The 55103-nt window shown below is 63.8% G+C and carries 58 protein-coding genes (2 of these 58 cut by a window edge); 29 read left to right on the top strand and 29 right to left on the bottom strand.

From position 1 onward, the window contains the following. Positions 1–820, top strand: the 3' portion of a protein-coding gene (locus QQL24_RS31180) for an ABC transporter substrate-binding protein (RefSeq protein WP_431310778.1). It extends 458 nt beyond the left edge of the window; the window shows 820 of its 1278 coding nt (coding positions 459–1278); the start codon falls outside the window, past its left edge; its stop codon occupies positions 818–820. 321 nt (positions 821–1141) lie between these two features. On the opposite strand, the gene QQL24_RS31175 is transcribed toward QQL24_RS31180, so the two are convergent. Continuing rightward, complete coding sequence (locus QQL24_RS31175; protein ID WP_284316190.1) at positions 1142–1549, bottom strand: DUF2000 family protein; 408 nt, start codon at positions 1547–1549, stop codon at positions 1142–1144. Between the two features lie 2 nt (positions 1550–1551). Between QQL24_RS31175 and QQL24_RS31170 the strand changes: the two genes are divergently transcribed. Both QQL24_RS31170 and QQL24_RS31165 read left to right on the top strand, forming a co-directional pair. After that, positions 1552–2451, top strand: a complete 900-nt coding sequence (locus QQL24_RS31170; protein WP_284316189.1) for an AraC family transcriptional regulator — start codon at positions 1552–1554, stop codon at positions 2449–2451. Positions 2452–2459: 8 nt separating this feature from the next. After that, entirely contained in the window at positions 2460–2852 is a 393-nt protein-coding gene (locus QQL24_RS31165) for a hypothetical protein (protein ID WP_284316188.1), read from the top strand. A 175-nt stretch (positions 2853–3027) separates the two neighbouring features. Here QQL24_RS31165 and QQL24_RS31160 read toward each other — a convergent pair whose 3' ends face one another. After that, entirely contained in the window at positions 3028–4020 is a 993-nt protein-coding gene (locus QQL24_RS31160) for an aldo/keto reductase (protein ID WP_284316187.1), read from the bottom strand. A 105-nt stretch (positions 4021–4125) separates the two neighbouring features. Here QQL24_RS31160 and QQL24_RS31155 point away from each other — a divergent pair, with 105 nt between their 5' ends. Together QQL24_RS31155 and QQL24_RS31150 are read left to right on the top strand one after the other, a co-directional pair. Then, positions 4126–5028: a LysR family transcriptional regulator gene (locus tag QQL24_RS31155; RefSeq protein ID WP_284316186.1), complete on the top strand. Its 903-nt coding sequence runs from the start codon at positions 4126–4128 to the stop codon at positions 5026–5028. A gap of 240 nt (positions 5029–5268) precedes the next feature. After that, complete coding sequence (locus tag QQL24_RS31150) at positions 5269–5631, top strand: VOC family protein (RefSeq protein ID WP_284316185.1); 363 nt, start codon at positions 5269–5271, stop codon at positions 5629–5631. A gap of 119 nt (positions 5632–5750) precedes the next feature. Here the strand turns inward: QQL24_RS31150 and QQL24_RS31145 are convergent, their stop codons facing one another. Beyond that, positions 5751–6032, bottom strand: coding sequence for an HU family DNA-binding protein (locus QQL24_RS31145; RefSeq protein WP_284316184.1), 282 nt, complete (start codon positions 6030–6032; stop codon positions 5751–5753). 315 nt (positions 6033–6347) lie between these two features. Here QQL24_RS31145 and QQL24_RS31140 point away from each other — a divergent pair, with 315 nt between their 5' ends. Then, positions 6348–6896: a methylated-DNA--[protein]-cysteine S-methyltransferase gene (locus QQL24_RS31140; protein ID WP_284316183.1), complete on the top strand. Its 549-nt coding sequence runs from the start codon at positions 6348–6350 to the stop codon at positions 6894–6896. 37 nt (positions 6897–6933) lie between these two features. On the opposite strand, the gene QQL24_RS31135 is transcribed toward QQL24_RS31140, so the two are convergent. Then, positions 6934–7479 carry a TetR/AcrR family transcriptional regulator gene (locus tag QQL24_RS31135; RefSeq protein ID WP_284316182.1) on the bottom strand — a complete coding sequence of 182 codons (546 nt, stop codon included), beginning with the start codon at positions 7477–7479 and terminating at the stop codon, positions 6934–6936. Between the two features lie 124 nt (positions 7480–7603). Here QQL24_RS31135 and QQL24_RS31130 point away from each other — a divergent pair, with 124 nt between their 5' ends. Beyond that, the gene (locus QQL24_RS31130; RefSeq protein ID WP_284316181.1) at positions 7604–8392 is read left to right on the top strand and encodes an SDR family NAD(P)-dependent oxidoreductase; all 789 of its coding nucleotides are present in this window, start codon (positions 7604–7606) and stop codon (positions 8390–8392) included. A 135-nt stretch (positions 8393–8527) separates the two neighbouring features. Here QQL24_RS31130 and QQL24_RS31125 read toward each other — a convergent pair whose 3' ends face one another. From QQL24_RS31125 to QQL24_RS31115, 3 genes are all read right to left on the bottom strand, one after another. Next, positions 8528–9748, bottom strand: a complete 1221-nt coding sequence (locus QQL24_RS31125; protein WP_284316180.1) for an enolase C-terminal domain-like protein — start codon at positions 9746–9748, stop codon at positions 8528–8530. Positions 9749–9788: 40 nt separating this feature from the next. Further along, positions 9789–10007, bottom strand: a complete 219-nt coding sequence (locus QQL24_RS31120; RefSeq protein ID WP_284316179.1) for a hypothetical protein — start codon at positions 10005–10007, stop codon at positions 9789–9791. Positions 10008–10156: 149 nt separating this feature from the next. Beyond that, entirely contained in the window at positions 10157–10831 is a 675-nt protein-coding gene (locus tag QQL24_RS31115; RefSeq protein ID WP_284316178.1) for a GntR family transcriptional regulator, read from the bottom strand. 248 nt (positions 10832–11079) lie between these two features. Between QQL24_RS31115 and QQL24_RS31110 the strand changes: the two genes are divergently transcribed. Continuing rightward, a complete protein-coding gene (locus QQL24_RS31110; protein ID WP_284316177.1) occupies positions 11080–12180 on the top strand; it encodes a hypothetical protein in 1101 nt (366 codons plus the stop codon). A gap of 160 nt (positions 12181–12340) precedes the next feature. Here QQL24_RS31110 and QQL24_RS31105 read toward each other — a convergent pair whose 3' ends face one another. Further along, positions 12341–12589 (bottom strand): GlsB/YeaQ/YmgE family stress response membrane protein, encoded by a 249-nt coding sequence (locus QQL24_RS31105; protein WP_284316176.1) that lies wholly within the window; start codon positions 12587–12589, stop codon positions 12341–12343. 223 nt (positions 12590–12812) lie between these two features. Here QQL24_RS31105 and QQL24_RS31100 point away from each other — a divergent pair, with 223 nt between their 5' ends. The 5 genes from QQL24_RS31100 (at position 12813) to olsA (ending at position 20786) form a co-directional block, all read left to right on the top strand. Beyond that, positions 12813–13310, top strand: a complete 498-nt coding sequence (locus QQL24_RS31100) for a YidB family protein (RefSeq protein ID WP_284316175.1) — start codon at positions 12813–12815, stop codon at positions 13308–13310. 251 nt (positions 13311–13561) lie between these two features. Then, positions 13562–14962: an adenosylhomocysteinase gene (gene ahcY / locus QQL24_RS31095; protein ID WP_284316174.1), complete on the top strand. Its 1401-nt coding sequence runs from the start codon at positions 13562–13564 to the stop codon at positions 14960–14962. Between the two features lie 431 nt (positions 14963–15393). Further along, a complete protein-coding gene (locus QQL24_RS31090) occupies positions 15394–16614 on the top strand; it encodes an efflux RND transporter periplasmic adaptor subunit (protein ID WP_284316173.1) in 1221 nt (406 codons plus the stop codon). Positions 16615–16631: 17 nt separating this feature from the next. Then, positions 16632–19838 carry an efflux RND transporter permease subunit gene (locus QQL24_RS31085; protein WP_284316172.1) on the top strand — a complete coding sequence of 1069 codons (3207 nt, stop codon included), beginning with the start codon at positions 16632–16634 and terminating at the stop codon, positions 19836–19838. A 150-nt stretch (positions 19839–19988) separates the two neighbouring features. Then, positions 19989–20786 (top strand): lyso-ornithine lipid O-acyltransferase, encoded by a 798-nt coding sequence (gene olsA / locus QQL24_RS31080; RefSeq protein ID WP_284316171.1) that lies wholly within the window; start codon positions 19989–19991, stop codon positions 20784–20786. 24 nt (positions 20787–20810) lie between these two features. Here olsA and QQL24_RS31075 read toward each other — a convergent pair whose 3' ends face one another. Both QQL24_RS31075 and QQL24_RS31070 read right to left on the bottom strand, forming a co-directional pair. Then, a complete protein-coding gene (locus QQL24_RS31075; RefSeq protein WP_284316170.1) occupies positions 20811–21158 on the bottom strand; it encodes a hypothetical protein in 348 nt (115 codons plus the stop codon). A 176-nt stretch (positions 21159–21334) separates the two neighbouring features. Continuing rightward, positions 21335–21868, bottom strand: a complete 534-nt coding sequence (locus tag QQL24_RS31070; RefSeq protein ID WP_284316169.1) for an NADPH-dependent FMN reductase — start codon at positions 21866–21868, stop codon at positions 21335–21337. A gap of 385 nt (positions 21869–22253) precedes the next feature. Here QQL24_RS31070 and QQL24_RS31065 point away from each other — a divergent pair, with 385 nt between their 5' ends. Next, positions 22254–23114 carry a DUF2189 domain-containing protein gene (locus QQL24_RS31065; RefSeq protein WP_284316168.1) on the top strand — a complete coding sequence of 287 codons (861 nt, stop codon included), beginning with the start codon at positions 22254–22256 and terminating at the stop codon, positions 23112–23114. A gap of 252 nt (positions 23115–23366) precedes the next feature. Here the strand turns inward: QQL24_RS31065 and QQL24_RS31060 are convergent, their stop codons facing one another. The 4 genes from QQL24_RS31060 to QQL24_RS31045 all read right to left on the bottom strand — a co-directional run bounded on the left by QQL24_RS31060 (position 23367) and on the right by QQL24_RS31045 (position 26383). Continuing rightward, positions 23367–24155 carry an anti-sigma factor family protein gene (locus tag QQL24_RS31060; protein WP_284316167.1) on the bottom strand — a complete coding sequence of 263 codons (789 nt, stop codon included), beginning with the start codon at positions 24153–24155 and terminating at the stop codon, positions 23367–23369. Further along, a complete protein-coding gene (locus QQL24_RS31055) occupies positions 24152–24673 on the bottom strand; it encodes a sigma-70 family RNA polymerase sigma factor (RefSeq protein WP_431310781.1) in 522 nt (173 codons plus the stop codon). The genes QQL24_RS31060 and QQL24_RS31055 overlap by 4 nt, the downstream gene beginning before the upstream one ends. Positions 24674–24892: 219 nt before the next feature. Further along, positions 24893–25297: a cupredoxin domain-containing protein gene (locus QQL24_RS31050; protein ID WP_284316165.1), complete on the bottom strand. Its 405-nt coding sequence runs from the start codon at positions 25295–25297 to the stop codon at positions 24893–24895. Between the two features lie 129 nt (positions 25298–25426). Beyond that, entirely contained in the window at positions 25427–26383 is a 957-nt protein-coding gene (locus QQL24_RS31045; protein WP_284316164.1) for a metallophosphoesterase family protein, read from the bottom strand. Positions 26384–26529: 146 nt separating this feature from the next. Here QQL24_RS31045 and QQL24_RS31040 point away from each other — a divergent pair, with 146 nt between their 5' ends. Then, a complete protein-coding gene (locus QQL24_RS31040) occupies positions 26530–27711 on the top strand; it encodes a hypothetical protein (RefSeq protein ID WP_284316163.1) in 1182 nt (393 codons plus the stop codon). Here the strand turns inward: QQL24_RS31040 and QQL24_RS31035 are convergent. The 4 genes from QQL24_RS31035 to QQL24_RS31020 all read right to left on the bottom strand — a co-directional run bounded on the left by QQL24_RS31035 (position 27706) and on the right by QQL24_RS31020 (position 32503). Beyond that, positions 27706–28410, bottom strand: coding sequence for an ABC transporter ATP-binding protein (locus QQL24_RS31035; protein WP_431310780.1), 705 nt, complete (start codon positions 28408–28410; stop codon positions 27706–27708). The genes QQL24_RS31040 and QQL24_RS31035 overlap by 6 nt on opposite strands. Continuing rightward, a complete protein-coding gene (locus QQL24_RS31030; RefSeq protein WP_284316161.1) occupies positions 28407–29186 on the bottom strand; it encodes an ABC transporter ATP-binding protein in 780 nt (259 codons plus the stop codon). The genes QQL24_RS31035 and QQL24_RS31030 overlap by 4 nt, the downstream gene beginning before the upstream one ends. Then, positions 29183–31024 carry an ABC transporter permease gene (locus tag QQL24_RS31025; RefSeq protein ID WP_284316160.1) on the bottom strand — a complete coding sequence of 614 codons (1842 nt, stop codon included), beginning with the start codon at positions 31022–31024 and terminating at the stop codon, positions 29183–29185. The genes QQL24_RS31030 and QQL24_RS31025 overlap by 4 nt, the downstream gene beginning before the upstream one ends. A 273-nt stretch (positions 31025–31297) precedes the next feature. Then, the gene (locus QQL24_RS31020; protein WP_284316159.1) at positions 31298–32503 is read right to left on the bottom strand and encodes an ABC transporter substrate-binding protein; all 1206 of its coding nucleotides are present in this window, start codon (positions 32501–32503) and stop codon (positions 31298–31300) included. A gap of 361 nt (positions 32504–32864) precedes the next feature. On the opposite strand from QQL24_RS31020, the gene QQL24_RS31015 reads away from it, so the two are divergent. Continuing rightward, entirely contained in the window at positions 32865–33986 is a 1122-nt protein-coding gene (locus QQL24_RS31015) for a hypothetical protein (protein ID WP_284316158.1), read from the top strand. Here the strand turns inward: QQL24_RS31015 and QQL24_RS31010 are convergent. Continuing rightward, positions 33958–34749 carry a helix-turn-helix domain-containing protein gene (locus QQL24_RS31010; protein ID WP_284316157.1) on the bottom strand — a complete coding sequence of 264 codons (792 nt, stop codon included), beginning with the start codon at positions 34747–34749 and terminating at the stop codon, positions 33958–33960. The genes QQL24_RS31015 and QQL24_RS31010 overlap by 29 nt on opposite strands. 397 nt (positions 34750–35146) lie before the next feature. On the opposite strand from QQL24_RS31010, the gene QQL24_RS31005 reads away from it, so the two are divergent. From QQL24_RS31005 to QQL24_RS30980, 6 genes are read left to right on the top strand one after another with little or no spacing between them, the layout of a single operon-like run. Beyond that, complete coding sequence (locus tag QQL24_RS31005; protein ID WP_284316156.1) at positions 35147–35440, top strand: DUF4173 domain-containing protein; 294 nt, start codon at positions 35147–35149, stop codon at positions 35438–35440. Between the two features lie 9 nt (positions 35441–35449). Then, positions 35450–35833, top strand: coding sequence for a hypothetical protein (locus QQL24_RS31000; RefSeq protein ID WP_284316155.1), 384 nt, complete (start codon positions 35450–35452; stop codon positions 35831–35833). A 10-nt stretch (positions 35834–35843) separates the two neighbouring features. After that, positions 35844–36026: a hypothetical protein gene (locus QQL24_RS30995; protein ID WP_284316154.1), complete on the top strand. Its 183-nt coding sequence runs from the start codon at positions 35844–35846 to the stop codon at positions 36024–36026. Then, positions 36023–37435, top strand: a complete 1413-nt coding sequence (locus QQL24_RS30990) for an APC family permease (protein ID WP_284316153.1) — start codon at positions 36023–36025, stop codon at positions 37433–37435. Before QQL24_RS30995 ends, QQL24_RS30990 begins: the two co-directional genes overlap by 4 nt. 3 nt (positions 37436–37438) lie before the next feature. Further along, entirely contained in the window at positions 37439–38137 is a 699-nt protein-coding gene (locus tag QQL24_RS30985) for a hypothetical protein (RefSeq protein ID WP_284316152.1), read from the top strand. 17 nt (positions 38138–38154) lie between these two features. Beyond that, positions 38155–38424: a hypothetical protein gene (locus tag QQL24_RS30980; RefSeq protein WP_284316300.1), complete on the top strand. Its 270-nt coding sequence runs from the start codon at positions 38155–38157 to the stop codon at positions 38422–38424. Positions 38425–38475: 51 nt separating this feature from the next. On the opposite strand, the gene QQL24_RS30975 is transcribed toward QQL24_RS30980, so the two are convergent. Beyond that, on the bottom strand, positions 38476–39492 hold the full coding sequence (locus tag QQL24_RS30975) for a LysR family transcriptional regulator (RefSeq protein ID WP_284316151.1): 1017 nt from the start codon (positions 39490–39492) through the stop codon (positions 38476–38478). A 375-nt stretch (positions 39493–39867) separates the two neighbouring features. On the opposite strand from QQL24_RS30975, the gene QQL24_RS30970 reads away from it, so the two are divergent. Continuing rightward, positions 39868–40794: an FAD binding domain-containing protein gene (locus tag QQL24_RS30970; protein ID WP_284316150.1), complete on the top strand. Its 927-nt coding sequence runs from the start codon at positions 39868–39870 to the stop codon at positions 40792–40794. A gap of 256 nt (positions 40795–41050) precedes the next feature. Here the strand turns inward: QQL24_RS30970 and QQL24_RS30965 are convergent, their stop codons facing one another. Then, complete coding sequence (locus QQL24_RS30965; RefSeq protein WP_284316149.1) at positions 41051–42040, bottom strand: nitrilase family protein; 990 nt, start codon at positions 42038–42040, stop codon at positions 41051–41053. Between the two features lie 90 nt (positions 42041–42130). Between QQL24_RS30965 and QQL24_RS30960 the strand changes: the two genes are divergently transcribed. After that, positions 42131–43000 carry a LysR family transcriptional regulator gene (locus tag QQL24_RS30960; RefSeq protein ID WP_284316148.1) on the top strand — a complete coding sequence of 290 codons (870 nt, stop codon included), beginning with the start codon at positions 42131–42133 and terminating at the stop codon, positions 42998–43000. A 94-nt stretch (positions 43001–43094) separates the two neighbouring features. On the opposite strand, the gene QQL24_RS30955 is transcribed toward QQL24_RS30960, so the two are convergent. After that, the gene (locus QQL24_RS30955; RefSeq protein WP_284316147.1) at positions 43095–43658 is read right to left on the bottom strand and encodes a hypothetical protein; all 564 of its coding nucleotides are present in this window, start codon (positions 43656–43658) and stop codon (positions 43095–43097) included. A gap of 451 nt (positions 43659–44109) precedes the next feature. On the opposite strand from QQL24_RS30955, the gene QQL24_RS30950 reads away from it, so the two are divergent. The 5 genes from QQL24_RS30950 to glnT all read left to right on the top strand — a co-directional run bounded on the left by QQL24_RS30950 (position 44110) and on the right by glnT (position 49228). Continuing rightward, the gene (locus QQL24_RS30950) at positions 44110–44295 is read left to right on the top strand and encodes a hypothetical protein (protein WP_284316146.1); all 186 of its coding nucleotides are present in this window, start codon (positions 44110–44112) and stop codon (positions 44293–44295) included. A 218-nt stretch (positions 44296–44513) separates the two neighbouring features. After that, positions 44514–45410, top strand: a complete 897-nt coding sequence (locus tag QQL24_RS30945; RefSeq protein ID WP_284316145.1) for a class II glutamine amidotransferase — start codon at positions 44514–44516, stop codon at positions 45408–45410. A 3-nt stretch (positions 45411–45413) separates the two neighbouring features. Next, positions 45414–46142 (top strand): GXGXG domain-containing protein, encoded by a 729-nt coding sequence (locus tag QQL24_RS30940; RefSeq protein WP_284316144.1) that lies wholly within the window; start codon positions 45414–45416, stop codon positions 46140–46142. A gap of 91 nt (positions 46143–46233) precedes the next feature. After that, a complete protein-coding gene (locus QQL24_RS30935) occupies positions 46234–47559 on the top strand; it encodes an FMN-binding glutamate synthase family protein (RefSeq protein ID WP_284316143.1) in 1326 nt (441 codons plus the stop codon). A 361-nt stretch (positions 47560–47920) separates the two neighbouring features. Further along, positions 47921–49228, top strand: a complete 1308-nt coding sequence (gene glnT, locus QQL24_RS30930; protein WP_284316142.1) for a type III glutamate--ammonia ligase — start codon at positions 47921–47923, stop codon at positions 49226–49228. A 192-nt stretch (positions 49229–49420) separates the two neighbouring features. Here glnT and QQL24_RS30925 read toward each other — a convergent pair whose 3' ends face one another. The 7 genes from QQL24_RS30925 to QQL24_RS30895 all read right to left on the bottom strand — a co-directional run. Continuing rightward, positions 49421–50164, bottom strand: a complete 744-nt coding sequence (locus tag QQL24_RS30925) for an amino acid ABC transporter ATP-binding protein (RefSeq protein WP_284316141.1) — start codon at positions 50162–50164, stop codon at positions 49421–49423. Further along, positions 50161–51135, bottom strand: coding sequence for an amino acid ABC transporter permease (locus tag QQL24_RS30920; protein ID WP_284316140.1), 975 nt, complete (start codon positions 51133–51135; stop codon positions 50161–50163). Before QQL24_RS30920 ends, QQL24_RS30925 begins: the two co-directional genes overlap by 4 nt. Positions 51136–51287: 152 nt before the next feature. After that, the gene (locus QQL24_RS30915) at positions 51288–52121 is read right to left on the bottom strand and encodes a transporter substrate-binding domain-containing protein (RefSeq protein WP_284316139.1); all 834 of its coding nucleotides are present in this window, start codon (positions 52119–52121) and stop codon (positions 51288–51290) included. A gap of 198 nt (positions 52122–52319) precedes the next feature. Next, positions 52320–52709, bottom strand: a complete 390-nt coding sequence (locus QQL24_RS30910) for a carboxymuconolactone decarboxylase family protein (protein WP_284316138.1) — start codon at positions 52707–52709, stop codon at positions 52320–52322. Then, positions 52702–53514 carry an alpha/beta fold hydrolase gene (locus QQL24_RS30905; protein WP_284316137.1) on the bottom strand — a complete coding sequence of 271 codons (813 nt, stop codon included), beginning with the start codon at positions 53512–53514 and terminating at the stop codon, positions 52702–52704. Before QQL24_RS30905 ends, QQL24_RS30910 begins: the two co-directional genes overlap by 8 nt. After that, a complete protein-coding gene (locus QQL24_RS30900; RefSeq protein ID WP_284316136.1) occupies positions 53511–54593 on the bottom strand; it encodes an LLM class flavin-dependent oxidoreductase in 1083 nt (360 codons plus the stop codon). Before QQL24_RS30900 ends, QQL24_RS30905 begins: the two co-directional genes overlap by 4 nt. 39 nt (positions 54594–54632) lie before the next feature. Next, positions 54633–55103, bottom strand: the end of a protein-coding gene (locus tag QQL24_RS30895; RefSeq protein WP_284316299.1) for an aldehyde dehydrogenase. Its footprint extends 1041 nt past the window's final position; the window shows 471 of its 1512 coding nt (coding positions 1042–1512); its start codon lies off the right edge, out of view; the stop codon is at positions 54633–54635.

Raw genomic sequence — 55103 nt, 5'->3', positions numbered from 1 at the left:
GCTCGACAAGGCCGGCCTGAAGCCCCCCGCGACGCTGGATGAGCTGATCGCCGACGTGAAGAAGCTGCACGATCCCGATCACGGGGTCTACGGTATTGCCCTGCGCGGCCAGCGCGGTTCGGGCGCCAATGTCTGGCGCTGGATGCCCTATTTCAAGGGCTTCGGCGGACAGTGGTTCGACGGCGACAAGCCGACTTTCGACTCCGATGCCGGCGTGAAGGCGACGCAGACCTATCTCGATCTGTTCAAATATTCCGCTCCGGGCACCAAGACAGGCAGCTGGGATGAATCGACCGGCGCCTTCCTCTCCGGCCAGGTGGCGCTGCTGATCGAATCGAGCCCGCTCGGCGCCCTCGCCCTCGATCCCAAGGTCTCCAAGGTGACCGACAAGGTCGGCTTTGCCGCCCCGCCTTCGCCGCTGACCGGTGGCGGCTATGCCCATGGCCTTGCCATCGGCGTGAAGGGCAACAAGGACGATGATGCGCGCAAATGCGCCGGTCTTTTCGTTGCCTGGGCGACCTCCAAGGAGAATGAGCAGCGCAATCTCGAGGCCGGCAATTTCGGCGGCCTCAATCGCACCAGCGTGCTGACCAGCCCGGCATTCAACCAGAAATTCAGCGCTGACCTTTCCAAGGCACTCTCCGACACCGCCAAGGTCACGGCCGTGAACTTCTGGCAGGACGCCGACTGGCCGGCCCTGGGCGACCGCTGGGGCATCGAGCTCGAAGAACTGATCGCCGGCACGAGGACGGATGTGAAGGGCAGCCTGGATGAGCTGAACGACTATGCCAAGGAACTGGTGGCGAAGAAAAAGAAGTGAGGTAGCTGGCTAAGTAGATGGGTTTTCTGACAAGGGCGGTGGCTCGTCGTAAGCATAGACACCGGTCGCAGGGCGCGACGTGAGCCTCCCCCACGAAGCTGGGGGAGGTGGGCCGACGAAGTCGGCTCGGAGGGGGTGTGGCCCGACGGGCGAAGAACCAACAGAATGAAGCTCGACTCGTATACGAGAAGAATCCGTGCTCATTCCTCTTAAGTCCTGGCCCGTTGGACCACACCCCATCCGTCATTGCTGCGCAATGCCACCTTCCCCAGCTTCGTGGGAAGGCTTTGAGTGCGCCCCTCGACACCTCGTTTCATTCCCCTACGGATGCATCCTCGCGCCCTTGGTGATCTTGTCGACCAGTTTCTTGTCCGCCCGCAGTGCAATCCCCACTACCCTGGCGTCCTCGGGCGCATGGTCGGCGAAGGCGGCCCGGTTGGCGGCGTCGTGGCCGGTTGCGAACATCGCCTCGATATAGAGGGAGGTGCGCACGCCGCGCTCCAGCGAGCGGCGGTGGATCGTCGCCATGGTCTCGGCATCGGCGGCCAGCACGATGGCGGGCTGCACCGACAGGGCATTGTAGAAATGGCCGGCGCGGTCGCGATAGGGCTCGCCGATGATCTCGGGAGCGCTGGCTACGACGCCGCTGGTGAGGAAGGCGGTGACGTTGAGCGCCTGCCAGGAGGCAAGATCGTCTCGCAATATGATCGCAAATTTAGTATCGAACATGAATGGCTACTTTCGAGGCTCCGGTGCCGTCAGGCGATAGGCCGCATCCTTTAGAGCGGCAGGCCTTCCACGGTCTTGAACGTTTGTGTGAGAGCGCCGAGAGCATCCGTACCGCGCCGGCTCTGCCTGGCATCGAGCGTATCGAGGCCCATTTCCAGGGCAAGGTCTTCGAGATGCACCGCCACGACACCTACGCCATCGGTGTCACCCTGGGCGGGGTGCAGACCTTCCAGTATCGCGGCGCCTCGCGCGTCAGCCTGCCCGGCCAGGTCATCGTGCTGCATCCCGACGAGGTGCATGATGGCGGCGCCGGCACCGAGGCTGGCCTGCATTACCGCATGATCTATCTCGAGCCATCCTTGCTGCTGCGCGGCCTCGGCGAAGGCGGAGCGGGCCTGCCCTTCGTGCGCCAGCCGGTCTTCAGTGACCCTGAACTGCGCGACGAGCTCCTGTCCCTGCTCGGACCTCTCGACCAAGGGCTGGAGGATCTCGCGGCCGACGCCCTCGTTGCCCGCATCGCGAGGGGGCTCGCCCGTCATGCCGGCCAGCCGCTCAAGCCCTTGGGGCCGCTTGCCCTGAGGCAGGTCGAGCGGGCGCGCGATTACCTGGAAGCCCATGCGCTGGAGGCCGTGCGTTCGGAGGAGCTGGAGGATGTCGCCGGGCTCGACCGCTTTACCCTCTACCGCCATTTCCGCAGGGCCTTCGCCACCAGCCCGCATCGCTTCCTGCTGATGCGCCGCCTCGGCCAGGCTCGTACGCTGATCGAGGCCGGCGAACCCCTGGCGGAAATCGCCGCCGCCACCGGCTTTGCCGACCAGAGCCACCTGACCCGCCATTTCAAGAAGGCCTTCGGCCTCACGCCAGGGCGCTGGGCCGGTTTGACTGGCGCGGGCCAAGCCTGAAAGGACGAATGATGAAAATCGGTTGGCAACCCGGCAAATGGCTGGAGAAGAAAGCCAAGCTGGGCAATCGCGGCCTTCCGGTTGGGACAATTGCCTATTATGGCCCTGACGACAGGCGCGCCAGCAAGGTCGTGGCTTCGGTCTTCCGCACCTCCCTCGATGAATTGGATGAGATGCGAAAATGGTTTTCGGACACGAGCGATGTGCGGCGTGACGGAAAAATCGCCGGCGAGATAGCGGCCTTCTTTCGCGCGGAGGAGGTTCGCTCGGTGAGCATGATCGATCGGATCATCGGCTGCCCGCACGAGGAAGGCATCGATTATCCCAAAGGGGAGGCCTGCCCACAATGCCCTTTCTGGACAGGCCGCGACCGCTGGACCGGCGAGAAGCTGAAGAGTTAGCCCTTCTGCACGATAAACCGGAGCGCGGACATCCTGTCCGCTCTTTAACCACAGGTCATGAAGGAAGGGGCGATGCGGCTGTTGACAACCGTGTCGCCTTCTCTTGTTTCGTTATCGTTTCAAGAGCGGATCGTCCGACACTCTCTTGAGTGTCGTAGGACGTTCGCGCTCCCAGTCAATGCTCGCTGTCGAGATGGGCCATCTGTGCGGCGGCATAGCGGGTGCCGGCGGCGGCGTCCTTCGGCACGGCGGCTTCGATGGCGGCAAGATCCTCCGGCGTCAGCGTCACGTCGAGGGCGCCGAGAGCCTCGGCGAGGCGGTCGCGGCGACGGGCGCCGACGAGCGGCAGGATGTCTCCGCCCTGCGCCGCCACCCAGGCGATGGCGATCTGCGCCACGCTCACCTTCTTCGCCTCCGCCACCTTGCGCAGCGCCTCGACCAGAGCGAGGTTCCGGTCGATGTTCTCGGCCTGGAAGCGCGGGCTGAAGGCGCGGAAATCGCCCTGGCCAGCTTTGTCCTTCTGCCAGTGGCCGCTGATCAGCCCGCGCGAGAGCACGCCATAGGCGGTGATGCCGATGCCAAGCTCGCGGCAGGTGGTGAGAATGCCATCCTCGATGCCGCGCGAGATCAGCGAATATTCGATCTGCAGGTCGACGATCGGATGCACCGCGGCGGCGCGGCGGAGGGTGGCGCTGCCGACCTCCGACAGGCCGATATGCCTGACATAGCCCGCCTTCACCATGTCGGCGATGGCGCCCACCGTATCCTCGATCGGCACGTTGGCATCGAGGCGGGCCGGGCGATAGATGTCGATATGGTCGACGCCGAGGCGCTGCAGCGTATAGGCGAGGAAGTTCTTCACCGCCGCCGGTCGGCCATCGAAGCCGCTCCAGCCGCCGGCGGGGTCGCGCAGGCCGCCGAACTTCACCGACAGGATCGCCTTGTCGCGGGGAATGCCCTTCAGCGCCTCGCCGATCAGCATCTCGTTGTGGCCCATGCCGTAGAAATCGCCGGTATCGAGCAGGTTGATGCCGGCATCGAGGGCGGCGTGGATGGTGGCGATGCTCTCGGCCCGCTCCGAGGGGCCGTACATGCCGGACATGCCCATGCAGCCGAGGCCGAGGGCGGAGGAAAGCGGGCCAGTCTTGCCCAGTTGACGCATCTGCATGGCGAAACTCCCAAGATATTTTTGGATTCGATGAAGGATTATGCCGCAAACCGTTCCGTGCGATAATCCGATGGAGTTTGCACAAGCTGTACGGAAATCCGCACAATGGCCGATATGGACCTTGCCGATCTCGACGCCTTCGCGGCCGTGGCCCTGGCGCGCAGCTTCCGTGGCGCGGCAATGAAGCGGGGGACCTCGGCCTCGGCCCTCAGCGAGGCCCTGCGGCGGCTGGAGACGCGGCTTGGCGTGCGCCTGCTCAACCGCACCACGCGCAGCGTCACGCCCACCGAGGCCGGTCAGCGCCTGCTCGAAAGGCTGGCCCCGGCGCTCGGCGAGGTGGCGGCGGCGCTCGATGCCGTCAATGATTTCCGCGATACGCCGACGGGCACGCTGCGCCTCAACGTGCCCACCATCGTGGCGCGGGCGGTGCTGCCGCGCATGCTCGGCGAGTTCATGCGCCGGCACCCAGGCATCACGCTGGAGATCGTCGGCCATGACAGCTTCATCGACGTGTTCGCGGCCGGCTTCGACGCCGGCATCCGCTATGACGAGAGCCTGGAGCGCGACATGATCCGTGTGCCGCTTGGGCCGCGCACCCAGCGCTTCGTCACCGCCGCCTCGCCCGCTTATCTCGCCGAGCATGGCCGCCCCGCCCATCCCGACGACCTCCTGCGCCACGCCTGCATCCGCCATCGCTTCGACAGCGGCAACACGCCCCGCTGGGAATATGAGCGGGAGGGCGAGAGCGTGACGATCACGCCCGCCGGCCCGCTGGTGGCGACGGCCATGGAAATGCAGGTGCAGGCCGCCATTGAGGGTCTCGGCATTATCCGCAGCTTCGAGGAATTCCTGGCGCCGGCGCTGGCCGGCGGCGTTCTCGAGCGCATCCTGCCGGAGTGGGAGGAGGCGTTCTCCGGCCCCTATCTCTACTATTCCAGCCGCCGCCACATGCCCGCACCGCTGCGCGCCTTCGTGGATTTCCTGAAGGGGCCGCAGGGGCGGTGGTGAGGATTGGAGGTGTGGGCTTGGCGTGAGAGGCGCACGAAACGCGGAGTGTCGATTACTGATCGACAATCTTGGAAACGATATGTTCTCTGTCAGGGGTAGATGGCGGTCGGTGACCGCCACTCCGCGTTTCGTGCGCCTTACCCGGTAAAGCCGGCGCTTGTTGGGACCTGCATCCCACCAATCCCTTTTCGCTGCGATGCTCCCGGCTTAAGCTCCCCTGAAAACACCAGGGAGAACGCCATGGCGGTTCGGCTTCAGCACGTCAACATCCGCACCAGCGATCTGCAGGGCACCATCGATTTCTATACGAAGGTCATCGGCCTGTCGCAGGGCGAGCGGCCGGATTTCGATTTTGCAGGGGCCTGGCTCTATGACGGCATGCAGCCGGCCGTGCATCTGAGGGAAGTGACGGAGGGCTCGGCGCAGGCGGGCAACACGGTCGATCACTTCGCCTTCCAGGTCGATTCACTCGATGAGGCGGTGGCCCATCTCGACCGGCTGGGGGTGCGCTATCGCGGGCCCAATTACCTGCCTGGCACGGCCGTCAGGCAATGTTTTCTGCAGGATCCGAACGGTGTGATCGTGGAACTGCAGGGACCCTGACTGGGCCGCCTGGCGAGGCCTCGGCTTTGGTGGGAATGGCCTTGCTTTCCGAGCCCCCAAAAAGAAAGGGACGGAGCCGCGGCGCCGTCCCTTCTCGATAAGCCTTGATGACCGGGGGATCAGCCGTTCACGGCGTCCTTGAGGGCCTTGGCGGGCTGGAACACGACCTTCTTCGAAGCAGCGATCTTCATCGGAGCGCCGGTCGAGGGATTGCGGCCATCGCGCTCGGGCTTGGCCTGCACCTTGAACTTGCCGAAGCCGTTGAGGGAGACTTCCTCGCCCTTCACAGCCGCTTCGGCGATGCCCTTCAGAACGTCTTCGACGGCTGCCTTAGCGGCAGTCTTGGTCAGGCCATGAGCGGCGGCAATACGGTCGGCAAGATCGATGGTGCTGACGGTCATGATGTTATCCTTTCTATGATTCGTCCGGTCGCCTTATCGCACGGAGGATAGGTATCGCCAACGCATGTACGGGGAAAAGTCGCCGAAAACGCCGTTTTTCAGGAGATAAGTTATGGCTGCACGGAAGCTGACGGCTATTTGGAACGGGTCGGGAATTGTTTAGGCCAATTCGAGGGTATAAGCGCGCAAGGTTGAAAAGGTTCCGTTTCAGGTGATTCCCGGTCTATCATGACAGAATCGGGCGCAGGAATCGGGTGGCGGCATAGGCCCGCCCGCGCTGATATGGCTATCCCGCTATAGTGAGGAGAGGCAGTGATGACTTCCATTCACTTCGCTCTTTTTGAAACCGAGATCGGCCCCTGCGCCCTGGCCTGGGGCGGGAAGGGGCTTGTCAGCGTGCAGTTGCCTTCGGCCGATGGCTACGCCCTCAGGGCGCGCATGAAGCGGCTGCTGCCCGGCGCCGTCGAGGCGGAGCCACCGCCGGAGGTGGCGAAGGCCATTGCCGGTATCCAGGCTCTGCTGGCCGGCGAGCCTGTCGATCTGAGCTGGATCGAACTCGACACCGACCATGTCCCCGACTTCAACCGCCAGGTCTATGCGATCGCCCGCGCCATCCCGCGCGGCTCGACCATGACTTATGGCGAGATCGCCAAAAAGCTCGGCGATCCCCTGCTGGCGCAGGCCGTGGGCAAGGCGATGGGCCAGAACCCGCATCCGATCGTGATGCCCTGCCACCGCGTGCTCGCGGCGGGCGGCAAGTCCGGCGGCTTTTCCGCCTATGGCGGGGTGGAGACCAAGCGCCGGCTCCTGAAGATCGAAGGCGCCCTGCCGGACGATCAGCCCTCGCTGTTCGGCTGGGCGTGAGCCACGAGCCAGCGGACCCAGCGGCGCTGTTCCTCCTTCAAGCTCCCAGCGTCTCTCTCGTCTCCCGCATGATCTCGTCCGACAGCGCCGGATCGTCCGAGATGCGTGCCAGCACCATCGCGCCGACCATGGCGGCCCAGCCGGCGATGGCGGCGCGGCGACGTTCCTCCGGGGTCTCGCCGGGCGCCGTCTGGCTGAAGATCTCGATCCGCCGTTCCAGAGCCTGCGTCATGGTATGGCGCGCTGCTCCCTCGGTACGGCCGACCTCCGTGCCGAGCGTGGAGAACAGGCAGCCATTGCCGGGCCCGTCCCGATGCCGGGCGCTGAGGTAGACGCCGGCATAGTCGGCCATCGTCCCCTCCTCGGGCTTTTCCGTGTCCGGAAACAGCACATGCGCGAAGGACCGGGCGATCAGATCCTCCTTCGAGCTGAAGTGCCCGTAGAAGGCACCGTGGGTGAGATCGGCGGCTGCCATGATCTCGGCCACCGTCACGCCCTCGAATCCGCGCTCGCGGAACAGCCGCGCCGCCGCATCCAGGATGCGCTGGCGGTTCTCGGCGAGTTGTTCCTTGCTGACCTTCATGGCTCGGCTCCTTCAATTCGCTTGACATTATACATGATGGCGATCATGAATGCATCAATCATGATGATTATCATGAATATAAGGCGCCGGTACCGAGAAGGGCCGGTCCGCCAGGAGCTTGAAAATGACCCAATCGCTTCCCACCGTGCTGATCACCGGGGCCTCGACCGGTATCGGCGCCACCTATGCCGAGCGTTTCGCCCGCCGTGGCCATGACCTCGTGCTGGTCGCTCGCGACCAGGCCCGCATGGAGGCGCTGGCCGCGCGCCTGCGCGCCGAGAGCGGCGTCGCCATCGACATCATCAAGGCCGATCTCACCGACAATGCCGACATCGCCCGCGTCGAGGCGCGCCTGCGCGACGACGAGACGATCGGTGTCCTCGTCAACAATGCCGGCGCTGCCGCCCATGGAGGCTTTGCCGACCAGGATCCTGAGGCGGTGGACTGGCTGATCCGCCTCAACGTCACGTCGCTCACGCGGCTGACCGCCGCCGTGGTGCCGCGCTTCCTTCGCCAAGGCAAAGGCGCCATCATCAACCTTGCCTCGGTGCTGGCGCTGGCGCCGGAAATCTCCTTCGGCGTCTATTCGGCTACCAAGGCCTTCGTGCTGACCCTGTCGCAGAGCCTGCAGACCGAGATCGGGCCCAAGGGCATCTATGTGCAGGCTGTGCTGCCGGCCGCCACCCGTACCGAGATCTGGGAACGCTCGGGCCGCGATATCAACACCATCCAGGGCGTGATGGAAGTGGGCGAACTGGTCGATGCGGCGCTGGTCGGCTTCGACCGCAAGGAGGGCGTCACCATCCCGCCGCTGCCGGATGCCGGCCAGTGGGAGACCTTCAACGGCGCCCGCCAGGCCATGCTGCCGAACTTCGCGCAGTCAAACGCCGCGGCGCGCTACAAGGCGGCATAGCCCTGGGAGCGCGGACTTCCAGTCCGCTCTTGAACCAGCACGTCACAGAAAAAGGCGGAGCGTCTGTCACGGGCGCCCCGCCTTTTCCTTTTATCTCCCCGTTTCAAGAGCGGACTGGAGGTCCGCGTTCCCAGCCTACCCCTCCACCCGCGCGAACCTTTGTTCGGGGATGACCGAGTACCAGCCCGGCCGCCCCGGATCGCGGTCATAGGTGTAGCCGCCGACCTCGCGATAGTGTTCGGCATATTTGGCGAGCTTCTCGCGGTCGAGCTCGACGCCGAGCCCCGGTCCCTGCGGCAAGGCGATGGCGCCGTCGACATAGCGCAGTGGCCCGCCGGCGATGATGTCGTCGGTGAGATGATGGTAGTGGGCATCCGCCGCGAAGGAGAGGTTGGGCAGCGCCGCCCCCAGATGCAGCATCGAGGCGAGCTGGATGCCGAGTTCGCCGGACGAATGCACCGCCGCGCCATATTGGAAGGCTTCGAGCACCGTGCCCGCCTTGTGGGCCTGGCGCAGGCCGCCCCAGAAGGTGGTGTCGAGCAGGATGACATCGACGGCTTCAAGGCGGATATTGGTGGCGAGCTGCTCGAAATTCACCACCACGGTGTTGGTGGCGGTGGGAATACGCACCAGGCTGCGCAGGCGCCGCATGCCTTCGAGACCCCAGGTCGGATCCTCGAAATAATCGTTGTTGAGGTGCTCGATGGCGCGGCCGACGCGCACCGCCTCCTCCACCGACCAGGCGGCGTTAGGGTCGAGGCGCAGCTTGTCGCGCGGAAAGGCGGCGGCGAGCGCCCGATAGGTCTCGATGTCGTGGTCGGGCGCGAAATAGCCGCCCTTCAGCTTGTGGGTCTTGAAGCCGTAGCGGGTCTTGAGGTCGTTGGTGTGCGCCACGATGGCATCGGGCGTCACTTCGCCGCCCTTGCCGGTCTCCTCGTTGAGGTAGCGGTAGAAGATGTAGCTGGCGAAAGGGATGGTGTCGCGGATGGCGCCGCCGAGGAGATCGCAGGCGCGGATGCCGAGCTTCTTGCCGGCAGCGTCCATGCAGGCCATCTCGATGGCGGCATGCAGTTGCATGCGGTTGTTGTAGAGCGAGGCGGTGGGATTCATGATCTTCCAGCGCAACTGCTCGAGTTGCAGGGGATCATGGCCCTTGAGATAGTGCAGCAGCGAGCGCACGGCGGCTTCGGCGGATTCCCCGCCCCCGCCCATCTCGCCAAGCCCGACGATGCCCTCGTCGGTGACCACCTCGACGATAGTGCGGATGAAGCGGCCCCAATGCGCGCCCGCCGCATGGCGCAAGGGCGCCTCAAGCGGTACGGCGACAGTGGTGGCCTTGAGGTCGACGATCTTCATCGGAATACCTTTTGAACGAAGCAATAAAGCCTGGAGCTGCTCATCCGCCGGTCTCCGGAGCGAGGCCGCCGACGAAATGTTTCTGCAAGGGCAGGAAGAGCGGCGGCGCGAGCGGGGCGATGATCGGCGTGGCGGTGATCATGGTTGGCGCATGAGCCTCGCCGTAGAGGCTCTGCACGCCGAGCAGGCAACCTGCACGGAGCGGGCCTGCGGCCAGCGGCGGGATCGGGCCGGACTTGGTGTCGTGAATGCCGAACACGACATGGCTCTTGAACAGCGGGATCGGATACATCTGCAGAGGGAAGACGGTGCCGAAGGCAGCGAAGGAGGTCGGTGCTTGCGCTTCGGCCGCTCCTGATGTCGGGCAGGCCGCTGGGGCCTGCCTGACGCATGTCGGATCGGTTCGGCCTATTGCGGCCGGGTGCCGAAATTGTCGAGCACCTGCAGGATGGTGCGCAGATGCATCGTCATTGCCGCCGCCGTCGCCTGCTCGTCGCGCGCGGCAAGGCCCGCGAGGATATCGCGGTGCTCGGCTATGATGGTGTTCGGACGGTTCGGCCAGTTCACGGTGACGAAGCGCAGCCGATTGAGATGGGTCTTGACGTCCTCGAGCTCCTCATGGGCAGCGAGGCAGTCGGCCGTCTCGAAGATGCGGCGATGGAAGACTTCGTCCAGCTCGTAGACGCGGCGCATATCCTTGCGGATCGCTGCGAATTCCTGCTCGTCCAGGATAGAGGAGAGCGCTTCCAGGTCTTCCGGGCTCGCCATGCGGCAGGCACGGCGGCAAATCTCCACCTCGACGACTTCGCGGATCAACTGGGCCGCGCGCACCTTCTCGATGCGGATTGGAGCGACCAGCGTGCCGCTCTGCGGGAAGATGTCGACGAGACCCAGGCTCGAAAGGCGGAGCAGGGCTTCGCGGACCGGCGTGCGCGAAACATTGAGGCTGGCAGCTATCTCGGCTTCGCGGATCGGCTGCTGTGGCTTGAGCGTACCCAGAACAATATCGTTTCGCAGCATCTCATAGACATTGGCTGCAGTGGACCGGGGCCTGACGCTTGTCTGTCTTGTTGTATCCAGCATGGCTCAGCTCGTTCTCGGAGAATTTCCCACTCCCGTTTGATGCACTAATATATTAGTGCATTTGTATTTTGCAAGTCCGAATTCCGAGTTTGCAAAAAAAGCAATTTGTCTGACCACCGAGGCGCTCGGCGAGAACATCATCGCCGTGTTGCGTCAGACCGTTTTTGGGGCATACTTCGCGGCGGACATGGCTTCATCTGTTTGTTGTGAAAGCCATAAAATGCAGTAAATTCAGGGGGATGCGGTCCATGACAGCCAACGGGGAGTTCGTGACGGCGACGGCGGACGGCATCAGCGTGACGCTGGACCTTGCGGTGGGGCACATCCGCTCGCTCGTCGTGGAGCGAGGCGGCCGGGAGATTGCACCGCTGCATCGCGCGCCGTGGATCGAGGAGGCGCAAGAGCCCGACACGCCGGCCCATCTCGCCCGCCTCTCGGGCGACTTCCTTTGCGCGCCCTTCGGCCTCAGCGACATCGATGGCTCGCCGGCTCATGGCTGGCCGGCCAATTCGTCCTGGAAACATCTCGAGACGCGGTCGATCGAGGGCGGCAGCGTCGCCCGCTTCGAACTCGAAAAACAGGTGATGGGCGCGCGCGTCACCAAGGAGTTCACGGTGCGGGACGGCCATCCCTTCCTCTACCAGCGCCATCTCTTCTCGGGTGGCGAGGGCGCGGTCTCTGTCGGGCTTCACATGATGGTGTCGCTACCCCAGGGCGGGCATCTGAGCTTCTCGCCCAAGCGTTTCATCGAGACGCCGGTCGATCCGCAGGAGGCCGACCCGGCCAGGGGCCGTTCGCTCCTCGCCTATCCCGCGCATTTCCAGGACCTGAAGAAGGCGCCGCGAGCCGATGGCGGCACCGCCAACCTCGTCTGCTATCCCTTCGACCGCAATTACGAGGATTGCGTGATGATGCCGGAAGTGCCCGGCCGCGCCTTCGCCTGGGGCGCGGCGCTGCGCCATCGCGAGCACGATCTCGTGCTGAGCCTCAAGCGTCCGGAGGATTTTCCCTCGACGCTGCTGTGGATGAGCAATGGCGGGCGCTATTACAGCCCCTGGAACAGCCGCCATCGCGGCGTGCTGGGGCTGGAGGAGGTGCGGAGTTACCTTCTGTCCGGCCACAAGGCCTCGATCGCGCCGAACCCTTTCAGCGATCAGGGCATTCCCACCTCGATCGGCCTGACGGCGGATGGCGAGGTCGATCTCAGGCAGGCCACCGGCATCATGCCGGTGCCGGCGAGCTGGGACCGGGTTACCGACGTGGAGGTTCGCGGCAAGACGCTGGCCGTGCTGTCCGATAATGACGAGTTCAGCGTGCCCTATGATCCCGATTTCATCCTGCATGCCTGAGCTAGAGCAATATGCGTTTGGGTGAAAACGCTATTTTGCTCTAACTCTTTGTTTCGACGCGTTTTTGCGATTCTTGACGATTCCATCAGATCGCAAAACGCTTTAGGCAAAAGAAAAGGCCGGTGCGGGCCCGGCCTTCACTGACTTCAGGAAGAGTATCTCAGCGGCGTGCGACGGCGTTGTAGACCACCAGCACGATGATCGCGCCGGCGATGGCAATGAGGATACTGCCGATATTCAGGCCATCAACACCGCCCATGCCGAGCAGCGTAGCGATATAGCCGCCGACGATCGCACCGACGACGCCGATCACGATGTCCAGCAGCAGGCCGGAGCCCGACTTGTTCACGACCTTGCTGCCGATGAAGCCAGCGATCAGACCGAGGATGATCCAGGACAGAATACCCATATTTGCTCCCTCTGTGGTGCCGGGTGACACCCACGAATCTTACCATCATTTGATCGGGGCGGCACAACTTCTTTTCGCAAGGGGATGCTGCCGTAACGCAAGGGAAGTGGCAGAAATTTTTTTGCCACGATCATCATTGTAAAGTGCTTGTCGCAGGGTGCAGGATACACAACATTGGAGACGACCGCGACGAGCGGCGCCCCTTATCTCGAGGAGACGCAAGATGGGCTTTTTCGACAACGCCGTGAACAATGCCGTGCCGGATGGCAATATCGCCAAGCCGCTGATCATCGCGGCCGGCGCTTTGCTGCTCGCCAGGATGCTGCATGGCGGCAGCAGCGCCAGCCCGGATAATACGCAGGCTTCCATTCCAGCGCCGATTCCCGATCCGGTCCCTGCGCCCGCTCCTGCTCCCTCGGCGCCGCAGGCCGGTACCGATGACGGCGGCCTGCTCGGCGGCCTCGGCGGTCTCCTGCAAAAGTTCCAGCAGGCTGGCCAGGGCGACGTACTCAACTCCTGGATCGGCGGCGGCCAGAATCAGTCGATCTCGCCCGGCACGCTCGGCCAGGTGCTCGGCTCGCAGACGGTGCAGGATATCGCCCAGAAGGCAGGCATCAACCCAAACGATCTGCTGGGCCAGCTTGCCCAGCATTTGCCGGAGATCATCAACCAGCTGACCCCGAACGGCCGCCTGCCCACGCAGGGCGAAGTCGGACGGTAAACCTGGGAGCCACCCCGGGAGCGCGGACGTCTCGTCCGCTCTTGAAACGGTACGATGTCCAAGAGGGTGCGATCGTCGATGACGGTCGTGCCCTTTCTCTTTTCGGAGGCGTTTCAAGAGCGGACGAGACGTCCGCGCTCCCAGGAAGAGGCGTCCGCGCTCCCAGCACATAAAGAAATCCTTATATCCTTATTGCCGCCGCTTGCGGCCTGTGCTAGACGCGCCGCCATATTCAAACGCGGAAAGCCCCGATGAGCAGCAAAGACTACATCGTCAAGGACATGAGCCTGGCCCCCTGGGGCCGCAAGGAAATCGAGATCGCCGAGACCGAGATGCCGGGCCTGATGGCCACGCGCGAGGAATATGGTCCGCGCCAGGTGCTCAAGGGCGCCCGTATCGCCGGCTCGCTGCACATGACGATCCAGACCGCGGTGCTGATCGAGACGCTGAAGGCTCTCGGCGCCGATGTGCGTTGGGCCTCCTGCAACATCTATTCGACCCAGGACCATGCCGCCGCCGCCATTGCCGCCGCCGGCACGCCGGTCTTCGCCGTGAAGGGCGAGAGCCTGGAAGAGTATTGGGAATATACCCACAAGATCTTCGAGTGGGCCGATGGCGGCACCCCGAACCTGATCCTCGACGATGGCGGCGACGCTACCATGTTGATGCATCTGGGCCTGCGCGCCGAGAAGGGCGACGTCGCCTTCCTCGAGACCGCCGACAATGAAGAGGCGGAAGTGCTCTTCGCGGCGATCAAGAAGCGGCTCACCACCCATCCGGGCTGGTACACCAAGAATGCTCTCGCCATCACCGGCGTGACGGAAGAAACCACCACGGGCGTGCATCGCCTCTATGAGATGGCCAAGAAGGGCACGCTGCTCTTCCCCGCCATCAACGTGAACGACTCGGTCACCAAATCGAAGTTCGACAACCTCTATGGCTGCCGCGAGTCGCTGGTCGATGGCATCCGCCGCGGCACCGACGTGATGATGGCCGGCAAGGTCGCCATGATCGCCGGCTATGGCGACGTGGGCAAGGGCTCGGCCGCCTCGCTGCGCAACGCCGGTTGCCGTGTCATGGTTTCGGAAGTCGATCCGATCTGCGCTTTGCAGGCGGCGATGGAAGGCTATGAGGTCGTGACCATGGAGCAGGCCGCCCCGCGCGCCGACATCTTCGTCACCGCCACCGGCAATGTCGATGTCATCACGCTCGACCATATGCGCGCCATGAAGGACCGCGCCATCGTCTGCAACATCGGTCACTTCGATAGCGAGATCCAGGTCGCCGGCCTGCGCAACCTGAAGTGGACCAATGTGAAGCCGCAGGTTGACGAGATCCAGTTCGCCGATGGCCACCGCATCATCCTGCTCTCGGAAGGGCGCCTGGTGAATCTTGGCAACGCCACTGGCCATCCCTCCTTCGTGATGTCGGCTTCCTTCACCAACCAGACGCTGGCGCAGATCGAGCTGTGGACCAATCCGGGCCAGTACGGCAAGCAGGTCTACACCCTGCCCAAGCATCTCGACGAGAAGGTCGCCTCCCTGCATCTGGCCAAGGTCGGCGCCAATCTCACCAAGCTCAGCGAGAAGCAGTCGGCCTATATCGGCGTCGACCAGAACGGCCCGTTCAAGCCGGAACTCTATCGCTACTGAGGTCGCTCCCGTCTCGCGTTCGCGACGCTTACGAACCCTCTCCGCCCCCACGGAGAGGGTTTTTGTTTGGGCGTGGCGATGCGAGCAACCGTGGGCTGCCCCAGCGATACGGCTGACCACCTTAAATGTTTCGATGATTTTCGGCTGCTTCCCAGGGAGAGACAAGCTCTGCCTGCCTACCACCAAAGCCTCTCCTGGCCTTTCCCAAGACTTGTCGGCCGGCGCCAAAACTTGGGGTGAATGTGATCAACTGCCCATCACGAATTCGTGTGGGCCGTTTCGGAAACATTCTCTTCACACAGTCGCTGCATTTTGCCGCAATCATGCACGTATGACGTTTGCTGCCGTGGATTGCGTGGAGGATGTCGTTGCAATGAAAGGGGGGAGGCGGTGCCTGCCCGGACCAGTGTTGACGACCTGATGGCGGGCCGATGAAGCGTCTTTTCAATTTCGTACTCATTCTTGTCTTGCTGGGGGGCCTAATCTGGTGGCAGCGCGCCACCGTGGTGCCCTGGGTGGCGAAGACCCTTCCCGGCAGCGAGGCCTATATCGCCAAGGTGCCCTTCCTCGCCGGCGCACTGCACCCTGCCGATGCACAGCAGGCCGCTTCCGATGCCGGCGGCCGTTCCCGCCGCTCCAACAGCCCCGTTCCCGTGATTCTCGCCACCGCAGGGACCAAGCAATTGCCGATCGTGATCGATGCCGTCGGCACCGCCACGCCCTATGCCTCGATCCAGATCCGTACCCGCATCGACAATACGGCGGTGACGAGCGTGCGCGTGGCCGAGGGCGCCGAGGTCAAGCAGGATGATATCCTGTTCACGCTCGATGACCGCACCATCAAGGCCCAGATCAGCCAGATCGAGGCGCAGATCGTTAAGGACCAGGCCCAGATTGCCCAAGCGCAGATCGACCTCGGCCGTGCCAACGACCTCTTGAGCCGCAATGCCGGCGCCGCCACCACCCGCGACACCGCCGCCACCGCCCTCAAGATGGCGCAGGCCCAGCTCCAGGCCGACCAGGCCTCCCTCGACTCGGCGAAGGCGACACTCGACTATACGGTGATCCGCGCGCCCGTGCCCGGCCGCATCGGCTCGATCCCGGTCAAGCCGGGCTCGACGGTACGCACCTCCGACAGCGCACCGCTCGCCACGCTCAACCAGCTCGATCCGGCCGTTGCCGCCTTCTCGATCCCGCAGGACCGGCTCAGCGAATTGCGCGAGGCTATGACACGTGGGCCCGTGCGGGTCGACGTCACCACCGGCAAGCACACGCTGACGGGCGCGGTGACCTTCATCGAGAACAATGTCGATCCTTCCACCGGTACCGTGCTGATCAAGGCCGACATCCCCAACCCGTCGGAAATCCTGTGGGCCGGCGTCTTCGTCAATGTACAGGTGATCTTCCCCGGGACGACGCCCCAGGTGGTGGTGCCCAATGCGGCCGTGCAGATCGGTCAAAAGGGTAATTATGTCTTCGTGGTGAAAGATGGTAAAACCGCCTCGCTTCGGCCTGTGGCGGTTGCGCGCGTCGCTGGAAGCGATGCCGTGCTGACCAGCGGCGTGGATGACGGCGAGCAGGTGGTCATCGACGGCACATTGCGGCTGATCGACGGCGCAACCGTTTCCATCGCCACCGCCGCCAAAAGCTGACGCCGGGGGACAGCCGAATGCTCTCAGAGATTTGCATCCGACGCCCGGTCGCCACCATCCTCCTGATGGTCGCCTTTGTCGCTGCCGGCTGGTTCGGCTACCGGCAACTACCGGTCGCGGCCGTACCGCGCGTCGACTTTCCCACCATCCAGGTCACGGCCACGCTGCCTGGCGCCAGCCCGGAGACGATGGCCTCCTCGGTGGCGTCCATTCTCGAAAAGCAGTTTTCGGCGATCTCCGACATCAGCCAGATGTCCTCGACGTCGACCCTCGGCTCCACGCAGATCGTGCTGCAGTTCGGCCTGAGCCGCAACATCGACGGCGCCGCGCTCGACGTGCAGGCGGCCATGACCACGGCCCAGCGCCACATGCCGCCGGAGATGACCACGCCGCCGAGCTTCAGGAAGGTCAATCCGGCCGACCAGCCGGTGCTGTTCCTGGCGCTGACCTCCGACCAGGTCCGCATGTCGGACATCGACCGCTTCGCCCAGTCGAACATCGTGCCGTTACTCTCGACCCTGCCGGGCATCGCGCAGGTCAACATCTTCGGCTCCCAGCAATATGCCGTGCGCGTGGAGGCCAATCTCGACCAGCTCACCGCCCGCGGCATGACGCTGGACGATCTCAGCAAGGCGATCGCCTCGGCCAATTCGAACACGCCGGTCGGCAACACCCAGACCAATGGGCGCAACATCATCCTCGATGCCACCGGGCCGATCCGCTACGCCAAGGGCTATATGCCCATCGTCATCACCTCCAAGAACGGCGCGCCGGTGCTGTTGCAGGATGTGGCGCAGGCCGTCGACAGCGTCGAGAACAACCAGACCGCCAGCTGGCGCAACGACACCCGCGGCATCGTGCTCGCCATCCAGCGCCAACCCGACGCCAATACCGTCGAGGTGGTGGATTCGATCAAGGAGGCGTTGCCGAAGATCCAGGCCACGCTGCCCGTCGGCGTGAACCTGGACGTGATGCTCGATCGCTCGACCTCGATCCGCCACGCGGTGGAGGATGTCGAGTTCACGCTGCTGCTCTCCATCCTGCTGGTGACGATCGTCATATATTTCTTCCTGCGCAGCCTCAGGGCGACGCTGATTCCCGCCATCGCCCTGCCGATCTCGCTGGTCGGCACCTTCGCGGGCATGTATGCGCTGGGCCTGTCGATCGACAATATCTCGCTGCTGGCACTGACCTTGTGCGTGGGCTTCGTGGTCGACGATGCCATCGTCATGCTGGAAAACATCGTCCGCCATGTGGAACTGGGGCAGAAGCCCTTCGCCGCGGCCCTGATCGGCTCCCGCGAGGTCGGCTTCACCATCCTGTCGATGACGATGTCGCTGATCGCCGTGTTCATCCCGGTGATCTTCATGGGCGGCATCATCGGCCGCATGTTCTCGGAATTCGGCTATGTCATCGGCCTCGCCATCCTGATCTCCTGCGTGGTTTCGCTGACGCTCACGCCGATGCTGTGCTCGCGGCTGATCCAGGAGCATGACGAGCACAACAAGGGCTGGTTCCTGCTGCGCTGGTTCGACCTGTTCTTCACCAGCCTGACCAAGGGCTACCAGGCGAGCTTGCGCTGGGCCGTGAATGCGCCGGCGCTGATGCTGACGATCACGCTGGCGACCTTCGTCGTCACCGGCATCATGTTCGTGAACATCCCCAAGGGCTTCTTCCCGCAGGAAGATGCGGGCCTTATCTCGATCTCGACGGTCGGCCCGGACGACGTCTCCTTCGATGCCATGGCGGCGCGCCAGCAGGCCGTGGTGGCCGAGCTGCGCAAGGATCCCGATGTCTTCTCGATCATCTCCAGCATCGGCGGCGGCGCTTCGAGCCAGCTCAGTTCCGGCCGCATGTTCATGCAGCTGCGCGACAAGCCGGCCCGCAAGGACAAGATCGACGTCGTGATCCGGCGCCTCGGCGAGGAGGCCGCCAAGGTGCCCGGCATCAGCACCTATTTCCAGGCGGTTCAGTCGATCAATATCGGCGCCACTTCTTCGCGCAGCCAGTATCAATACGCGCTGATGTCGCCCGACATCGATGAACTGCGCGCCAGCGCCCAAAAGGTGGAAGCGCGCATGGCGCAGATCCCGGGCATCAGCGGCGTCAACTCCGACCTGCAGATCAAGGCCCGCGATGCCGTGGTCGAGATCGACCGCAACAATGCCGCCAAGCTGGGCGTCACCGTCGACCAGATCCGCTCCATCCTTTATTCGGCCTACGGCACCAACCAGGTCTCCACCATCTATGCGCCCGAGAACACCTATGAGGTGATCCTGGAGGCGAGCGACGCCTATTCCTCGACCCAGGACATGATGCGCAAGCTCAACGTCCGCTCGACCTCGGGCGCGCTGATCCCGCTCGACAGCGTGGCGAATATCGTGGAGAAGCCGGCGGCGGTCTCGCTGTCCCATATCGGGCAGCTGCCTTCGGTGACGATCTCCTTCAACCTGCAGCCGGGCGTCGCCCTCAGCCAGGCGGTGGCCGAGATCGAGAAGGCCACGAAGGAGCTCAACGTTCCCGCCTCGATCTCCACGCAGTTCCAGGGCACGGCACAGCAGTTCCAGGATTCGCTCTCCGGCATGCCCTTCCTGCTGTTTGCGGCGGTGCTGGTGGTCTACATCCTGCTCGGCATCCTCTATGAAAGCTTCATCCACCCGCTCACCATTCTCTCTGGCATCCCGACCGCGGGCATCGGTGCGCTGCTGACGCTGCAGCTCTTCGGCCTGGAACTGTCGATCATCGCCATGATCGGCCTGATCATGCTGATCGGCATCGTCAAGAAGAACGCCATCATGATGGTGGATTTCGCGGTGGAGCGCCGCGCGGCGGGCGCCTCGGCCAAGGAGGCGATCGTCGAGGCGGCGGTGCTGCGCTTCCGCCCGATCATGATGACTTCGTTCGCCGCCATCCTCGGCGCCCTGCCGATCGCGCTGGGCCAGGGCGCGGGCGCCGAGCTGCGCCAACCGCTCGGCGTCGCGGTGGTCGGCGGCCTGATGGTCTCGCAGCTGCTGACGCTCTACATCACGCCCGTGGTGTATCTCGCCATGGACTATATCTCCGGCCTGTTCGGCGCCAGCCCGGACAGGGTGCCGGCCCGCGACCACGCCGTCCTGCCCGAACCCGAGCAGCACGATCCGCGCCCGGAAACGCTGCCGGGACAGGCCGAGCCCGATCGCGAGGTCGCCAAAAAGAAGGGCGGCCTGATGGCCGCGGCGGAGTAACGGTGCGGAGGACGAAACGGCGTCGAAGGGCGCAGCGTGAAGCCTCCCCCAGCTTCGTGGGGGAGGCTTCACGCTGTGCCCTTCGCCAAAACGCCCGCCTCTGCTATGAGCACCCCCGGGCCATTCGCCCGTTGGGGATTTCGTTCGTTCATGCGTTTGAAGGCGCTCTGCCGTATCGTCGCCGTCGGCCTGCTCGCTCTGCCGCTGATCCCGCTGCAATGGCTGGCGGTGCGCTGGAACTGGAGGCTGGCTCGCGGCCTGCCAGTGTTCTTCCATCGCTGCGTGCTCGCCATCATCGGCGTGAAGGTTGCCGTCACCGGCAGGGAGGCTCGCGAACGCCCGCTGCTCATCGTCGCCAATCACGTTTCCTGGCTCGACATCGTGGTGCTCGGCTCGCTGGCACCGCTCTCCTTCATCGCCAAGAGCGAGGTGGCAGGCTGGCCGGTGATCGGCCTGTTCGCCAGGCTCCAGCGCTCCATCTTCATCGAGCGCGACCGCCGCCACAAGACGGGCGAGGTCACGGCCGCGATTGCCGCCAGGCTCCGGGCCGGCGATGCCATGCTGCTGTTCGGCGAGGGCACCACCAGCGACGGCATCCACATCCTGCCCTTCCGCTCGGCCCTGCTGGGGGCAGCCCGCGAGGCCATGGGCGGTGGCGACACGCCGGCTTTCGTGCAGCCGCTCGCCCTGCGCTACGTCAGGCGCGGCGGCCTGCCAATCGGACGCGGCGCCATGAAGGAAGTCGCCTGGATCGGCGACGTCGACCTCGCGCCACACCTGATCGGCGTGCTTTCGGGCCCGCCGATCGACGTGGTGGTGAACTGGGGCGAGGCGCTGGCCTACGACACCGCGACAGACCGCAAGGTGCTGACGCGCAAGCTTGAGGGCGACGTGCGGGCGCTGGCGCGGAGTGTCGATCCCGCCCCTTTGGCGCGCCGAAGGGGTTAGAGATCGCCACTCCGTCTTGCGCCCCTATTTCGCGATCACGGCCGGTGCCCGGCCGCCACCGGCGCTGATGAAGGTGATGGTGTTGCCATCCTCGGTCACGTCATAGCAACTCAGATTGGGGTTCGGCGGCCAGGACGAGCAATATTGATCGCCCTTGACCTGCCAGATGCCGGGCGAGTTGCTGTTGCCCTGGCTGTAGGTGGTGCGGCCGCTCGGATCGAAATCCTGGGTCCATTCGCCGTTGTCGCTCTCGCCCTTCAGCGTGTGGCCGGAGAGCGCCTGCTTGATCTCGGCGCCGGAGAGCTTGCGCTCCTCGGCAAGCGCCGGCAGGCCGATGCCAAGGAGGGCGAGGATGAGACCGGATCGCAGCATGGGCTTCCTCTTCTTGTTCTGGAGCAAAATGCGTTCAGGTAGGAGCGAATTTCGGAATTAACTCACTGGTATCAAAAGCATTTTGCGATTCCTGGTGATTCGATCTGAAAGTAAATCGCTCTGGTGTTGCCGGATGATAGATCATTGCGCGGGAAAGGCGAGCGTACCCCCATCCTTCAGCCTGGGGTGGCGATGGCCCTCGCGAAAGCCGTCAGTGCCGCAACCACCGGTTCGGCGATTCCGGGTTCCCGAGCCATCGCCTTGGGCTCGAGCCTGGTCGCCAGCAAGGGCAGCGTGATCGAGGCTTCCTCGACGATCTCGGCCGACATCGTGCGCAGCACCAGCCTCAGCGCCGCCTGTGCCTCGCTGGCGCGCGGGGAGGCGTTGAACAGTGCGACCTTCTTGCCCGGGAATTCCGAACTGCCGACCAGCCAGTCCAGCGCATTCTTGAACGAGCCGGGGATGCCGCGCGCATATTCGGGGCAGGAGATCAGCAGCCCGTCGGCCGCCCCGATCCTGCGGCGGAGTTCGCGCACGGACTCAGGCGGCATGTCGCCGTCGAGATCCGGATTGAAATGCGGCAGGGAGCCGATGCCTTCATAGAGCGTGATGCGCAGATCGGGGGGTGCCAGCAGGGCAGCCGCCTCCAGCAGCACGGTGTTGGACGAACCGGCCCGCAGGCTGCCGGAAAGGGCAAGCAGGGTGATCATATCGGGACATCCGATGGTTGGAACTGTTCGCTGCTGGCCTTTCCGCCTCGCGGCGGCATGAGCAAATTCGTGCGGGAACAGGCTGACGATACGTGTTCCCCATCCCATCGAGGGGATCAGAATAACCACGATCAGGGGCTGGACCAGGAAAGGGAGTCGGGTAGCGGGCTCTCGTTGGCATCCTTCCTTTCGTAACGGTCTGAGGCCGGATTCTCAAACGCCGCCTGCCCACACGCTCTTGTGACCTTGCCTGCCAATCGGCGGCTGACAGGCGCACCTATGAGGCGTATTGTCGCGGGCGTAAAGGTCGCGTTCTCGTGGCTGGCTTGGTTGTGTTGGGCGCCTGCGCAGGTCGTGGCCTCTCGAAACATTCGGGAGTTGGAACATGACGATCAGAAATCCCGTCGAGTGGGGCATCGATGTTGCGCGCGGCACCGTCAATGGGGTGGGCGCCATCCGCCAGACCCTGCATCGCCCGGCGGCGCAGTTCGAGAGCACCGCGCCCGTGGTGCGTCGTATCGGCATGGGCGATCTGCGCGATGCCCTGGTGCAGGGTTTCCGGGATTTCGGCGCCTATCGAACGGACGTGATCTTCATCGGCCTGATCTATCCGCTCGCCGGCCTCGTGCTCGCCCAGCTCGCTTTCGGCAATGGCATGCTGCCGATGATCTTCCCGCTGGTCTCCGGCTTTGCCCTCATCGGCCCGGTGGCCGCCATCGGCCTTTATGAAATGAGCCGGCGCCGCGAGCAGGGGCTGGAAGTCACCTGGGCGCATTCGCTCGATGTCACCCGCTCCCCGAATTTCGGCGCCATTCTCGGGCTCAGCGCCATCCTGGCGGTGATTTTCGCGGTGTGGCTCGCCGTTGCTGCACTGGTCTATTACCTGTGCTTCGGGGCGGTCCTGCCGGTCTCGACCTCGGCCTTCATTTCGGATGTCTTCACCACCACGGCGGGCTGGACGATGATCGTCCTCGGCGTCGGCATCGGCTTCCTGTTCGCCCTCGGCGTGCTCTCCATCTCGGTGGTCTCCTTCCCGCTGCTGCTCGACCGCAAGGTTCGCGTCGGCACGGCGGTGAGGACCTCGGTGGACGTGGTGAAGACCAATCCGGTCCCGATGCTGTCATGGGGCTTCATCGTCGCGGCGTCGCTGGTGCTGGGCTCTATCCCGGCGCTGCTGGGCCTGATCGTGGCGATGCCGGTGCTGGGGCACGCGACGTGGCATCTCTATCGCAAGGCGGTCGGGTAGGGGAACGGTCGGAGATTACGCGCGACCTAAGCCTCCCCCACGAAGCTGGGGGTATCGCGCACACAGTTTGTGTGCGCTGGGACGGACGCAGTGAGGTCGGAGGGGGTGTGGTCAGGATGAAGTATGTGAAGCGAGAACTTAGTCTCGTTTCATGCGCTCTTGTCTGACCACACCCCCTCCGTCATTGCTTCGCAATGACACCTCCCCCAGCTTCGTGGGGGAGGCTTTGCGGTTGCGCCCTCTGAACCCATCTCACTTCGGCGTGGCGTCCGAGAAGTCCTGCTGGAACTGCTTCAGCTCATCCCGGGCCGCATCCGACACCGCCCAGAAATCCAGCCCCGCCTGGGTCCAGTTCAGGAGGTTGTAGCCCTCCCGTTCCTCGGCGGGTGCGGCTGCTCCAGAGGAGGGCCAGATGAAGAGGTTGATGACGTGGCCGCCGCGCCGGTAGATCAGCGTCGCCACCACCCGTCCGCTCAGATAGTCGACGCGTCCGCCCACCAGCGGGAAGCCTTTGTCCTTGAGGTCAACCACAGGCGGTGAGAAGTCGATCTTGCCGTTGAACCAGGGCTTCACCGTGTGCTGGTCCGAGGTCAACACATCGGTGAGATGGTTGGCGAGCATCGAATGCACGTGGCTGGAGACGAGCTGATCTTCAAGTGAGGGGCCGGGCTCGGGACGCACGGTCACGAACAGCAGGCAAGCCGCGAGCACGGCCGCCGAAGGCAGCAGGCTCCAGCGCGTGAAGCGGTCGAGGAAGAGGCGCCAACTCATCGCCGGCTCGCGCTGCCTCTGGGGCGCGGCGATCTCGCGCTGGAGGGCGGCGCCGATGCGGGTGCGCAGCGCCTCGGACGCCGGCCAGCGCACGCCTTCCTGGGCGATGAGGGTCTGCTGCGCCCGGATTTCATCAAGGCGCGCGGTGCAGTCGGTACAGCCGGCGAGATGTTCCTCGACCTTCAGGGCATTGGCGGCGTCCAGCTCGTCGTCAGCATAGCCGTGCAGCAGGACGTCCCAGTCGTCATGCGGTTTGTCCGGGGTGCTCATGCCGCCTCCCTAGCAGCCTGGCGGCGTTTCCAGGCTTCGGCGAAGAGGGCGCGGGCTCGCGCGAGGCGCGACATCACAGTGCCGAGGGGCGTCGTGGTCACTTCCGAGATCTCGCGATAGGAGAGGTCTTCGAGTTCGCGCAAGACCAGGATCTCGCGAAAGGTTTCGGGCAGGGCGCCGAGCACGGCGCGTACCTCGGCCGCCTGGTCGCGTTCGAGCAGGGACGATTCAGGATTGGTCTCCTCATGCGGCAGGTCGGTGCGCTCCTTCGGCTCGCCTTCTTCTGTGAGGCCGCCGTCGAGCGGTTCGGTCCGGCCGCGCTTCTGCTCCTGCCACCAGGAGTGATGGCAATTGCGTACGATGGTCAGGATCCAGGCGCGCGGAGAGCCGCCGCGATAGTCGGCGAAGCTGCGGAAGGCGCGCAGGAAAGCCTCCTGCACGATATCTTCCGCCGCGTCGGCATCCCGGCAGAGGAAGCGCGCCAGATTATGGGCGGCGTCGAGATGGGGAAGCATCATGGCCTGGAAGCGCGACAGTGCAGCGGCATCCGGGGGGGCCGCCCTGGCCCGGCCCGATGCATCAGCGCCAACCGACAGGACGGCTTGCAACCAGGAGGCAAGGCGGCCCCACAGGCGCGGCGCTGCCTGCGCCGGCCAGTTCGTCGGGCTGATGGTGGCCTGACCGATCATAGGTGCTCCCTCTCCGCGCTCAACTCTTGCACCTGCTGCGGCCGCGGATCAACTCGGGTCCGGCTTGACCGTGATCTTTCCGGTCATATGCGGATGAAGCGAGCAGAAATAGCTGAAATCGCCCGGCGTGTTGAAGGTGAAGGAGAATTTGTCGTCCGTATCCAGGGCCTTGGAGCGGAACGCCTTGTTTTCTTCCGTGACAGTATGGGGAATGTCGTCGTGATTGACCCAGGTCACCGTGGTGCCGGGTGGGACGGTGAGCTCCTGGGGAGAGAAGGTGAAGTTGTCGATGACCACCATGGCTTGAGCCACCGCCGGCTTGGCGCTGGCGGATTGGGCATCGGCGGCGCATGCTGGCGCCTGCCAGCCGGTGAGGACGGGCAGGGCAAGCAGCCCGAGATGAAGCGCAAGGACGCCGATGCGCCGGCGCAGGGGATGGGCTGGGGACGTCATGGGACAGATATCCTGTGAAGGGGGCAGCCAGATCAAAAGAAAGGCCGGAACCCGCTGGCGATGGCGGGTCGGGAGCGCCATTGAAGGGTTCCGGCCTTCTCCCGGGGCTGCCCGGAAGGGGAGTTCAGGTCAGCCGGCGAGCGGCCGGTCGATGATGGCGAGAGGCTCGCTGCCTTGCACGAAGTCGACAGTGGCGATGCCGAGCATCTTGCGCAGGTCTCCGGCGGGCACCTTCATCGGGCCGGGGGAGGGGGCGGTGCCGGGTGCCGGCTGTACGAAGGCGGTAGAGCGGGCGGTGTGAAAGGCGACGTTGCCCTCGACCTTCTGCATCACCTGGTGGATATGGCCGTTCAGCACGGTCACCGAGCCGAAGCGCTTGAGATAGCCGAGCGCCTGCGCGCCGTCGGTGGTGCCCCAACCCCACTCGGGGTAGACGGTCCAGAGCGGGATATGGGCGAAGACCACGATCGGCATCGAGGAGGACAGGCCGGCGACATCGCTCTCCAGCCATTCGAGCTGGTCGGAGCCGAGATTGCCGAGGCCCCCCGCCTTGAGATTCACGACATTGACGAGCGCGATATAGTGCACACCGTTGTGGTCGAAGCTGTACCAGCCGGCGCCGCGCGATCCCTTGCCGTAGCGGTCGAGATAGGCCTTGCCTTGGCCATCGTCGAGCAAATCATGCTCGCCGGGCACGTAGAACACGGGCATGCCGGCTTCCTTGATGAGCTGGTCGGCATTGTCGAACTCCGTATCCTTGGAGAGGTGGCTGATGTCGCCGGTATGGATCATGAAGTCCGGTTTCACCGGCAGCGCCCGGATACGGGCGATCGCCTCGCGCAGCGTGCCGAGCGCATCGGGATTGGCCGGCTTGTCGAAGCCGACATGGCTGTCGCTGATCTGCAGGAAGGTGAAGGGCTTGGTCGGCGCGTCGGCCGCCAGCGCCTTGCTCAGGCCCATGGCCTGCGGCAGGCCGCCGGCGATGGACCACAGCACACCGGTGCCAGCCCAGGTCATGCATTCGAGAAAACCACGGCGGTCGATGCCGTCTGCGTCCTTGGCGGGTGCCTCGTCAGAGATGCTCATGAGATGCTCCGAGCTCTGGTGGTGGAGCGTCCATTCGCTCCGCACAGGTCCAGACCGCGGATGGGGGGCGTTTATTCCCGGCGCGCGCGAAAAAATCTCGGAGGCTTGATTCCCAACAGGGAAAAGCAGGATGCTTCAGCCTGTTCGTGACGAGGGATCTGCCGATGACGGAAGTGCGGGTCGATACCTGGGGACCGGAAAGGCCTCAGGGTGGCGGCGGAAGCGCGGCCAATCTCGGCTGGCTCGCGATGGTTGGAGTTCTCTACGCGCTGGGAACCACGATTCCGCTCTATGGTATCGACCCACAGGCGGGCTTTGCGGCAATGACGAGCGTCGGCATGGATGCCGGGACGCGGCTCTCCATTTTCGGCCTGGGCCTGATGCCGCTGTTCATGCCGCTCGCCTTCCTGGAACTCGCAAAGCTGTTCATTCCGAGGCTGGCGCGATGGCAGGTCGCTTCCGCTCCCAACATGTTTCGGCTGAATGACTATGTCAGGTTTGCGGCGTTTGCGGCCGCCGCTCTCCAGGGCTATGGGATCGCCACGGCGATGGAGCAAATGCCAGGCGTGGTGCCGGATCCCGGCGCCGGCTTCATCGTGGCGACCATGAGTACCTATGTCGGCAGCACGGCCTTGTTGGCCTGGCTCGCAGACCGCATTTCGCTGCGCGGATTTGGCAATGGCTTCTGGCTGCTCTGGATCGTGCCCTTTGTGAACGTTCTTCCTTTTCGATCCCTCCAGCTGCTGGAACTCGCGAGAACGGGCGCAATGTCGCCGGCGGTCCTGCCAGCCTGTCTCGGCCTTCTGTTGATCAGCGGCGTGGTCATCGTGGTTGCAAACCTCGCTACGGTCGATGGGATCTTGCCGCGTGACGGGCGCGTTCCCGCTCCCTCGCTGGCATGGCGGGCACGGTTGACCACCCAGGTGCTGATCTGGCCTCCCCTTCTGGCCAATATCGTGATCGGCGTCATCGTGGCGCCGCTCTATCTCCTCTTGTCGGGTAGCGGGATGGCGCCGGGCTGGCTGCATTACGGCTCAGGGGGGCATATTTTCCTGTTCAGCGTGCTGACGCTGTTCCTGGCCTATGCCTATGCCAGAGAAGCACCGAACTGGCGGCCTGACATCGCGGAGGTCTTTGGCAGCGAAACCGAGCCGAAAGGATTGCCTGCGCCGTTTTGGCTGTTCGGCCTCATGCAGGTTGCCCTATGCACCAGCTGGGAATTGTTGGCGTCACATTCTCCAATGGACTTCTTGGCAGGCAGCAGCCTGATTACCGTCGTCACGGTGGTGATGAACTTCATCCGGCCGTGGCGGCTCCGGCTGTCATAGCGCCAGATATTCCGTCTGCACCTTCTGATCCGCCGCGAGCTCCGCCATGGTGCCGGAATAGCGGATGGCGCCGCTTTCGATGACATAGGCGCGGTCGGCGATCAGTTTCGCAAAATGCAGGTTCTGTTCCGAGAGGAGGATGGAAAGGCCCTCCCGCTTGAGAGTGATGATGGCGCGGGCCATCTCCTCGACGATCTTCGGCGCGAGGCCTTCGGAGGGCTCGTCGAGCAGCACGATGGCGGGGTTGCCCATCAAGGTGCGGGCGATGGTGAGCATCTGCTGCTCGCCCCCGCTCATCCGGCCGCCCGGCCGCCGCGGCATGGCGCCGAGATTGGGGAAGAGCTCGAAAAGGCGCGCCGGCGTCCAGGGCTTCAGCCCGGGCCGCGCCGGCTGGCGGCCAACTTCGAGGTTCTCCTCCACCGTCAGGTCGGTGAAGACGCGCCGGTCCTCCGGCACATAGCCGAGGCCGCGCCGGGCGATCTCATAGGTCGGCAGGCGGATGATATCGGCACCCTCCAGCGTGATCGTGCCGCGCCGGTCGGCCACCAGCCCCATGATCGAGCGGAAGGTGGTGGATTTGCCCGCGCCATTGCGCCCGATCAGGGCGACGACCTCGCCCTTGCCGACCTCGAGCGAGACCTGGTGCAGGATATGGGCAGGGCCGTAGAAACTGTCGAGGCCGGCAATACGCAGCATCAGCGGGCCTCCGTCTGCGGCTCGAGGCCGGCGAAGACGGTGCCGTCGCCCAGATAGACGGCCCGCACCTGCGGGTCGTTGCGCACCGTTTCGGCATCGCCTTCGGCGATCAGGCGGCCACGGTCGAGCACCAGCAGCCGGTCGGCATGCTCGAACACCACATCCATGTCGTGTTCGGTGAAGAGGATACCGATGCCGCGCTGGCGGGCGATCGCGGCGGCGAGCGCCATCATGGCGATGCGCGCGCCCGGCGCCATGCCGGCGGTCGGTTCGTCCATCAGCAGCAGGCGCGGCTCGTTGGAGAGCGCCACGGCGAGTTCCAGGCGCTTGAGGTCGCCATAGGCAAGCTCGCCGCAGGGGCGATCGGCCAGTGCCCCGATGCCGACGAGGTCGAGCAGGGCCTTGGCTTCCGCGCGCCTGAAGCCGTCGAGCCGGGTGAGGCGCCAGAGAGCAGAGCCGTGGCTGGCGAGGGCCACCTGCACATTCTCGATCACCCGCATGGACGAAAAGGTCGCGGTGATCTGGAAGGTACGGCCGACGCCGAGACGCCAGATCGCGGCCGGCTTCAGGCCCACCGTCTCGCGGCCGAACATGCGGATGGAGCCACGGTCGGGCCGGATCTGGCCGTTGATCATGTTGAAGCAGGTGCTCTTGCCGGCGCCGTTCGGCCCGATCAGCGCCACCATCTCGCCTTCAGCGACGCTGAGCGAGACATTCTTCACTGCCTCCACCCCGCCATAGGATTTGGCGAGGCCGGTGATCTCCAGGAGCGCGCTCATGGCCTGATCTCCCGGCGCGGCAGCAGGTCCCGCAGTCCGGCGAGCCCGCTGGGCAGCGCCACGACGGCGGCGATGATGACCAGGCCGATGGCGAGCCTGGAATAATCGGTCTCGCTCATCAGCCAGGTCGAGAGCGCCTTGTAGACGCCAGCGCCGAACACCGAGCCGGAGACGCTGCCCATGCCGCCGAGCAGCACCATCACGAGTCCATCGACGGAATTGGTGACGCCGAAGGCGTCGGGAAACACGCTGCCCTTGAGAAAAGCGAACAGGGCGCCGGAGATGCCGGCCAGCGTGCCGGCGAGCACGAAGGCGCCCCATTGCACCGGCGCGCGCCGAATGCCGACCGCCTCGGCGCGCAGGTCGGAATCGCGGATGGCGCGCAGCATGAAGCCGAAGGGGGCGAAGGTGGCAAAGCGCAGCAGCGCCACGCCCGCCACGGCGAGGATCAGCGCGAGTTCGTAGAAGGCCCACGGCTTGGCGGCCCATGGCGAGGGCCAGACGCCGAGGATGCCATTGTCGCCGCCGGTGACATCGACCCATTGCGAGGCGATCGACCAGCAGATCTGCGCGAAGGCAAGGCTCAGCATGGCGAGGTAGACACCGGAAAGCCTGACCGCAAAACCCGCGAAGAGGATGGCGCCGGCCAGCGCCAGGAGCGGCGCCACGACGAGCGCGGCCTCCATCGGCCAGCCCAGCAGGGTCACCAGCAAGGCGGCGCCATAGCTGCCGAGGCCGAAGAAGGCGGCATGGCCGAAGGAGACCAGGCCGCCCACCGAGATCAGGAATTGCAGGCTGGCGGCATAGAGCACGAAGATGGCGATCTCGCTGCCGACCGAAAGCATATAAGGGCCGGCCACCAGCGGCAGGAGCGCGGCGATTAGGACGAAGCCTGCTACAGCGAGGCGTCCCTGCAGGCGCATCGGCCGCCAGGGCTCGATGGAGACGCCGAGCGTGCTGCGCGGCGTGCCGGTCGGCTTGCCGAACAGGCCCCAGGGTCTCACCACCAGCACCACCGCCATCACCAGGAAGATCAGCACGATCGAGATCTTAGGGAAGGCGAGGATGCCGAAGGCGTTGAGTTCGGAGATCAGGATGGCAGCGATGAGCGCGCCGAACACGCTGCCGAGCCCGCCCGTCACCACGACGATGAAGGCCTCGACAATGATGGCGAGGTCCATCTGGTGGGTGACGGCATCGCGCGGGATCTGCAGAGCGCCGCCAAGCGCGGCTAGGGCGACGCCCAGCATGAACACGCCGGTGAACAGCCATTTCTGGTTGACGCCGAGGGCGGCGACCATGTCGCGGTCCTGCGTCGCGGCGCGCACCAGGATGCCCCAGCGCGTGCGGTTGAAGAGGAGCCAGATGAGGCCAAGCACGATCGGCGAGATGGCGATCAGGAAGAGGTCGTAGGTCGGGATGGCATGGCGGGCGATCTCCACGGCGCCCGCAAGGCCCGGCGCGCGGGGGCCGAGCAGGTCGTCGGGGCCGAAGACGAGCACCACCAGGTCCTGCACCACCAGGGTGACGCCGAAGGTCGCGAGCAGCTGGAAGAGTTCGGGGGCGCGGTAGATATGGCGCAGCAGCGTCATCTCCAGCAGGCCGCCGAGCACCGCGACGATCACGACGGCGGCCAGTATCGCTCCCCAGAAGCCGAGCGCGCCGGACCATTGGTTGGCGAAGGTGCAGGCGAGATAGGCGCCCAGCATGTAGAAGGCGCCATGGGCGAAATTCACGATGCGGGTGACGCCGAAAATGATCGACAGGCCGGAGGCGACCAGAAAGAGGGAAGCGGCACCAGCGAGCCCGCTCAGGAATTGCGCGATAATGGTTCCCACAGGGGCCTCGGGATGGGTTCAGGGCGCGGCGCGTAAGCCTCCCCCACGAAGCTGGGGGTATCGCGCACACTTCGTGTGCGCTGGGCATTGCGAAGCAATGACGGAGGGGGTGTGGTCCGACAGGCTCGGCATCAAGGGATGGGACTCAGCATTTCCTATGTGAGATCTGAGCCTTATTCAGTAGGGTGAGAACTCGTCGGGCCACACCCCCTCCGACCTCACTCCGTTCGGCCACCTCCCCCAGCTTCGTGGGGGAGGCTTCGCGCCTCGTCCTCACTCCGCCGGGCGCATGCCCTTCACCGTCGCATCATCCGGCAGATAATCCTTGCCATCGCGATAGACGAAATTCGTCATCACGCCCTTGCCGTCCTGCACCGCCGTGGTGCCGACGAAGGCGCCCATGGTGGACTGGTGGTCGAGGGCGCGGAAGGTGATCGGGCCGAAGGGCGTGTCGAGCGGCAGGCCCTCGGCGGCCTTGATCAACGCCGGCGTGTCGGTGGAGCCGGCCTTGGCGAGGATCGCCGCGGCCGCCTTCATGGTGACATAGCCGACGATCGAGCCGAGCCGCGGCGTGTCGTTGTACTTGGCCTGGTAAGCCTTGAGAAAGGCGTCATGTGCCGGCGAGTGCAGGGCGTACCAGGGATAGCCGGTGACGATCCAGCCCGTGGGTGCCTCGTCCTTGAGCGGATCGAGATATTCGGGCTCGCCCGTGAGGAAGCTCACCACCGAACGGTCCTTGAACAGGCCGCGCGTCGTCCCTTCGCGCACGAACTTCACGAGGTCGCCGCCGAAGGTGACGTTGAGGATGGCGTCCGGCTTGGTGGCCAGCAGGGCTTCCACCACCGGGCCGGCATCGATCTTGCCCTGCGTCGGCCATTGCTCGCCGACCCATTTCACGTCGGGGCGCTTGGCGCTGAGAAGCTGCTTGAAGACGGCGACGGCCGACTGGCCATACTCATAGTTCGGCGCCACGGTCGCCCAGGTCTTGGCGGGGAGCTTGGCCGCCTCCTCGGCCAGCATGGCGGCCTGCATGTAGTTGGAGGGGCGCAGGCGGAAGGTTTCGGCATTGCCCTTCGACCAGGTGATGGCATCCGTCAGCGGTTCGGCCGCCAGGAACATCACCTGTTTCTGCTTGGCGAAGTCGGAGACGGCGAGGCCGACATTGGAGAAGAAGGTGCCCATCAGCATCACCGCCCCGTCGCTGCTGGTGAGCTCGTTGGCGGCGGTGATGGCGCTGGCCGGCTTGCCGCCGTCGTCCTTGGAGATCACCTCCAGCTGCTTGCCGTTGACGCCGCCCGCCGCGTTGATCTCGTCCAGCGCCAGCTGCCAGCCCTTGCGATAGGGCTCGGTGAAGGCAGGCAGGCCGGAATAGGAATTGATCTCGCCGATCTTGATCGCATCCGCCGCGAAGGAGGGCCTGGCTGCCAGCAACGTAGCAGCGGCAAGGCCAGCAAACACAAGTCGAGACACTATCCGCATTCGGCACTCCCGCTCTCTCTGATGGCTGTGGTGATGATGGTTTCCGATTGTCGCCCGCTTGTACAGGTCTATCTCGGTGAGGATGGTTGAAATTCGTTCGTATACAAACGAGTTTCAGATGCGTTCGGCAGTCTGTCAAGCGCAATGGATAGGCGGGAATGCCCCGCTTTCAGGCAGATTCTGCTCTCCATGGGCGGCAGGACAACGGCTTCGGGCTTCCCTGATGCGGGGCCGCGACCAAGTTGGTCGAGCACCACACGCCAAACTCCCATTGTTTCTGGCCTGAGCCTGCGAGAGGATGGCTTTCCTGTAAAGACAAGGCATCACGGTGACGCAAATATCCGTTAAGTGGGCTACGAGCATGCGTGCGCAAGCCTTCGTCTTGGTGGGATTATTGCTGGCCTATATCGCAGGATCGGTCATTCCACTCATACCTTTGCCCTTCGATATTTTCGCGACTGCATCCCGCCCGGTCTCCACTTCCGTCTTTGCTCCTTTCGGCTTTGGGCTTGAGGCCTTCATTGGCCCGCTAGCCCTTCTCGAACTCGCCAAGCTAGTCTCTCCCCGCCTGGCGAACTGGCAGATCCGCTCCATACGCAATGCGTCTTGGTTGAACGATGGTGTGCTTGTTGTTGCCATGATTGTGGTTGGTCTGCAGGCTTATGGAATATTTAGGGTGGCCCACGTGATCAGAAGCGAAGATGTGGGCGTCTTCTCCCTTGTCGCCGGTATTGCGAGCTATGTGGGTGCCACTGCATTGTTGACTTGGCTGGCGTATCTCATCACGGACAATGGCCCAAGTGAGGGCTTCTGGCTGCTATGGATCCTTCCGCCTGTCGTTGCCTCTTCCAAGATTGCCGTTGCCCTATATGAACTGACGGCAAAGGGGACGATGCCGCTTTTCACGCTGTTATTGGAAGTAGGTTTTACGCTGTCTGCCTGCGTTGGACTCGTCGTTGCGAATCTCGTTCTGATTGGTGGTCCCGATCCCTCCACCAAGGCGGCTATTAACCCCGACAAAGCGTTGGCGGAGAGATTGGCGAGCATGGCCATTATCTGGCCGCCTCTGCTGACCTATGTCATTCTCAATCTGGCGCGGCCGGTGCTCGCCCATTTCGTGACCAGGACAGCCGAGCCTCCAGTGTGGTTCCGCTCTTATAGCGTGGTGTATTGTCTGCTTGTGGCTGGATTGATCATGCTGTTTTCTTGGGCCTACGCCCGTAGGCGCTTAGTCAGCTGGCACGAGATAGGGAATGTCTTCGACACCAACCCCTCACCCTATTACGTTCCGGCTCCCTTCTGGCTCCTTGGCCTGTTGCAGGCCATGATCTGTGTCGGGGAACTGATACTGAGGCATGTCATGCCGTACTGGCATTCGCTCTTTAATGGTCCCGCACTCATTGTTCTCGTCACCGTGGCTATGAGCTTTATCCGCGGCTGGGGCTTCCTCCCCCTCAAACCTCGTCCTTCGGATAGGAGATGATCGAGAGGAACCTGATCGGCAGCTGTTTCATCTCGTCCGGCCCATGCGGGGCGTCAGCGTCGAAGAACAGGCTGTCGCCGGGCGTGAGGTGGTAGAGCTTGTCGGCGTGGCGGTAGATCACCTCGCCTTCGAGCATGTAGATGAACTCCAGCCCTGAATGCTGGAACAGCGGGAAGACGTCGGATTCTTCCGTCAGCGTGATGACATAGGGTTCCACCACCACGCGGCCGGTATTGCCGCTGTTGTGGCCGAGCAGGCGGTATTGATGGCCGGCGCGTGTGCCGCGGCGCTCGATCAGGAGGCCTTCCCCTGCCTTCACGAACACCGCCTCGCGCCGCTCCTCGAAGCGGCGGAAGAAGGCCGTCACCGGCACGCCCAGGGCTCGCGACAGGGTCTGCAGCGTGGTGAGGGAGGGGGAGGTGACGCCGTTCTCGATCTTGGAGAGCATGCCGAGCGACAGGCCGGTGGCGGCAGCGAGGTCGGCGACGGTGATGCCGAGCTTGTTGCGGAAGGCGCGTACTTCGCGCCCGATCGCCACTTCCAGGATGTTGTCGCGCGCGCCCCCAAGGGCATGCGGGTCCTGGGCCGGCATCACGGCGCCGGAGGGGAAGCTGCGCGTGGGGAAAGCGTCGGAGAACAGGCTCTCGCCCTCGCCGGGATCGATCGGATCGGCATAGGGAAGGCTGACCGCGACCGGATCGCCGTGACCAACAGCCGGGGCCGGCGCGGTTCTGGGGGTTGGTGCTACCACCCGCTTTGTCATCGCGTTCCTTTCGATCCTTCCGAAACGGGACCCAATGACCTTCCCATTCATCCCGTCCTGGCACGGGGCTCTGCCCGTCAAAATCTTCTGCCGCATTGGACCGGCAGCGTAAAGATCGAAGCCCGTTATCCCCCATTATTGGCATTGGCCGCGACAGGCGGTGGCTCTCCGCAGCCTCATGACTTGAATTTTACCGGGGCATTCCTGAAGCGCAAGAAAATTTCCGTCCATTAAACAGGTGGAAAAATGGCCTGAAACAGCCAAAAATTGTCTTGAATACGAATTGTTTGGTCAGACAAGCGCTTGACTCATGCCCGGGATCGAGGGCAATGTTTCCTGGCATAAAAACAAGTTGCCTGTCAGGTAACAACTTGTGTCTCGGAATGGGGAAACGCGCATGACTCCCGGATCGGAAGATCCGCGGATCGAGGTGATGTATCGCCGCGACCGCGCTTGGGCCCTCGTGGCCATCATCGTCCTCTGGCTTACGCTGCTGTTCGTGTTCTTCGAAGTCCTGCCCGATACCGGCTCGAGCGGCGTCGCTATCGCGCTTGTCATCGCCGCCGGGCTGGTCCTGCTCTTCAACACCGCCTCGATCTTCGCGCTCGTGCGCCACTATCACGAGGACAAGGTGCATCTCTACGGGCTGGACCTGCACTACATCGACGAAATGAAAAAATCGAAGCGCTGAGGAACGGTCATGGCCAAGACCCCCTATAAACCACCCGAGCAATCCATGCTGGGCCAGGTCATCGATTCAATCGTATTGCTCGTCCTCGTGGTGGCGAGCCTGTTCCTTCCCGTCGCCATGGGCCTCGCTGGCGGCGGCAAGATCGACCTCACCTTCGCGGAGAAGAGCTGGGCCGGCATGCAGCAGACGCCGCTGATGCAGAGTGTGTGGGAAAAGCTCGGCTACACCACCGAGACGGCGGCGCCAATCATCTCCTCGCGTTTCGACTATTCCTTCTCCCTGCCGATCTTCCTGCTCACCGCCTTGGTCATCCTGATCTACTTCGGCTTCCTGATCTATTTCTCGGACAAGGAATATCGCGAAGTGATCGCCGAGCGTTTCGACGACAAGTAAGGGCCGGGCAATGAATGCTTTCGTCATCCTCGAATATCTTGCCTGGGCGATCTCGATCCTGATCGGCGCCTGGATGCTCTATGACCTGATCAAGACCAACAGTGCCTATTCTGAAGACGTGCTGATGTCCTCCCGCGAAGGCGAGATCGAGGACAGCCTGGTCATCGATCCCACGCACAGGGGGGCGCCATGACCGAGATCACCTCCGAGGCGGCCGCCGCGCCGCAGACCGTTATCCATGGCGAGAAGATCTCGCTCCTGCGCGTGCTCGGCCCCGCCCATGTCTGGGCGCTGGGCGTGGGCATCGTGCTGGTGGGCGAGTTCATGGGTTGGAACTTCGCCGTCGGCAAGGGCGGCGCGCTGGCCGCCCTGATCGCCTGCTGGGTCGCCGGGCTGCTCTATACCTGCGTCGCCATGATCGATTCCGAGGTCACCTCCACGGTGGCGGCAGCGGGCGGCCAATATGCGCAGGCCAAGCACATCGTGGGGCCCCTGATGGCCTTCAATGTCGGCCTCTTTCTCGTCATGGCCTATACGATGCTGGAGGCCGCGAACGCCATCACCGCCGGCTATCTCATCCAGACCGTGGGTGGCATGGCCGGCTTCGACAGCGTGCACGACAAGCCCTTCATCGTGCTCACCATCATGGGGCTGGCGCTGCTCAACTATCGCGGCGTCTATGCCACGCTCACCTTCAACCTGGTCATCACCGCCATCGCCTTCATCGCCATCATTCTCCTGTTCTTTGGCGTGAGGCCGTGGTCGAACGAACTGCTCAAACCTGCCGAATTTCTCAACGGCCTGCCCTATGGCTGGCTGGGCGTGATCGCGGCGCTGCATTTCGGCCTGTGGTTCTATCTTGGCATCGAGGGCACCACGCAGGCCGCCGAGGAGGTGCGCTCGCCCGCCCGCTCGCTGCCGCTCGGCACCATGCTCGGCATGATCACGCTGCTGATCGCAGCCGCCATCACCTGGTATGTCTGCGTCAGCCTGATGCCCTGGGAATATCTGGGACAAGCGGTGACGCCGCTGTTCGACGCCGCCCGCCTGACCGACTCCACCGGTCTGATGGTGCTGCTCTTCATCGGCACCATCTTCTCCACGCTCGCCTCGGCCAATGGCTGCATCAACGACGCCTCGCGCGCCTGGTTCTCCATGGGGCGCGACCGCTACATGCCGGCCTGGTTCGGCGCGGTGCATCCGCAATACCGCACGCCCTTCCGCTCGATCTTCTTCCTGGTGCCGATCGCGCTCATCTTCGCGCTTGGCGCCCCGCTCGACCAGGTGGTGACCTTCTCGATCCTGTCGGGCCTGCTCGGCTACACCTTCATGTCCTTCAACATGATGATGTTCCGCGCCAAATGGCCGCTCGGTTCGATCAAGCGCGGCTATGTCCACCCGTTGCATCCGCTGCCGGCCATCGTGCTGTTCGTGCTCTGCGCCGCCACCTATTTCGCGGTATTCCTCGGCTATGGCACCCAGCTCGTGGCGATGATGGTGTTCTACATCGTGGTTTCGATGTGGTTCGCCTTCCACCGCTACAAATTCGTGCGGCGCGGCGACCAGTTCACCATGCCCTGGCCGCGGCCGAAGGGGTACTGAGCCATGGCCTGGCTCGGCGGCCTCGTCTTCGTCGCCACCGGCCTGGCGCTGCTGGTCTGGCTCCAGCGGCGTGAGAGGACGGCGATCTGGCGCAAGCGGCGCGATATCTTCGCCGATTGCCTGCCGCTGCTCGACGCCGGCGCGATCACCCTGGGACGGGACGGCTTCCCATGTCTGACCGGCCGCATCGCCGGGCGGCAGATCCGGGCCGAGCTCCTGCCCGACACCCTGACGATCCGGCGCCTGCCGCAATTATGGCTCTCGCTCACCATCCTCACGCCCTTGCCCGCCACCTCCAGCCTCGGCGTGCTGGTGCGGCCTTCGGGCAGCGAATTCTATGCCCGCACGCCGGAACTGCCCCTGCGCCTCGACGTGCCCGCCCCCTTTCCCGCCGAGGCGATGTTGCGCGGCAGTGGACCGGGCGCGAGCGCGCTGCTGCCACGCATAAGCAAGGCTTTCGCCGCCTTCCTCAAGGATGCCCGCGTGAAGGAGATCATGCTGACGCCGCGCGGCCTGCGGGTGGTCCACCAGGTGGCAGAGGGGCAGCGCGGGGCGCATCTCCTGTTGCGACAATGCGATTTCGGCGATGCCAGGGTGGAAACCACGACCTTCCTGCGGCTCTATGATGGGCTGGAGGCGATCGCCGCGGCCGTGGAACCTTCCGCGCGGCCGGCGGCGGCGCGTCCCGGCCTGAGGGCATGACCATGCCAGCCGCCGTCCTGCCGAAGCCGGTCAATCCCTATCTCGTGCTGGCCGTGGCGACGCTGCTGCCGGGCGTCGGCCATGTGCTGCTTGGCCAGCAGGCACGCGGGCTCGGCTTTGTCTTCTTCACGCTGCTGCTCGGCTTTCTGACCCTGCATCTGACGACGCCCGACACTTCGCTGATCGGACGTTTTGCCGGCGGCCTGTTCGTCTGGGCGCTGTCGATCCCCGATGCCTATCGCATCGCGCGCACTCGCTGGGAGCTATGGCGGCGGCAGGCCGGGTGAGGCGACGGGCATACCGGAGACGCAAGCCTAGCCCAAAAACACTATTCGCCCTCATACCGCCCCAGGCAGCACGATCGCCTCGAAATGCTGCCTGGCGTGCTCGTAGAACACCGCCGGGGCGAAATGCAGGTTGCCGGCGGCGCGCAGCATCAGGCCGAAGCGGTTGGTCGGCAGGCCGGGCTCGTCGAGCGGGCGGAACACCAGTTCGCCGCGCTGGATCTCGTTCTGGGCGCCGATCGGCGTCATGATCGAGATGTGGTGGCCGATCTGGGCGAGCTCGACCAGCATGCGGATGGAATCGACCTCCACCAGCGGCAGGCGCGACAGGGACAGGCGCTGCAGGAAGGGTTCGATCACCTCGCGGAAGGAGATCTCCGGCTTGGCCACCGCCACATTGTGATCGAGGCAATCGGCCAGCGTCAGCGCTCGCCGGGCGGCCAGCGGATGGTCGGGCAGCATCACCGCGCCAATGTGCACCTCGCGCCTGACGGCCACCTCGATGCCCCGCGGCGTGCCGGCGATGAAGCCGAAACCAATGTCGACACGCTCGTCGACGATGCGGGCGATTACTTCCGCCGAAGAAGCGACGGAGACGTCGAGATGCAGGCGCGGATAGCGCTGGCTGAAATCGGCGATCAGCCGCGGCACGAAGGACAGGCCCACGCTCTCCACGGTGGCGATGCGGATCGTTCCCGTCTTCAGCCCGCGCAGCATGTCGAGCTCGGAGACCGCGGCCTCCATCGGCGCCAGCAGGCGGCGGGAGTGACGGTAGAGAATCTCGCCCGCCGGCGTCAGCTTGAGGCGACGGTTCTCGCGCTGGAACAGTTCCATGCCGAGCGCGTCCTCAAGGCCGGCGACCTGTCGTGTCACGGCCGATGAGGCCACATTCAGCCGGCGCGCCGCCTCTCGGATAGATAAATATTCAGCAACCGCATTAAAATAAACCAGAGACGGTTGGTGAAATACACGCGTCAGCAGGGCGGGCGAAAGAGCATGCTCGCGCGGGCGAGCCAATGTAGCTGCCCTCACGTCATCTCTTCTTTGCTGCCGGCCAGCAATTACGATCATGGAGAGGATTTAAACACAAATTTACATCGTCGCACAGACTTTTCCCGACGCTTTCGCTGCCCGGCAATCCTGTTGCCGGTTTGGCAGCGTCACGCTCTGCAATCGGAAATATCCCTCGATATGGATTCTGATATGATGGTGACGTTGGAGAAGCGCTCCGCCTTCCCCTGCGTTCCGCCAACGATACTTGAAATTGCTTCTTATCCGTAAAAGCTCGTCCGCAGCAGCGGCGAAGCCTTGCCTTGTGCCGTGGAGGAACTGATGTCGTTCGTCGTTATCGTGATTGCCCTGCCGATCATGGTGGCCAGCTTTGCCGTTCAGGGTGAAGCCCGCCGCCAGATCGTCCTTGCCGCCAAGCGGGCCTGAGGCGCGGCCATGGACCTCAATGCCATCATGAAGGCCGTCCGTCCGGCCGACCGCACCGCCCTCACCGCCATTGCGAGGCGCGTCCGCAAATCCGATGCCTGGCTTGCCGGCGGCACGGGACTCTTCGCCGAGCCTCAGCCCGATGTTCGCCGCGTGGTTGACCTCCTCGGCATGAACTGGGAACCGCTGGTGGCGGCGGAACAGGGCCTCACCATATCGGCAACCTGCAGCCTCGGCACGCTCGCCACCTTCAAGGCGCCAGCCGACTGGCTGGGCGCGGCGCTGATCGAGCGCTGCTGCAGGGCCTTCCCGGCCGCCTTCCGCAACTGGAGCACGGCGACGGTGGGCGGCAATCTGTGCATGGCGCTGCCCTCCGGGCCATTGATCGCGCTCGGTGCGGCGCTGGAAGGCGTGTGCACGATTTGGACCCCCGCAGGCGGCGAACGCCGGCTTGCAGTGGCGGATTTCGTGCGCGGGCCGCGCCTGTCGGCCTTGCGGGCGGGCGAAGTGCTGCGCTCGCTGCGGCTCCCGGCCGAAGCCCTCAAACGGGCTGTGGCTCTGCGGCGCATCTGCCTGACCAAAAGTGGCGGTTCGGATGCGCTCCTGATCGGCACCCTGTCGGCCGAAGGCGATCTCACCCTCACCGTGACGGCATCGACCCGCCGCCCCCTGCAGTTCGACTTCGACGGCATGCCAACCGAAGCTGTGCTCCGCCAGCGCCTGGGTGACGATATCCCGGTGGAGTTCTACTATGCCGATCGGCATGGCCGCCCCGACTGGTGCCGGCAGATGACGCAGGATCTGGCCGCCGAGATCTGCCGGGAGCTTCGCGCGACCGCCGCGCCCCGCCCCCAACGCCCCGGCCCGGCCCACGACAGCTGGAGCCATACGCAACAAGGCTCGGGCGGTGCGTTCGAAGCACTGTTGATGTGCTGAGGGGATGCACATCGCCGCGGCCTGCCTTCAAGGAGCGGGAATAAGAACGGTTCCCGCAGACACGCTAAAGCGTTTTGCGATTTGACGGCATCAGCAAGAATCGCAAAGACGCGTTGAAACAAAGAGTGAGAGCAAAGCAGCGTTTACGCTTAGACGCGCTTTGCTCTAGGCAAGAATGGGGTGTGAACGATCGTATCGCCACGCACGCCCATAATCGTTTATGAGTAGCCGGCTCAACGCCCCTCCTGATGTCTGCTCATGGCGTCCCCTTAGCGTGCGAGGCGGAGCGGGTCGAGGTTTCGGAGAAACGCGCTTCCATTGGTGAAAGGCCGCTCATGTTCGGTTGGGTCAGGCATCCGTAAAGCTCCGGACGACGGCCACGAATCCAGCGCTGGCCCGTGCATCTGTCGAGCAATGCGAGATCTATTTCGGTGCTTACGATTGCATCGGCAGCCTGCCAGGTCTCGACCAGAATCCGGCCATAGGGATCGAGGATCATCGCATTGCCGGTGCGTACTTCATCCTCGTCCTGGCCGATGCCGTTGCTGAAGACGAGGAACATCCCGTTATCGTGCGCACGTGACGGCAGCCAACGTAGAAACCACTCGCGGCCATTGGGACCTCTGATTTCGGCTTCAATGGCTGCAGGATCTTCATGACGTTGAATCCACTTCTGGACAGGGATTCGCTTCATTCCATGTGGACTGACGGAATGGCCCCCTCCTGCCTGATGGGGCGCGATCAGGAGTTCCGCGCCGAGCAAGGCGTTTGCCCGTGCGTTTTCGATCAGGTTGTTGTCCCAGCAAATCAGGATCCCTGCGCGGATACCCCAAGGCGTATCAAAGACCGTAAAGGCATTGCCGCTGGAGATAAGGCGATGCTCCCAGGCATGCAGCTTACGATGGCAATGAACCTGTCCGCCCGGCATGCACACCGCGTAGGCGTTGTAGAGCGCCCCATTTTCTGCCAGTTCCAGAAATCCGGCGCCGATCGCAATGCCGCGCTCCCGCGCCAGCCGGGCGACGTGCGAGACGGATGGGCCCGATAAGGGCTCAGCAAGAGCGCGCAGCGCCGCATCATCCAGCTTCGGGACGTGCCAGTAGCCGCAGATGCACATCTCGGGAAAGGCCACAAGTTGGCTGCCTGCCAGGACGGCTTGCTGCGTGAAGAACTCGATGCGCCCGAGATTATAGGCTTTGTCGCTTGCCCAGTGCTGAAACTGCACGGAGGAAACCTTGAAGGTCATAACGATCGCTCCTGATACCTTGGAACAAGTTGATCATGCTGAAATCGTTTCGTAAAATGACATTTTCGACGCAAATAAGTCGGAACTTGAATGGATATCAAACTGCTGCGCTCCTTCGTCCAACTGATCGATGCCGGCCATTACGGCAGGGCGTCGTCGAAGCTGTTCGTCACCCAGTCCACGCTGTCCAAGCAAATCCAGGCGTTGGAGACAATGGTCGGCGGGCCGCTGTTTGAGCGTGGACGGCATGGTGCAAAGCTGACGCCGTTGGGAAAGCTGCTGCAGCAGGAAGCGCGCGTACTCTTGCGTTTGAGCGATGACCTCGACGTCAAGATGCATCGCGCAAATGCCGGCCTGACCGGTAACCTCGACATCGGATTTGGCATTTCGACGCTCGTCACCGCGCCCCGGCTGATCGCCGGTTTCCGGATGATGACCCCCGACAGCCGGATTACGCTCAACGATCTGCCATCGAGAGAGCAGCATCAGCGATTGCTTGGCGGCCGGCTCGATGTCGGCTTTTGCCGGGCGCCTGAGGAGGTCGGCGAGTTATCCTTCATGCCGGTCCTCGAGGAGCGGTTGGCGCTGGTGCTTTCCAGCGACACGGAGATTCCTCCCCGGAGCCGGCTGTCGACCTTGAACAGTCTTGGTTTTGTCGCGCTTTCGCCGTCGCGCGGACCGGGGCTGGATGCACAGATCAGCCGATGGTGTACCTCGGCCCGCTTCAGGCCACGAATCATCCAGCATGCGGACGACGTCTTGACCATTCATGCCGTGGTTGCTGCCGGGCTGGGCGCTGCCTTCCTGCCATGGCACGGCGTTGAAGCTTTGGGTAACCGCACCCACCAACAGCCCTTGTCGGGCCCGGCCTCAAAGTGGCCCGTTGGAATTTGCTGGCGGAGTGCGGATATCAATCCTCTATTGCTGCGGTTTGTCGACTATGTTTCGACGCATCGGTGAGGAGGAGTTCTCTCAATTCTGAAAGACAGCCCTGATCGTATTCTTCTTCGGGGCTGGACCCGCCAAGGAACTATGGCTCAATTTGCACCGAGCCCTATTTCCGGAAATCACGCAGAGCGCTTTTCAGCGCGGCCGGGGCATCTGATTTTTCCAGGTCCGTTCGCCATACCGGCAATGCGACATTGAGCCGAAGCATCGTGCTCTTCTGCATGGGGCCATGAATCGGATTGATGGGGTCAACCCGCCCGTCGACGGCGGAAACGAACTTGCGAAGGTGCCGCATCTGGAACATTCGGATCCAGGTCACGGTGATGCTGTCGCATTTTCCCGTCGGGAGCGGTGCCTGATTGTCGAAGAACGTCTTGGCGAGCTGGCGGTATTCGCGAGCAATCTGGTCGGTCATCGCGGCGTCGGCGGCGAAGGCTGCACCGACGAAGTCGAAGAAATCGTGTATCTCGGTCGGCCCGTCAATCTTAAGAGGCTGGTCCTTGGGGGCAGCGAGGGTCGTCATGAGGATGTATTGCACGAGCATGACATCATCGGCTCTGTTGGCGCAATTCTCGCCGACAGCGCTGTCCAGGTTGAGAAGATAGCCGATATTCTTCGTCTTCGCGTTCAGCTTTATCCAGGATTCCGGGATATTCATTTTGTAAGCCATCTGCGGACCCTCCCTGTACGGGCTGTGGCGCCAAAGTGCATTGCTCCATGTGTTTCGTTGCGAACGTCCTATCGTTCGGAGAGACATGTATCAGAGGCTGGGCCCACAAGGTCGAATCTGGATCGGATGCTTCTATGGACGGGCGCCGCTTTCAACTGTTGAGGACATAATTTCTACTCGCCTGTTCTTTGCCCGATCCGCTGCTGTCCTGTTCGGCGCCGTCGGGCCTGTCTTGCCGAAGCCTTGCGTCCTTGTGACGGAAGGAATCAAGTATCTCCATTTGCAGAAACACTGGGCGACGGCCGCGCTCGCGGGAGGCAGGATCGAGGGTATCGCGAATACCGCCACCCTCAAAACCGGGGACGCCTGGCTATTCCATTCGCCATTTTCTCAGCGCACAGAATGACAGACTTGCCGCGGTTTGTGGTTCCCTCATTGTGGGGAAGCGGGCATGGGCCGCGATCTCATATCGACGGTCTCGATCCGGACATTTCGTACGGCGCATTTCGTGCTCGAAGTCTCCCGCCTGCAAGCGGGTGGCGGCCTGATCGAGATGGCGGGGATCGCGATCTTCCTTTCCCGCCAATATGCCTCTGCAAAAAATGTCGATCTCACTACATCGGCTCTACCGATGTAGTTGTGGTGATCGACACTTCAGCCTCCGTCTGGCTTTCCCTCTGGACGTGGGGGGCAATCCGGGCGAACGTCACGGGGGCCCACCCGGCATACTTTCCTGCCAGGAAAGTAGTTATGCCTCTGGATTATTCCTCACAGGAAAAATTTGTTCAGAACGGTTGATGGTGCCGGGCGAACTTGCTAGCCTCAGTGAAATTATTTGCACTGAGGGCGCCCATCATGTGTGGCATTGTCGGCCTGTTTCTCAAGGACAAGAGTCTGGAGCCCCAATTGGGCGCGCTCTTGTCCGGTATGCTCAACACCATGTGCGATCGCGGGCCGGATTCGGCCGGCTTCGCCATTTATGGCGCGCCTGAGGCCGGCAAGGCCAAGATCACCGTGCAGTCGGCCAATCCCACCGCCGATTTCGAGGGCCTCGCCGAGGCCGTGGGCAAGGCTGTGGGCGGCGAGGTCTCGCTCAAGCCCAAGGATACGCATGCGGTGCTGAGCGTGCCCGCCGACAAGGCCGAGGCCGCGCGCGAGGCCATCCGCGCGGCGCGTCCCTCGGTGCGCATCATGGGTTCGGGCGAGGCGATCGAGATCTACAAGGAAGTGGGCTACCCCACCGAGGTCGCCAAGCGCTTCGCCCTCGCCCAGATGACCGGCAGCCATGGCATCGGCCATACCCGCATGGCGACGGAATCGGCGGTGACCACGCTCGGCGCCCATCCGTTCTCGACCGGGGCTGACGAATGCCTCGTCCATAATGGTTCGCTCTCCAACCACAACAATCTGCGCCGCGAGCTCCGGCATGACGGCATGAGCTTCGAGACGGAGAACGATTCCGAAGTCGCGGCCGCCTATCTGACCTGGCGCATGAACCAGGGCCTCAATCTCGGTGAGGCGATGGAGAAGGGTCTCGACGATCTCGACGGCTTCTACACTTTCGTCGTCGGCACCAAGGACGGCTTTGGAGTCGTGCGCGATCCGGTCGCGTGCAAGCCCGCCGTGCTGGCCGAGACGGACCAATATGTCGCCTTCGGCTCCGAATATCGCGCGCTGGTCAACCTGCCGGGCATCGAGGATGCCAAGGTGTGGGAGCCCGAGCCCGCCACCGTGTATTTCTGGGAGCGCTGAGGCATGGATCAGCTGGCAACGAAAGCCGAACGCGTGAAGACGGATATCGAGAAGATCGACCTCGCTAAGACGCCGCTGCGCGAGCTGAACCAGGCCCTGCATGCGCTGAAGGCGGGCACCAACGCCACCGCCTGGGAAGTGAGCAATCCCAAGGGCTCGCATGCCGTGGCGGTGGGCGTCGATGCGCCCGTCCGCATCGATGTGAAGGGCAGCGTCGGCTATTACTGCGCCGGCATGAACAAGGAAGCGACCATTGTCGTGCATGGCTCGGCCGGTCCCGGTTGCGCCGAGAACATGATGTCCGGCGAGGTGCGCATCAAGGGCGATGCCAGCCAATATGCCGGCGCCACCGGCAAGGGCGGGCTGCTGGTGATCGAGGGCAACGCCTCCTCGCGCTGCGGCATTTCGATGAAGGGCATCGATATTGTCGTGCGCGGCAATATCGGACACATGTCCGCCTTCATGGCGCAGTCGGGCAACCTCGTCGTCTGTGGCGATGCCGGCGACGCCCTGGGCGATTCCATCTATGAAGCCCGGCTTTTCGTGCGTGGCAAGGTGAAGAGCCTCGGCGCCGACTGCATCGAGAAGGAGATGCGGCCGGAGCATCTGGAGATCCTCAAGGGCCTGCTGGCGAAGGCGGGTTTCGATGATGTCAAGCCGGGCGAGTTCAAGCGCTATGGCTCGGCCCGCAAGCTCTACAATTTCAACATCGACAATGCGGATGCGTACTGACCTGGGAGCGCGGACATCCTGTCCGCTCTTTCTTTTTTAAGACACCTCGTTTCCAAGAGCGGACAGGATGTCCGCGCTCCCAGGAGCAATCATGAGCTATCACAATCCGCCGACCGTCCCGCGCAAGTCCGCAACCTTCGACGACTACACCCTGTCGGAAATCCGCCGTGCAGCGACAACGGGCATCTATGACATCCGCGGCGGCGGGGCCAAGCGCAAGGTGCCCCATTTCGACGACCTGCTCTTCCTCGGCGCCTCGATCTCGCGCTATCCGCTGGAAGGCTATCGCGAGAAATGCGCCACCAATGTCGTGCTCGGCTCGCGCTTCGCCAAGAAGCCGATCGAGCTGAAGATCCCGATCACCATCGCCGGCATGAGCTTCGGCTCGCTGTCGGGGCGGGCCAAGGAGGCGCTCGGGCGCGGCGCCACCATCGCCGGCACCTCGACCACCACGGGTGACGGCGGCATGACGCCGGAGGAGCGCGGCCAGTCGCAGACCCTGGTCTACCAGTATTTGCCCTCGCGCTATGGCATGAACCCGGACGATTTGCGCAAGGCCGATGCCATCGAGGTGGTGGTCGGCCAGGGCGCCAAGCCCGGCGGCGGCGGCATGCTGCTCGGCCAGAAGATCTCCGACCGTGTCGCTCAGATGCGCACTTTGCCAAAGGGCATCGACCAGCGCTCCGCCTGCCGCCATCCCGACTGGACGGGCCCCGACGATCTCGAGATCAAGATCCTGGAACTGCGCGAGATCACCGATTGGGAAAAGCCGATCTATGTGAAGGTTGGCGGCGCGCGGCCCTATTACGACGTGGCGCTGGCCGTGAAGTCGGGCGCCGACGTCGTGGTGCTCGACGGCATGCAGGGCGGCACGGCGGCGACGCAGGAAGTCTTCATCGAACATGTCGGCCAGCCGACGCTCGCCTGCATCCGGCCGGCCGTGCAGGCGTTGCAGGATCTCGGTATGCATCGCAAGGTGCAGCTCATCGTCTCCGGCGGAATCCGCAACGGCGCCGATGTGGCCAAGGCCCTGGCGCTCGGCGCCGACGCAGTCTCGATCGGCACGGCGGCGCTGGTGGCGCTCGGCGACAACGATCCCATCCATGAGGAAGAGTACCGCGCGCTCGGCACCACGGCCGGCGCCTATGACGACTGGCATGAGGGCAAGGATCCGGCCGGCATCACCACGCAGGATCCGGAGCTGATGGAGCGCCTCGATCCGGTCAAGGCCGGGCGGCGGCTTGCCAACTACCTCAAGGTGATGACGCTGGAGGCGCAGACCATCGCGCGGGCCTGCGGCAAGAACCATGTCCACAATCTGGAGCCCGAGGACCTCTGCGCCCTCACCATCGAAGCCGCCGCCATGGCACGCGTGCCCCTGGCGGGTACGAGCTGGATCCCAGGGCAGGGGTTTTAAGGTGTGCAGTTTCAGCTCTTTTCTTGAGGAGCCAATGAATTTGTTCACCTCGCTTGAAGCGTCGCGCAGCCCCTCACCTCTATCCTCTCCCCGTAAACGGGGCGAGTGGGCGCAATCGTCGAGATTTTTTCGTCGGCGTCTCAACTCGCCCAACCGTTGCGCGAGATGAGCGTTCTGAAGACAAGGCGCGCCGTCAAAGTCCCCTCGCCCCGTTTACGGGGGGAGGATAGAGGTGAGGGGCGGCGCGACGTTTCCATATTCGAGGGGCATGTCCTGACGCCGCCCTTCGCGAACTCCGCAAAACTGCCGCCAGAGCAGCTTTGAGAAAATTATACTCATCCAAGTACCGGGAACACATCACATGACGCAGGATCTGGCTGAAATCGCCAAGGAAAAGGGCATCCGCTACTTCATGATCTCCTATACGGACCTGTTCGGCGCCCAGCGCGCCAAGCTGGTGCCGGCGGCGGCGATCGCGGATATGCAAAGGGACGGCGCTGGCTTTGCCGGTTTCGCCACGTGGCTCGACATGACGCCCGCCCATCCCGATCTCTTCGCCGTGCCCGACGCTTCCGCCGTGGTGCAACTGCCGTGGAAGAAGGATGTCGCCTGGGTCGCCGCCGATTGCGTGATGGAAGAGCAGCATGTCGAGCAGGCGCCGCGCGTCGTGCTCAAGAACGTCATGGCCAATGCGGCCAAGGAAGGCCTCTATGTGAGGACCGGTGTCGAGGCCGAGTTCTTCCTGACCGATGCCGACGGTGGCGCCATTTCGGACAGCAAGGATAACGCCGCCAAGCCCTGCTACGACCAGCAGGCCCTGATGCGCCGCTATGACGTCATCGCCGAGATCTGCGACTACATGCTGGAGCTCGGCTGGGGGCCCTATCAGAACGACCATGAGGACGCCAACGGCCAGTTCGAGATGAACTGGAACTTCGACGACTGCCTCATCACGGCCGACCGCCATTCCTTCTTCAAATTCATGGTCAAGTCGGTGGCCGAGAAGCACGGGTTGCGCGCCACCTTCATGCCCAAGCCCTTCCCGGGCCTCACAGGTTCGGGCTGCCACGCCCATATCTCGGTGTGGGACAAGGCCGGCAAGACCAACATGTTCTACGACGCCAAGGATGAGATGGGCCTGTCGGCGCAGGGTTACCACTTCCTCGGCGGCATCATGAAACATGCCGAGGCGCTGGCCGCTATCACCAACCCCACCGTCAATTCCTATAAGAGAATCAATGCCCCGCGCACTGTGTCGGGCGCGACATGGTCGCCCAACACCGTGACCTGGACGGGCAACAACCGCACCCACATGGTGCGTGTGCCCGGCAAGGGTCGCTTCGAGCTGCGCCTGCCCGACGGCGCCGCCAATCCCTATCTCCTGCAGGCTGTGATCATTGCCGCCGGCCTCGATGGCATCCATACCAAGGCCGACCCCGGCAAGCGCTACGACATCGATATGTACCAGATGGGCCATACGGTGAAGGGCGCGCCCAAGCTGCCTCTGAACCTGCTCGACGCCCTCAGGAATTTCGACAAGGACAAGGGCCTGAAGGCCGCGCTTGGCGAAGCCTTCTCCTCGTCCTATCTCAAGCTGAAGCACCAGGAGTGGAACAGCTACGCCCAGCATTTCACGCAGTGGGAGCGCGAGCATACGCTCGACGTGTAGCCTGGGGCCGCCGGCTCTCCAGCCGGCTCTTCCTACGCCGACTTTGCAAGGCGAGGCGCATGAAGCGGAGTGGCGATCACCGATCGCCATCTTTCTCTCTCGAAGATGTGGTGCTTCCAAGGTTGTCGATCCCGCCACTTTGGCAAGGCCGAAGTGGCTAAAGATCGATACTCCGAACCCGGCGCTCCCGGCTCAATGCTTGAGGATCTGGCTCAGAAAAGTCTTCGTGCGCTCGTGCTGCGGGTTGGTGAAGAAGTCGTGAGGCTTGCCTTCTTCGACGATCTGACCCGAATTCATGAAGATCACCCGGTCGGCCACGGCGCGGGCGAAACCCATTTCGTGGGTGACGCAGACCATGGTCATGCCGTCGCGGGCCAGGCTCGTCATCGTCTCCAGCACTTCCGACACCATTTCCGGATCGAGCGCCGAGGTCGGCTCGTCGAACAGCATCACGGCCGGCTGCATGCAGAGGCTCCGGGCGATGGCGACGCGTTGCTGCTGGCCGCCGGAGAGCTGCACCGGGAACTTGTTGGCCTGGTCGGGGATGCGCACGCGTTCGAGGAATTGCAGCGCCGTCTTCCTCGCTTCGGCAGACTTGACGCCCTTGATCCACATTGGCCCGACCATGCAGTTCATCAGCACCGTCATATGCGGGAACAGGTTGAAGTGCTGGAACACCATGCCGACATTGCGGCGCACGGCGGCGACGTCCTTCATCTTGTCGTGCAGGGTGACGCCGGTGACCACGATGTCGCCCTCCTGATGCGCCTCGAGGCGGTTGAAGCAGCGGATCAGGGTCGACTTGCCCGAGCCGGAGGGCCCGCAGATGACGATGCGCTCGCCCTTGCGTACGGTGAGGTTGATGTCCTTGAGCACCTGGAAAGTGCCATACCATTTGGCCACATTCGTGGCCTGGATGATGGTGTCGGCGTTCATCGCACCTTGCTCCTGGCGTAATGGCGTTCGATGCGGGCCTGGATGAGCTCGAGGCAGATCGACATGATCCAGTAGAGCATCGCGGCAGAGATCAGCATTTCCATGTGCTGGAAGGTCTTCTGGCCCAGCGTGCGGGCGAGGAACATCAGCTCCCACACGCCGATCACCGAGACGAGGGAACTGTCCTTCAGCATCGAGATGAACTGGTTGCCGGTGGGCGGGATGATCACCGGCAGCGCCTGCGGCAGGATGATCTTGCGCATGGTGAGGCCGAAGCCGAAGCCCATGGAGCGCGAGGCCTCCCACTGGCCGCGATCGATGCTCTGGATTCCGGAGCGGAAGATCTCGGTCATGTAGGCGCCGTAGCACAGCGACAACGCCAGGATGCCGGCCGGCACGGCGTCGATGACGAAGCCGAGCTGCGGCAGGCCGAGATAGATCAGGTAGACCTGCATCAGCAGCGGCAGGCCGCGGAAGAAGGAGGTGTAGAAGCTGGCGATGGCATAGGCAAAGCCGTTGGTCGAGAGCTTGGCTACGGCGCCGAGGATGGCGATCACCGAGGCGACGACGATCGAGATGGCCGAGACATAGAGCGTGGTGACCACACCCTGCGTGATCAGGAAGGGCAGCTTCTCGCGGATGAAGGGCAGGCTGAGATGGAATGTCTCGAAGAAGGCGAGGAAGAGCAGCAGCAATTCGAGCCAGACGATGCCGATCTGTACCTTCAGGGGCGCAAAGCCGATCAAGACGACGTTCAGGCAGAAGATCACCGCGACGGTGAAGGCGATGGCGAAGCGGCCGTAGAGACCACTCTGCAGGGGATCACCGATCACCGGGCGCAGCAATTCACCCATCGTCGTACCCGTCAGATTGAAGGCCAGGAAGCAGGCCAGCACGAGGGCGAACATGCCGGCGATGAACCAGGGCTTGTGGACGATGACCTCGGATTCCACGGTATCGGGATAAAGCATCTCTCGTTCCCTTGAACGGCGAAGGGCTTTGCTTGGGACGAAGGCTCTGTCATCCCCTTCCAAGGCCTTAGGCCTTGCCGGGGATGGCAGACTTTCTCTGCCAACCCATCATCAAAAAGCGGCCCGCACTCTCGGGCCGCCTCGGGTGTACCTCACTTGGTCACAGTGTAGTCGACGCCGTACCACTTCACTGAAAGCTTGCTCAGCGTGCCGTCGGTCTTCATCGCCTGCACGGCATCGGCGATCTTGGTCTTGAACTCGGGATCGCCATGCTCGATCGCCACCGCCAGCGGCTCGTAGAACACGGCTTCGCCGATCTGCTTGATCGGATAGCCGGCTTTCTTGGCGTCGTTGATGCTGGGTTGGGAGGAGATCACCGCATCCAGGCGCACGCCGTCGCCGAGGCGCAGATCATCGAAGGCGGTGGTCGAGTTGGCGTAGGATTTCACCTGGCCGGGCTTGAACTCATAGGTGAAGGGTGGGGCGCCGGCAGCGTCCAGCGTCAGGTCGCCATTGGCATAGGCCTCGAAGGTCGAGGAGGTGGTGGCGCCGACGGTCTTGCCGCCGAGGTCTGAGAGCTTGGCGGCCTTGCTGTCATTGTGCACGGCTACGGCGGCAGGGGTGTAGTAATAGACGGCGGGGAAGTCGAAGATCTCGGCGCGCTTCTTGGTGGGTGTCATCGAACCCACATGCATGTCCCAGCGGCCGGCCCAGTTGCCGGCGGTGATGATGTCCCAGCCCGGCGTGATGAACTCGACCTTCACGCCGATGCGCTTGCCGATCTCCTTGGCGACGTCGACATCGAAACCGTCGAGCTCGTTCTTGTCGTTCATGAAGGATTGCGGCGCCCAATTGGCGTCGGTGGCAACCTTGAGCGTGCCGGCCGCCACCACGCGATCGAGCACGGCGCCGGCCTGGGCCGGAACCACGGCGAGCGACAGGGCCAACGCAGCGGCGACAGCCGTCAGTTTCGAGATGTAATTCATGCGATCAATTCCCCTCTCATGGCGCAGACCGGTCGGGCGGTCTTGCGCTGGTTCAAACGCTTCTGGATGCTGCGGCGGCGCTTTTTTGCGGTCTGCCGGTGATGTAGATTAGAAGGGTGGCAGCCCTGTCCGTCTTCCGGCGATACGGAGCAGGATCGGCCTGCGGATTCCTTGAATCAGCGGAAGCACACCATCCCCTCACAGCTCGCCCTTCTGCTTCATCTCGTCCCTCACGCTGCGCGCCACGCGGAAGGCCTCGACGCCGGCTGGGATGCCGCAATAGACGGCGATCTGCATGAGGGCGGCGCGCAGTTCCGTCTCGCTCAAGCCGTTGCGGATGGCGCCGCGGAAATGGGTGCCGAATTCGTGCATGCGGTTGAGGGCGGCGAGCATGCCGAGATTGAGCAGGCTGCGCTGCTTGAGGTCGAGACCTTCGTCGGTCCAGGCGGCGCCCCAGCAATATTCGTTGAGCATATCCTGGAAGGGGCGCGAGAAATCGTCGGCATTGGTCATGGCGCGGTCGACATAGTCGTCGCCGAGAACCTGGCGGCGCATCTTCTCGCCGGCCTGCTGCAATTGCTTATCCATGGGCTTCCTCCTTCTCGGCGAGAAAATCTCGCATCAAGGCCGCCACTCTATCGGGTGCCTCGATGAGGATGGAATGGCGAAGCCCCGGCAGGATGGCGAGGCTTGAGCCAGGAATGCGCTCATGCATGTAAGTCGCCATGCGCGGACTGGAGCCGATGTCCTCCTCGCCAGTGGCGATCAGGGTGGGGCAGCGGATCTGGTCGAGGAAACCGCCGAAATCGGTCTCGGCCAACACCCGGTAGGCGGAGGCATAGCAGTCGCGATCGTTCTCGGCATCACGGGCCCGCAGCCTTGCGATCACGTCCGGATTTTCAGCCTGGAACTTCTCGGTGAGCCAGCGCGACAGCGAGGCCTCGTGATGACCAGCGGGCGTACCGATGCGCAGCGCCGCCAGGCGCCCGAGCACCTGCTCGCGCTCCTCCGGCGTGCGACCCGCCACGGTCGAGAGCAGCACGAGCCGGCGCAGGCGCCGCTGATGCGTCAGCGCCAGGCGCTGGGCGATCAGCCCGCCCAATGAGAAGCCGGCTAAGTTGAAGCTCTCAAAGCCGACATGATCGGCCAGCGCCAGGGTTTCGTTGACGAAATCATCGATCTCGTAACGCCCCCTGACGCGGCTGGAGCGGCCATGGCCGCGCAAGTCGAAGGTGAGGATGGTGAAGCGGTCGGCGAGCCGCTCCACCACGCCGCTCCAGGCCTCGAGATAGGAGCCGACGCCGTGGATACAGACGAGCGGCTCCGGGCCGCTGCCGTCGAGGCGGTAGTTGAGGGTCGCCTCGCCGACGGTGTGGTTCAGCACCGCCGTCATGCCCGCACCTTGGCGCGTGCGCGTTCCGCTTCCTTCTCGCGGGCGGCGAAGAAGGGCATCACCTCCCTGACGAACAGGTTGATCGTCTTCTTTTGCAGCTCGAAGGGCAGGTTGAAGGTGAGGCCGAGGCAATATTGGTCGACGCCGGCCGCTTCATAGACGAGCAGCTTCTCGATCACCTCGTCGGGCGTGCCGAACATCAGGTTCCGGCGCACGCTTTCCGGGTTGTAGTTGTCCTTGCCCTTCACGGCCTCATAGGGCACGGCCTCGGGAAAACCGTTGGTGACGGTGCCGATATTCTGGAACAGGTTCTCGAAGGCGCGGCCATAGTCGATGCTGTGCTGCACGGCGAGCTGCCAGTCCTCCGGCCGGTCGTAGACGCAGGTCCGGCGCTGCATCATGAAGCGCGGCCGCGATACTTCGGGATGATCGGCCACCGCCTTGTGGAACTTGTCCGAGAGCACCTGGATTTCGGCCGCGGGCGCCGAGAGCGGGGTGGAGAGGATGCTGGCGCCCTGGGCAATGGCCCAGTCGAAGGTGCCGGGATCGCGCGCGGCCACCCAGATCGGCGGATGGGGCTGCTGCAGGGGCTTGGGAACGGAGGTCGCGAGGGGAAACTTCCAGTAATGACCATCATGGGCATAGTCGCCTTGCCATAGCCTTTTGATGGCCGGCAAGAGCTCCTTGAGATAGGCAACGCCTTCCTGCTGCGGCATGCCGCCGGCCATGCGATCGAACTCGTACTGGTAGGAGCCGCGGGCGATGCCGAATTCGAGTCGCCCGTCGGTGAGGTGGTCGCAGAGCGCAGCCTCGCCGGCGAGGCGGATCGGGCTCCAATAGGGCGCAACCAGGGTCGAGGTACCCAGCCGGATGCGCTGCGTGTGCTGGGCCAGCCAGGTCAGCGTCTGGAACGGGTTCGGCGAGATCGTGCATTCGATGGTGTGGTGTTCGGCCGTCCACAAGGTCTCGAAGCCGCCCTCATCCGCCATGCGGGCGAGGTCGAGCAGGTTGTTCTTGACCCGCGCCATCGGCACGCCGGGCGAGAAACGCTCCATGGTCAGCGAAACCGCGAATTTCATGTCTTTCTTCCCCTTGGGGTTTGTCTTGGATGACCGGGGTCACTTCAGGCGGATGACGAAGGGGTCCTGCATGGCGCCGGAGTAGTCGACGATGATGTTCTTCAGCCGCGAGAACTCGCGCATCACCTCGAAGCCGCCGCGCCTTCCATAGCCGCTCTCCTTGAAGCCGCCATTGGCGGACATGAAGGACGAGGAGCGATAGGTGTTGATCCACACCGTGCCGGCGTCGATGCGGTTGGCGAAGCGCATGGCGCGGTCGATGTTCTGGGTCCAGATGCCGGAGGCGAGGCCGTAGCGCGTGTCGTTGGCGAGCGTGATCATCTCCTCCTCCGAGGAGAAGGGCATGATGCCGACAATGGGGCCGAACAGCTCGTCGCGCATGAAGGCCATGTCGTTCTGGGCTTCCACCATCACGGTGGGCTCGAAATACCAGCCGCGCGCGAGCTCATCCGCCTGCGGACGCTTGCCGCCGGCGGCGATCCTGGCGCCCTCGCGCACGCCCGACGCGAC

This window comes from Labrys miyagiensis, assembly GCF_030160835.1.
Taxonomy (GTDB): Bacteria; Pseudomonadota; Alphaproteobacteria; order Rhizobiales; family Labraceae; genus Labrys; species Labrys miyagiensis.
Note: the sequence above shows the minus strand (reverse complement) of the source record. Positions and strands in the feature narration are given on the sequence as shown.

Bases quoted from the DNA above. Each gene is read 5' to 3' on its own strand.
- QQL24_RS30940 (WP_284316144.1), top strand. From the start codon at position 45,414: ATGGATCAGCTGGCAACGAAAGCCGAACGCGTGAAGACGGATATCGAG.
- QQL24_RS31075 (WP_284316170.1), bottom strand. From the start codon at position 21,158: ATGCTGCGATCCGGTCTCATCCTCGCCCTCCTTGGCATCGGCCTGCCG.
- QQL24_RS31000 (WP_284316155.1), top strand. From the start codon at position 35,450: ATGGCCAAGACCCCCTATAAACCACCCGAGCAATCCATGCTGGGCCAG.
- QQL24_RS30910 (WP_284316138.1), bottom strand. From the start codon at position 52,709: ATGGATAAGCAATTGCAGCAGGCCGGCGAGAAGATGCGCCGCCAGGTT.
- QQL24_RS31140 (WP_284316183.1), top strand. From the start codon at position 6,348: ATGACTTCCATTCACTTCGCTCTTTTTGAAACCGAGATCGGCCCCTGC.
- QQL24_RS31045 (WP_284316164.1), bottom strand. From the start codon at position 26,383: ATGAGCATCTCTGACGAGGCACCCGCCAAGGACGCAGACGGCATCGAC.
- QQL24_RS30925 (WP_284316141.1), bottom strand. From the start codon at position 50,164: ATGAACGCCGACACCATCATCCAGGCCACGAATGTGGCCAAATGGTAT.
- QQL24_RS30900 (WP_284316136.1), bottom strand. From the start codon at position 54,593: ATGAAATTCGCGGTTTCGCTGACCATGGAGCGTTTCTCGCCCGGCGTG.
- QQL24_RS31160 (WP_284316187.1), bottom strand. From the start codon at position 4,020: ATGCAGATGCGTCAACTGGGCAAGACTGGCCCGCTTTCCTCCGCCCTC.
- QQL24_RS31010 (WP_284316157.1), bottom strand. From the start codon at position 34,749: ATGACAAAGCGGGTGGTAGCACCAACCCCCAGAACCGCGCCGGCCCCG.
- QQL24_RS31065 (WP_284316168.1), top strand. From the start codon at position 22,254: ATGACGATCAGAAATCCCGTCGAGTGGGGCATCGATGTTGCGCGCGGC.
- ahcY (WP_284316174.1), top strand. From the start codon at position 13,562: ATGAGCAGCAAAGACTACATCGTCAAGGACATGAGCCTGGCCCCCTGG.
- QQL24_RS30950 (WP_284316146.1), top strand. From the start codon at position 44,110: ATGGGCCGCGATCTCATATCGACGGTCTCGATCCGGACATTTCGTACG.
- QQL24_RS30915 (WP_284316139.1), bottom strand. From the start codon at position 52,121: ATGAATTACATCTCGAAACTGACGGCTGTCGCCGCTGCGTTGGCCCTG.
- QQL24_RS31060 (WP_284316167.1), bottom strand. From the start codon at position 24,155: ATGAGCACCCCGGACAAACCGCATGACGACTGGGACGTCCTGCTGCAC.
- QQL24_RS31150 (WP_284316185.1), top strand. From the start codon at position 5,269: ATGGCGGTTCGGCTTCAGCACGTCAACATCCGCACCAGCGATCTGCAG.
- QQL24_RS31090 (WP_284316173.1), top strand. From the start codon at position 15,394: ATGAAGCGTCTTTTCAATTTCGTACTCATTCTTGTCTTGCTGGGGGGC.
- QQL24_RS30975 (WP_284316151.1), bottom strand. From the start codon at position 39,492: ATGATCGTAATTGCTGGCCGGCAGCAAAGAAGAGATGACGTGAGGGCA.
- QQL24_RS30965 (WP_284316149.1), bottom strand. From the start codon at position 42,040: ATGACCTTCAAGGTTTCCTCCGTGCAGTTTCAGCACTGGGCAAGCGAC.
- QQL24_RS30995 (WP_284316154.1), top strand. From the start codon at position 35,844: ATGAATGCTTTCGTCATCCTCGAATATCTTGCCTGGGCGATCTCGATC.
- QQL24_RS31130 (WP_284316181.1), top strand. From the start codon at position 7,604: ATGACCCAATCGCTTCCCACCGTGCTGATCACCGGGGCCTCGACCGGT.
- QQL24_RS31155 (WP_284316186.1), top strand. From the start codon at position 4,126: ATGGCCGATATGGACCTTGCCGATCTCGACGCCTTCGCGGCCGTGGCC.
- QQL24_RS31005 (WP_284316156.1), top strand. From the start codon at position 35,147: ATGACTCCCGGATCGGAAGATCCGCGGATCGAGGTGATGTATCGCCGC.
- QQL24_RS30960 (WP_284316148.1), top strand. From the start codon at position 42,131: ATGGATATCAAACTGCTGCGCTCCTTCGTCCAACTGATCGATGCCGGC.
- QQL24_RS31110 (WP_284316177.1), top strand. From the start codon at position 11,080: ATGACAGCCAACGGGGAGTTCGTGACGGCGACGGCGGACGGCATCAGC.
- QQL24_RS30935 (WP_284316143.1), top strand. From the start codon at position 46,234: ATGAGCTATCACAATCCGCCGACCGTCCCGCGCAAGTCCGCAACCTTC.
- QQL24_RS30955 (WP_284316147.1), bottom strand. From the start codon at position 43,658: ATGGCTTACAAAATGAATATCCCGGAATCCTGGATAAAGCTGAACGCG.
- QQL24_RS31125 (WP_284316180.1), bottom strand. From the start codon at position 9,748: ATGAAGATCGTCGACCTCAAGGCCACCACTGTCGCCGTACCGCTTGAG.
- QQL24_RS31135 (WP_284316182.1), bottom strand. From the start codon at position 7,479: ATGAAGGTCAGCAAGGAACAACTCGCCGAGAACCGCCAGCGCATCCTG.
- QQL24_RS31145 (WP_284316184.1), bottom strand. From the start codon at position 6,032: ATGACCGTCAGCACCATCGATCTTGCCGACCGTATTGCCGCCGCTCAT.
- QQL24_RS31055 (WP_431310781.1), bottom strand. From the start codon at position 24,673: ATGATGCTTCCCCATCTCGACGCCGCCCATAATCTGGCGCGCTTCCTC.
- QQL24_RS30990 (WP_284316153.1), top strand. From the start codon at position 36,023: ATGACCGAGATCACCTCCGAGGCGGCCGCCGCGCCGCAGACCGTTATC.
- QQL24_RS31175 (WP_284316190.1), bottom strand. From the start codon at position 1,549: ATGTTCGATACTAAATTTGCGATCATATTGCGAGACGATCTTGCCTCC.
- QQL24_RS31020 (WP_284316159.1), bottom strand. From the start codon at position 32,503: ATGCGGATAGTGTCTCGACTTGTGTTTGCTGGCCTTGCCGCTGCTACG.
- QQL24_RS31085 (WP_284316172.1), top strand. From the start codon at position 16,632: ATGCTCTCAGAGATTTGCATCCGACGCCCGGTCGCCACCATCCTCCTG.
- QQL24_RS30970 (WP_284316150.1), top strand. From the start codon at position 39,868: ATGGACCTCAATGCCATCATGAAGGCCGTCCGTCCGGCCGACCGCACC.
- QQL24_RS31170 (WP_284316189.1), top strand. From the start codon at position 1,552: ATGGCTACTTTCGAGGCTCCGGTGCCGTCAGGCGATAGGCCGCATCCT.
- QQL24_RS30905 (WP_284316137.1), bottom strand. From the start codon at position 53,514: ATGACGGCGGTGCTGAACCACACCGTCGGCGAGGCGACCCTCAACTAC.
- glnT (WP_284316142.1), top strand. From the start codon at position 47,921: ATGACGCAGGATCTGGCTGAAATCGCCAAGGAAAAGGGCATCCGCTAC.
- QQL24_RS31165 (WP_284316188.1), top strand. From the start codon at position 2,460: ATGATGAAAATCGGTTGGCAACCCGGCAAATGGCTGGAGAAGAAAGCC.
- QQL24_RS31015 (WP_284316158.1), top strand. From the start codon at position 32,865: ATGCGTGCGCAAGCCTTCGTCTTGGTGGGATTATTGCTGGCCTATATC.
- QQL24_RS30920 (WP_284316140.1), bottom strand. From the start codon at position 51,135: ATGCTTTATCCCGATACCGTGGAATCCGAGGTCATCGTCCACAAGCCC.
- QQL24_RS31105 (WP_284316176.1), bottom strand. From the start codon at position 12,589: ATGGGTATTCTGTCCTGGATCATCCTCGGTCTGATCGCTGGCTTCATC.
- QQL24_RS31070 (WP_284316169.1), bottom strand. From the start codon at position 21,868: ATGATCACCCTGCTTGCCCTTTCCGGCAGCCTGCGGGCCGGTTCGTCC.
- QQL24_RS31115 (WP_284316178.1), bottom strand. From the start codon at position 10,831: ATGCTGGATACAACAAGACAGACAAGCGTCAGGCCCCGGTCCACTGCA.
- QQL24_RS30945 (WP_284316145.1), top strand. From the start codon at position 44,514: ATGTGTGGCATTGTCGGCCTGTTTCTCAAGGACAAGAGTCTGGAGCCC.
- QQL24_RS31050 (WP_284316165.1), bottom strand. From the start codon at position 25,297: ATGACGTCCCCAGCCCATCCCCTGCGCCGGCGCATCGGCGTCCTTGCG.
- QQL24_RS31030 (WP_284316161.1), bottom strand. From the start codon at position 29,186: ATGAGCGCGCTCCTGGAGATCACCGGCCTCGCCAAATCCTATGGCGGG.
- olsA (WP_284316171.1), top strand. From the start codon at position 19,989: ATGCGTTTGAAGGCGCTCTGCCGTATCGTCGCCGTCGGCCTGCTCGCT.
- QQL24_RS31100 (WP_284316175.1), top strand. From the start codon at position 12,813: ATGGGCTTTTTCGACAACGCCGTGAACAATGCCGTGCCGGATGGCAAT.
- QQL24_RS30985 (WP_284316152.1), top strand. From the start codon at position 37,439: ATGGCCTGGCTCGGCGGCCTCGTCTTCGTCGCCACCGGCCTGGCGCTG.